Raw genomic sequence first — 56,679 nt, forward strand, 5'->3', positions numbered from 1 at the left:
TCGCCCAGGAACTCAACGGCCGCCCACGCAAGACGCTCGACTGGGATACCCCAGCCGAGCGTCTACGTGATCTACTCACCACCTAGAACCAGTGGTGTTGCGACGACCCCTGGAACCCAAGACGTGGCCAAACACAGCAAGGCCCACCGGTGCGCCATCGGAATGCGCCACGGCGAGGGAATCCTGCGGGTCTGGGTGACGGACGACGGCGTGGGCGGCGCGGCTGTGGCCAAGGGACACGGCCTGCGGGGCCTGGACGACAGACTGCACGCGGTCGGCGGCCGGCTGCGGGTCGCCAGCCCCGACGGTGGCCCGACGACGGTCACCGGGGAACTGCCATGCCACTGACCCCGGCCGAAACGGCTCCCGAAACGGCTCCCGGAACAGCTGCCGCAGCACCGCAGGACCGCGCGGCCCGCAGTCCGCTGCGGATCGTCGTGGCCGATGACGCGGTGCTGCTGCGTGAAGGCCTGGTCCGCCTGCTCACCGAGGACGGTCACCAGGTGGTGGCGGCGGTCGGTGACGGCCCTGCCCTGGTCGAAGCAGTGCTCGCACACCGCCCGGACGTGTCGGTCGTCGATGTGCGGATGCCGCCGACCCATACGGACGAGGGCCTGCGTGCGGCGATCAGCGTCCGCGCACAGCTGCCCGGCGCCCCCGTGCTGGTGCTCAGCCAGTATGTGGAGGTGTCCTACGCCGCCGAGCTGCTCGCGGACGGCTCCGGCGCGGTCGGCTACCTGCTGAAGGACCGGGTCGCCAGAGTCGAGGAGTTCCTGGACGCCCTGGACCGGGTCGCCCGTGGCGCGACGGTGCTCGACCCCCAGGTCGTCTCCCAACTGCTGGCCGGGAAGCGCCGGGACGACCCGCTGGGGGCACTGACCGCGCGTGAGCGGCAGCTTCTGGCGCTGATGGCCGAAGGCCATTCCAACACCGCCATCGCCCGGCAACTGGCGCTCTCCAACAGTGCGGTGGAGAAACACATCGGCAACGTCTTCGCCAAGCTCAGCCTGCCGCCGGACGACGCCCAGCACCGTCGGGTACTCGCCGTCCTCGCCTACCTCGGCGCCTGAGGTGCCTGAGGTGCCTGCGCCTGATCCGGCTGATCCGCCACCAGGTGCGTCACCAGCCGCCCTCGAAGAAGCCCAGGAGGGCCGGCGCCGGGTCTGCCGCAGTGCCCGTGTTCACCACCACGAGGACGATCACGGCCAGTGCCAGCAAGGCCGAGAGCACACCGAACGATCCCAGCGTGCGCCGCCTGCGCCGCCTGCGCCCGTCGGACGCGCCGCTGCCGGACCCGCCTGTTGCGGCAAACCCCCTCCACGACACCACGCTCAGGCCGATGAGGACGACTGCCACGATCGAAGCCATCACGGCAACCACCGCGTGGTACCGGCCGAAGTCGTTGACCATCGTCTGGAGGGCAGCCGCGTTCTGGCCGCTCGTGCTCGGGTAGTGGGCCAGGCCCTGCCTGATCTGATCGATCGCACCGGTGAGTTGTCCGCCGGGTGCGCCGAGCGGCAGCATCGAGATCACCGAGGAGAACGGGTCCATCGCACCCTGGACATTCGCCATCACCGCCGCCACCGACACCAGTGCGAGCAGGCTGACGAAAATCCCGGCCGAAGCGAGAGCGACCCTGCCTCCGGCTCCGGCTCCGGCTCCGGGACCGCTGGACCTCAGGAACGCCTTCCAGAGCAGGACGCCGAGCGCGACGAGCACGATCAGCAGGGCCGCGGCGAGCACGGCCTTGGCCACGTGGTAGCGGAACCAGTAGTCGACGACCCGCTCCAGGTCCGGGGGAAATCCCCGGTCGCCGGACCTCCAGTACTCGATGAACGCCGGGCGGAGGGCGTCGACGAGGTTGTGCCGTTCGGCGAAGCCGCCCTCCGAGCCGTTCGCCGCCAGCGTGCTCGGGGCGAGGACGAAGGCGGCGCCGAGTGCCACGGAGAGGGCGACGAGCACAGCCAGTGCTCGACCGGGCATATCAGCTGATCGCGACAGGGCTTTGTGAGTGCGCATCATGCCGATCACCATGTCGCACCGTCGATCACCCGGTCACTGAGGTACGCCATCCACCTGGGGTGTGGCCTGCCACACCCCAAGTGGATGGCGTACACCTACGTCACTCGGCGATGCGCAGCAGCAGCTTGCCCGTGGTGCCGCGGCTCTCCAACAGGCGGTGGGCTGCGGCGGCTTCGGCGAGTGGGAACTCGGCGGTGACGGGGAGTTCGACCGAACCGTCGGCGACCAGGGCGAAGGCGCGGGCGGCGAGGTCGCGCAGGACGTCGGGTTCGGTCTTGGCGAGGGTCAGGACCGAGAACCCGGCCACCGAGCGGCCGGGGTAGAGCTGGGTCTGGCCGGCCTGCCAGGGGGCCGCGCCGCTCGCGTTGCCGAAGGAGACCAGTCGGCCGAACGGGGCGAGCGCCTCCAGGCTGCGGCGGAAGGTGTCGCCGCCCACGGAGTCCAGCGCCAGGTCCACGCCGAGTCCGCCGGTGGCGTGGTAGACGTCCTCGTCGAAGTCGTCGCCGATGAAGACCTCGTCGTAGCCGAACTTGAGGGCGTGGTCGGCCTTGGCCGCGCTGGAGACGACGCCGTAGACGGCCTCGGCCCCGGCGAGGTGGGCGAGTTGGCCGACGACGGTGCCCACGCCGCCCGCCGCGCCCTGGACCAGGACGGTGTCACCGGCGCGCAGCCGGCCGACCTCGTGCACCAGCGCGTGCGCGGTCGGCAGGACGGTCGGCAGGGTGGCGCCGGTGCGCAGCGAGATGCTCTCGGGCAGGGCGAAGACGGTTCTCGCGGGGGCGACGGCCACCTCGGCGTAACCGCCGGCGGTGGTCAGCGCGGCGACCTGCTGGCCGGGTTGGAAGTTCTGCACGCCGTCGCCGACGGCGCGGATCCGGCCGGACACCTCCAGGCCGGGGAGGAAGGGCAGCGAGGCCACCCGGTAGCCGTTGCTGCGGGCCTTCAACTCGGCGAAGTTGACGCCGGCGTAGGCGACATCGATGCTGACCTCGCCGGGACCGGGCTCCGGTGCGGCGAGGTCGGTCAGGGTGAGGACCTCGGGTCCGCCGAACTTCTCCACCAGGACTGCGCGCATGACTGCCACCCGTCGTCAAGTGTTCAATGAAATGTGAACACCATGAGTGTATGGATTTGACCGAACACCCTGCAAGTGTTTCGGGGGAGGTGATCGTCGGGCGCGGCCGGTGCTTAACCGGTTGATCGCCGGACGGCATCCCGATAGGAACGTCGCATGCTGACTGGCCAGAAGATCGGGCTGCGAGCCCGGCACGAGAGCGATGTCCCCGTCCTGCACGCTGAGCTCTACGAGGACGTGGCCACCCGGTCGCGCTCCGGCTCCCGCCCCTGGGTGCCCATCGCCTCGGGGTCGGCTGCCTCGCCGTACGCCGTCACCGACCCCTCCGACGCGGTCGCGCACTTCTCGGTGCTGGAGCTGGCCTCGGGCGAGCTGGCCGGCGAGTGCGTGCTGTGGGGCATCGACGCCCACAACCGGATGGCGCACCTGGGCATGACGATGCGCCCCTCCTTCCGCGGCCGGGGGCTGGGGGCCGACGTCGTGCGGGTGCTCTGCGACTACGCCTTCGCGGTCCGCGGGCTGCAGCGCGTGCAGCTGGAGACGCTCACCGACAACGCCGCGATGAGCCGGGCGGCGCTCGCGGCCGGCTTCACGCAGGAGGGCGTGCTGCGCCGCGCGGCCTGGGTCAACGGCGCGTTCGCCGACGAGGTGATCTTCGGCCTGCTCGCTGACGAGTGGAGGTCTGGACAGATACCTCTTATTAAGAGCTAAAATAACAACATGACGGAAGTGGAGCTCACCAGCGAGCTCGCCAGCGAGGTCACCAGCGATCTGGCCGGCCTGCTGGCCGGGATCCAGCGGCTGGTACGGCGGCGGCTGCGGCGCGGGCTGACGGTGCCGCGCCTGCGCGGCGCGGAGGTCGAGCTGCTGCGCCTGGTCGAGGCGAGCCCGGGCATCCGGGTCTCGGCCGCGGCCAAGGAGCTCGGCCTGGCCGGCAACTCGGTCTCCACGCTGGTCAACCAGCTGGTGAAGACCGGTCTGCTGCGCCGCGAGACCGATCCGCAGGACCGCCGGGCGGCCCTGCTGCTGCCCACGCCGGAGGCGGCCGAGCGGCTGGCGGCCTGGGCCGCCAAGCGCGACGCCCTGATCGGCGAGCAGGTCGCCCAGCTGTCGGCGGACGACCGCGCGGCACTGGCCGCCGCACTGCCCGCCCTGCGGCGACTGGCCGCCGGGCTGCGCGACCGGGAGGAGGAAGGGTGAAGAAGCAGAGCGAGCCCACCGGCACGACAGCGGATCCGGCCGACCAGGAGGAGGCCATGGACGCCGCGGAGGCCGTGGAGGCCGTGGTCTGTACGGGTCTGGAGTACTCCTTCGGCCGCACCAAGGCCGTCGACGGCCTCGACCTGACCGTGCGCAGCGGCGAGGTGTTCGGCCTGCTCGGGCCGAACGGCGCAGGCAAGACCACCGCGATCCGCTCGATCACCACCCTGCTGCCGGTCCCGCCCGGCATGGTCCGGGTCTTCGGCCACGACCCGGCGCGGCGGCAGATGCAGGTGCGCCGGATGCTCGGCTACGTCCCCCAGCAGCTCTCCGCCGACGGCGGGCTGACCGGCCGGGAGAACGTCTCGCTGTTCGCCCGGGTCTTCGACGTGTCGCGCCGCGAACGGGCCGCCCGGGTGGCCCAGGCGATCGCCGCGGTCGACCTGACGGAGGCCGCGGACCGGCTGGCCAAGACCTACTCCGGCGGCATGGTCCGCCGCCTCGAACTGGCCCAGGCGCTGGTCAGCGCACCGCGCCTGCTGGTCCTGGACGAGCCGACCATCGGCCTGGACCCGATCGCCCGCACCAGCGTCTGGGAGTGCATCGACGAGGTGCGGGCGGCCACCGGTATGACCGTCCTGGTCACCACGCACTACATGGACGAGGCGGACCAGTACTGCGACCGCGTCGCCCTGATGCACCGCGGCAGGATCCGCGCGCTCGGCACCCCCGAGCAGCTGCGGACCGAGGTGGGGGAGCAGCTCGACCTGGCCGAGCCGCCGACCCTGGACGACGTGTTCCGGCACTTCGCCGGCAGTGGCCTCGCCAACGCGACCGAGAACGAAGGGGAGTTCAAGGATGTCCGTCGTACCCGTCGCACCGCCTCCCGGGTCGGCTGAGCCGGCCGCCGCCCAGTCCCCGGTCGCCGCGCCCCGCCGCGACCTCGGTCTGCTGCTGGTCCCGCCGCCGGCCCGGTCCGGCTGGCGGGTGGTCCTCGCCCGGATCCTGGCGATGTGCGTCGTGGAGCTGCAGAAGCTGCGCCACGACCGCACCGAGCTCTACACCCGTGCCGTCCAGCCGGCCCTGTGGCTGCTGATCTTCGGCGAGACCTTCACCCGGATCAAGGCGATACCGACCAACGGGATCCCGTACCTGGACTACCTGGCCCCGGGGATCATCGCCCAGTCCGCGATGTTCATCGCGATCTTCTACGGCATCATGATCATCTGGGAGCGCGACTCGGGGGTGCTCACCAAGCTGCTGGTCACCCCGACCCCGCGGGCCGCGCTGGTGGCCGGCAAGGCCTTCGCCGCGGGGGTGAAGGCGGTCATCCAGGCCCTGGTGGTGGTGGTGATCGCCGCGCTGCTCGGGGTGGCCCTGACCTGGAACCCGGCCAAGCTGCTGGGCGTGGCCGTGGTGGTCCTGCTCGGCTCGGCCTTCTTCTCCTGCCTCTCGATGTCGATCGCCGGGATCGTGCTCACCCGGGACCGGCTGATGGGTATCGGGCAGGCCATCACCATGCCGCTCTTCTTCGGCTCCAACGCCCTCTATCCGGTCAGCCTGATGCCGGGCTGGCTCCAGGCGGTCAGCAAGGCGAACCCGCTGAGCTACGAGGTGGACGCGCTGCGCGGACTGCTGATCGGCACGCCGGCCCACCTCGGCAGCGACTTCGCCGTCCTGACGCTCTCCGCCGGGCTCGGCATCGCCTGCGCCTCCGCCCTGCTCGGACGGCTGGCGAGGTAGCGGGAAGCCGCCTCCGACCGCTGACGGTCAGTCAGTTCCGGTGTAGCAGCGCGGAACTGGCTGACCGTCAGCTTTTTCGGTCGGGAGTGGTGAACCAGAACGCCGAGGCCACCGCGAGCGCCGCGACGGCTACACCGAGGGCGGCCGGCAGTCGGGCCCAACTGCTCGCCGCGCTCGGCACGAAGGCGGCGAGCAGCACCAGGGCGGCCGCGGCGTACGCGGCCACCGCGGGCAGCGGGCCGGTGGGCCGCCGGCCGTAGGACGCGGCGTCGACGAACAGCAGGTAGCCGAGCAGCAGCACGGTGAGCGCGGCCGCCGACCAGCCCGGCGGGCCGCTGATCGCCGCGAGGATCACGGTGGCGACGGCCAGCGCGGTGTTGCGGTGCCGGGCCAGCTGGGCGGTCCAGCGGCTGGAGCCGCGCACCGGACGGCCGGTGACCGGCGGACCGGCCCACCAGCCGAACAGGGCGGCGATCAGCAGCAGCGCCAGGTCCGCGCCCGACCGGATGCCGTGCGTCCAGCTCGGGCAGGCCGAGACGGCCAGCGCCAGGCCCAGGCAGCGGGCGGGCACCGCCCGTCGGCCGCCCACCGGCGGGTTCGGCACCGGGTTCGGCACCGCGTTCGGCACCGCGTTCGGCACATCGGGTCCGCTCATCGCGTCCTCGGGTCCACTCATCGCGTCCTCCCCTGGATCCGGCTGCGCAGCAGCGGGGCGAGTGTCAGGTCGAGCGACTCGTCGGGAACGTGGGTGACCACCGGGATGCCGCGGTTCTGCAGGGCGAAGTGCATGGCCCGGCGGTCCGCCCGCCACAGCCGCAGAGCGTGCTGCCCGATCCGGTCGTCCGCCTCGACGTGCGGGTCGCCGGCCGGGATCTCCACCACCACCAGCGGGTTCCCGCGGTCCGACAGGTCGCGCAGCACGTCCAGGATGCGCTGGTCGGCGAGCGGCGTGAACGCGTAGACCAGCGCGCCCGCGGGCAGTGCGGGCGGCGGCAGCCGGTGCAGGTCGGGGTTGCGGTAGCCGAGGTCCTTGCGGACCTCCAGCACGCTCTCCACGATCCGGTAGAAGTGCCGGTCGCCGGTGCCGGGCCGGAGCCAGCGGATCGCGCCGCCGATCGAGACCACCCCGACCCGGTCGTGCTTGCGCAGGTAGGCGCGGGTCAGCCCGCTCGCCGCGCGCAGCGTCTCGTCCAGGGTGGAGCGCCCGGTGACCGGGTCGCGCAGGTCGCTCAGCGCGTCCAGCAGGACGACGGCGTCGGCCGTGCGCTCGGCGGCGAACTGGTTGATCTGGATCGACCCGCGCCGGGTGGTGGAGGGCCAGTGGATGCGCCGCTGGCGCTCGCCCCAGATGTGCGGGCGCACGCCGACGACCTCCACGCCCTCGCCGCTCTGCCGGGTGGTGTGCTCGCCGAGCCGCTCGGGCAGTCGGACCGGGATCGGGGTCAGCCGGGCCTGCGAGGGGATCGGGTAGATGTCGGCTTCGCCGAGGTCGGCCCGTACGGTGCGCCGGGCCAGCCCGCCGGTGTCGTACAGGTCCAGGTCCACCGTGCCCAGCGACCAGCGCCCCCAACGGGTGGCGGCCAGGCGGAGGTTGACCGTCGAACCGGTGATCCGCAGCTCGGTCAGTCCGACCCCGGGGCCGAGCGTGATGGCCGGGTCGATCAGGCCGGCCTCGCCGTCGTGGTGCAGCTCGATGCGGACCGTGATGGTGTCGCCCTCGAAGCAGCGGCGCGGGTCGGCGGTCACGGTGGTGTCCAGCCGGGTGGGCCGGTGCCGGGTCGGCGCGGCCAGGGCCAGCAGCACGGCCGGACCCGCCGCCAGTGCGAGCAGCCAGGGTCGTCCGGTGACCAGCGCGGCCGCGGCCGCGACGGCCGCCACGGTGGCCAGCCGCAGGGCGCGTTCGCCGGCGCGCCAGCCGAGCGGGCGCTCCGGCGGCGGCTCGCTGGGTGCCTCGCCGTCGGCGACGGTGAGCGCCCGCTCCAGCACCCGCCGATCGGTGGTCACGACTCCGCTGCCGGCCGCGGAAGGGTCTGCGGGGTCGGCACGGAGGCGACCAACTTGGCCAGCACGTCGTCGGCTTCGACCTGGCGGACCCACAACTCCGGCTTCAGGGTGACCCGGTGGGCCAGTGCCGGCACCGCGACGGACTTGACGTCCTCCGGGGTGAGGTAGTCGCGGCCGTCCAGCACCGCGCGGGCGCGGGCGAGTTGGACCAGCGCCAGACCGCCGCGCGGTGAGGCGCCGACCTGGATCTGCGGGTCCACCCGGGTGGCGCTGATCAGCGCGACGATGTAGTCCACCAGGTCGTCCTCGACCTCGACCTGCTCCAGCGCGGCACGCATGGCCAGCACCTCGGCCGGGTTGCTGAGCGCCTGCACCTGCGCCTCCGGGGCGGCCCGGTCGAGTCGGGCACGCAGCATCGAGCCCTCCAACTCGGGGGTGAGGTAGCCCATCCGCACCCGCAGCAGGAACCGGTCCAGCTGCGCCTCGGGCAGGCTGTACGTCCCCTCGTACTCGATCGGGTTGGCGGTGGCGATCACCACGAACGGGTCGGGCAGCCGCCGGGTCGTCCCGTCGACGGTGACCTGCGACTCGGCCATCGCCTCCAGCAGCGCCGCCTGGGTCTTGGGCGGCGTCCGGTTGATCTCGTCGGCCAGCAGCAGGTGGGTGAAGAGCGGGCCCGGGCGGAACACCATCTCGCCGCTCTGCTGGTCGTAGAACGGCGCGCCGGAGACGTCCGAGGGCAGCAGGTCGGGGGTGAACTGGATGCGCCGGAAGTCCAGGCCCAGCGTGCCGGCGAAGGAGCGGGCCAGCAGCGTCTTGCCCAGGCCCGGCAGGTCCTCGATCAGGATGTGGCCGCCGGCCAGCACACCGAGCATGACCAGCTCCAGTGCCTCGGGCTTGCCGACCACGGCCCGCCCGATCTCCTCCAACACCTGGCGGGCCCGTTGGCCGGCCTGCTGCGGCGTGAGCGAGATGTCGTGCGAGAGCTTCATGATTCTCCTGGGACTACAGGGTTTCGAGGCGGTCGACCAGTGCCCGTAGTAGCGGCTCGGGCAGCGTGCTGCCGGGCGGGGGCTGCTCGGGGTCGAGCCAGGGCCAGAGGTCAGGGCCGACCAGGGCGGCGGCCCGGGCCGGATCGGTGAAGAGCGAGACGGCGTGCAGCTCGGAGAGCCGGGAGGCGTACAGGCGCTGGAGCCGGGGGCGCAGCACGTGCGTGAACCCGTCGTCGTCCAGGCCGTTGCGCACCGTCCAGTGCCAGTCCTGGATGCTGGGAGAGTGACTGCCCATCAACCGCAGGTTCTTGCGGTAGCCGCTGTCCTCGGACTCGGCGCCGGTCACGTAGCGGGCGACCAGCACGGCGAGGGCGGTCAGCAGGGCCGCGCCGAGCGCGGCGCCGGTCAGGCCGCCGACCAGGGTCAACGCGAGCTCGGCACCGGCGGCGGCGACGCCGAGCACGGTCAGCGAGTCGCGGACCGACCCGGGGGTGACCTCGGGTTCCTGCGGTGCGTTCACAGGTGCGTACCTTCCGCAGCCAGTTGGGCCGAGACGGCATCCAACGCCGCTCCGGCGCGCCGCAGTTCGTCCGGTCCCATCGGGTGGGTGGAGTAACGGGCCTCGCGGAACAGGCCGGTGAGCTCGGCGGCCTCGGCGGCCCGCAGCGTGCCGCTCGCGACCACCCGGTCCAGCAGGTCGGTCGGGCTGTCGGCGGCGCGGCGGCCGGCGCCGGACTCGGCCAGTGAACTCTCCATCGCCGCGTAGCAGGCGATCACGGCGGTGCGGACGTCGTCGCCGCGCAGCGCCCGGCGGGCGGAGTCGACGGCATCGGCGAGCGCCTGCGCGTCGTCCGCGTCCGGCGCCAGAGCCGGCGGCTGCGCGGGGTCGCCCCACAGGCTGTGCCGTCGGCGCCACAGGGCGACCAGCCCGAGCACCAGACCCAGCAGGATCAGGGCGACGACCACGGCCTCGACGACGGCGCCGAGGCCGTGCAACAGGAAACCGCCGTTCGCGGAGCCGCCGGACCGGGAGTGCTCGTTGCCGCTGCGCAACGGCTGATTGGTTCGGAGCAGGCTGACGCCCTGGTCTTTGGGTGCGACCTGCTCGGGCGAGGCGAGGAGCATCATCAGCGGGGGCAGCCCGACCGCCAGCGCGGGCAGCAGGATCCGGGTCGCGTCCTTGAGCCGCTCGGCCCTGGGCGACAGCCCCTGCACACCGCGGACCGAGCTGCGGTAGCGCGCGGTCAGAGCCGTCATGGCCAGCAGCCAGCAGAAGCCGAGGAACATGACGAGGGAGAAGTTCCCGCCGAGCGGCCCGCGGGCGACGGACCAGCCCGCGTCGTCGGTGCGCAGCAGCAGGGCGGCCAGCAGCAGCGCGGCGACGGTCACACCGGCCGCCGCGAGGCGTCCGATGCCGGGCCCTGGCGGGCTCCCGGCGGGTGGTGCGTCGCGGACCGCCGGGTCCTGTCGAGCTGTCATCCGGGTGTTCCCCCCGTGCGTTCTGTGCAGCACTCGTGCGGCGCAGAGCCGCAGCTTCGCACAGCGACCGCGGATTGTCAGCATCCGGACGGTCGAGTGCTGCCGCACCCCCGCGAAAAGTGCCCGAACGGGCCGAAGGGGGGCCGGGCGGCACGCCCGACCCCCCTTCGGCCCGCCTGTCAGGCGGCCTTGATGCTGTCCAGGATGTCCAGCCGGGCGGCCCGGCGGGCCGGCCAGAGGGCGGCCAGCAGGCCGATCACCGCGGCGGCGAGCAGGAACCCGGCCAGTTGCAGCGGCGGCACCACCAGCTCGAGGCCGGGGAGGCTGCTGCGCAGCAGGCCGTTGGCGGCCCAGGCGATCAGTACGCCGAGGCCGATCCCCAGCACCCCGCCCAGCAGCGAGATCAGCAGCGACTCCAACCGGACGGTCCGCCGTACCCCGCGCCGGTCCAGGCCGATCGCCCGCAGCATGCCGATCTCCCGGCGCCGCTCGAAGACCGACATCGCCATGGTGTTGACCACGCCGAGGACCGCGACCACCACGGACATGCCGAGCAGCCCGTACATGATGTTGAGCATCGAGGTGATCATCTGGCGCGACTCGTCCCTGAGGTCCTGCTGGCTCTTGACGGTGATCAGCGGGTTGCCGCCGGTGGCGTCGGTCAGCGCCTGCTTGAGCTGCGCGCTGGGGCCGTGCTCGCCCTTGACCAGCACCTTGTCCAGCCCGGCCATCGCTCCGGCGGCTCCGACCGCTCCGGCGGCGGGCTTGCTGTGCGGGGCGATCAGCGCGTCGGGGGCGAGCGTCCCGGTGAGCCCGCTGTCGGACGCCAGCACTCCGCCGACCGTCAGCCGTCCGGCGGTCCCGTCCGGGTAGGTCACCGCCAGGGTGTCGCCGAGCTTCAGGTCCTGGGTGCCCGGGTCGCCGCCCTGGCTGACCAGCAGCTGACCGTGCTTCAGCGCATCGGCGGAGCCCTCCTGCATCTTCAGCTTGACCAGCGAGCCGATGGTGTCGGCGTTCACGCCCGTCAGCCACTTCGTGTCGTCGCCGACCCGCACCGAGACGCTGCGCTGCACGCTGCTGGCGCTGACCCCGGGGGCCTTGGCGATCTGGGTGCCCACGTCCGAGGAGAGCACCGAGAAGTTGGCCATCGCGACCGTGTAGTCGGCTGTCAGATCGGTCGCCGAGGCCTTGTCGACGGCCTGGTTGACGGAGGCGCCGATCACGGTCAGCCCGGTGATCAGGGTGACGCCGATGGTGAGCGCGGAGGCGGTGGCCGCGGTGCGGCGCGGGTTGCGCAGCGCGTTCTCCCGGGCCAGCTTGCCGGGCATGCCGTAGAGGCGGCGCAGCAGCGGAGTGAACAGGGCGATCAGCGGCCGGGAGAGCAGCGGGGTGAGCACGAAGACCCCGAGCAGCACGACGCCCGCACCCGCGGCGACCAGTCCGGTCGCCTTGCTCGCCGACCCGGCCGCCAGCGCGCCGAGGCCCGCCAGCGCGAGGACGGCGCCGATCGCGTTGCGCAGCAGCAGGCTCTTCTGGGTGGCCGGTTGGTCACCGCTGCTCATGGCGGCCACCGGGGAGATCCGCGAGGCGCGCCGGGCGGGCAGCCAGGCGGCCAGCACAGTCACCAGCACGCCGGTGCCGACGGCGGTCAGCACGGTGGCGGGGGCGATCACCAGCGGACCATCCGGCAGGCCGGTGTCCATCGCACTGATCAGCAGCCACTGCAGCCCGGCCGCGATGCCGGTGCCGGCCAGCAGGCCCGCCACCGAGGCGATCGCGCCGATCAGCACGGCCTCGGCCAGCACGGACCGGGTGATCTGCTTGCGGGAGGCGCCCACCGCGCGCAGCAGGGCCAGCTCCCTGGTGCGCTGGGCGACCAGCATGGTGAAGGTGTTGGCGATGATGAAGATGCCGACGAAGAGCGAGATGCCGGCGAAGACCAGCAGCGCCTGGCTCATCCCCTTGGTCGCCTCGGCGATCATCTTGTCCTGGTCCTGGGCGAGTTGCCTGCCGGTCTGCGCGCTGAAGTCGTTGCCGGCGGGCAGCGCGCCCTTCACCTGGGTCAGCAGCGCGGCGTCGTCGGTGCCCGGGCGGCTCCGGATGTCGACCTCGCTGAAACGGCCGGGGGAGAGGTAGAGCGACTGCGCGGTGGCGGTGTCGAAGGCGGCCAGCGAGCCGCCGGCCGAGACCCGGGGGTCGTTGGTGTGCACGATGCCGGTCAGCTTCAGCTGCATCACCGGGCCGTTGACGGCCACCCGTACGGTGTCGCCGACCTTGAAACCACCCTTCTGGGCGGTCCGGCTGTCGAGGGCGACCTCGCCGGAGCCGGTCGGGCCGCGGCCCTCGACCAGCGGGTAGCGGGCGTCGCTGCCGTCCGGGCCCGGCACGTAGTTGGTGCCGGTGGTGGAGAAGCCGTCGCCGATCAACCGGCCGTGCTGGTCGGCGATTCCGGCGAAGCCGCTGACCACGCCGCGCGCGTCGGCCGCGCCCGGCAGTGCGGCGATCTTGCGCCGGACATCCTCGGTGAGGACGGGGGCCGAGCTGTCGGTGCCGCCGCTGCCGTAGATGCTGCGCGCCGACTCGGGGTCGCTGACGGTGACGGCTATGTCGGTGTAGCTCTTGGCGTTCTGGGACTTCATGGCGCTGCCGAGGGTGTCGGTGAACACCAGGGTGCCGGCCACGAAGGCGGTGCCGAGCAGGACGGCGAGCGTCGTCATCAGCAGCCGGGCCTTGTGGGCCAGGACGTTGCGCAGTGCGGTGCGGTACATGGGTCTCAGTTCTGGGAGATCGCTGAACGCTGGACGGGCCGGTGGACGTGGTGCCGCGTCAGCTCGTGCGGCCCTTGGCGTCGAACCGGCGCATCCGGTCGAGCACGCTGTCGGCGGTCGGCATGGTCAGCTCGTCCACCAGCCGGCCGTCGGCCAGGAAGATCACCCGGTCCGCGTAGGAGGCGGCGACCGGGTCGTGGGTGACCATCACCACGGTCTGGCCGAGCTCACGCACCGAGTTGCGCAGGAACGAGAGGATCTCGCCGCCCGACCGCGAGTCCAGGTTCCCGGTCGGCTCGTCGGCGAAGACGATCTCCGGCCGGCTCGCCAGCGCGCGGGCGCAGGCCACCCGCTGCTGCTGGCCGCCGGAGAGCTGGGACGGGCGGTGCGTCAGGCGCCCGGAGAGGCCGACGGTGTCCACCACCCGGTCCAGCCAGGCCTGGTCCACCTTGCGCCCGGCGATGTCCATCGGGAGCGTGATGTTCTCCAGCGCATTGAGCGTGGGCAGCAGGTTGAACGCCTGGAAGACGAAGCCGATCTGGTCGCGCCGCAGCTTGGTGAGCGCCTTGTCCGGCAGGCCCACCAGCTCCGTCCCGCCGATCCGGGTGGAGCCGGAGGTGGCGGTGTCCAGACCGGCCATGCAGTGCATCAGGGTCGACTTGCCCGAGCCGGACGGCCCCATGATCGCGGTGAACTCGCCGCGCCGGAACTCCACGGTCACCTGGTCCAGCGCCACCACCCGGGTCTCGCCCTCCCCGTAGACCTTGCTCAGGCCGGTGGCTCCGGCGGCGGCGTGGACGGCGGTCGCTGTCATGGTCATCAGAGGTCTCCCTGGGTGGCGGTGATCGGCTCTTTTACAGTCTCTTTGCCGTCATCGCCCGATCCGTCGCTCCGACGGACGGTTACCCATACCCCGCCCGGAGGGTCGGCGGGGGTTCTTCTCCTCCGCTGGTATGACCCCGATCTCAGGGGCGGGTCATGGGGCTCAGCCCACCGTGACGTCCCAGCGCCGGGCCAGGCCCAGCAGGCCGCCGGGGACGGTGGCGCCGGACGGGTCGAAGTGCCAGCCGGCCGGGCCGCGGCGGAAGGACCCGAGGACCATCGCGCTCTGCGGGACGCCGGCGGTGTCGCCCTGCCAGCGGACCGGCTCGCCGCCCCGGGCCGTCAGCGTCAGGCCGCGGACGGAGCCCAGCGGCAGCGGGGGCGGGGACTGCTCGTCGGTGGCGACGGCCAGCGCCACCTCGTCCACGCCGGAGGCCAGCCGGTCGAGGGTGAGGGACAGGCGGACGGACCGGGTGCCGCCGGGCGCCGCCGTGCCGTCCGGCGACAGGGAGACGGCACCGGAGGGGTCGGTGAGGTTGTTGAAGAAGACGAAGTGCTCGTCGTCGACCAGTCGGCCGCCCGCGCAGAGGAAGGCGCAGACGTCCAGCTCTACCCGGGCGCCGCCCGGGCCGTGCTCCTGCCAGCCGATCTCGACCTCCAGGGCGGGCGTCGTGGCGGGCGGGCCGCCGAGCCGCCCGGGCAGTCCGTGTTCGGCGAGTATCCGCACCAGCTCCGGTCCGGTCACCAGCGAGAGCGGCTTGCCCTGGATGTAGCTGTACGAGCCGCGGCCGAAGCCGGCCGTGGTCACCAGGATCCCCTGGCGCGCGCCGTGGTGGCGGACGGTGCTGTCCAGGTCCCGGACAGCGGTGGGCGGGACGGTGTGCCGGTACCGCTTGGCCTGGATGACGATCTTTCCGCCGGTCAGCGGGTCGAGATCCTCGGCCAGCACGTCGACGCCCTGGTCCCCGCTGCGGGCGGTGGTCATCACCCTGAAGCCCCGGCGCTTGAAGAGTTCGGCGATCAGCTCCTCGAAGGCGATCGGATCCATTGCGAAGAGGTCCGGACCCTCGGGATCGTCAGGGTACGCCGCAGCTGCGGGCTCGACGGGCTCCGGCAGCCGTTCGGCCCGTACCTCCTCCAGCCGGTCGGGCCGCGCCGACAGACGTCCGCCCAGGCCCTCCAGGCAGTCCACGGGCGCCACCCGGTTCAGTTCCACCACCGAGAAGTCGGCCCGTCCGACGTTCACCGCCAGCAGTACCCGCTCGGCCTGCCGCCCGGTGGCCGGGTCGACACCGTCCACGAAGCCGCTCAGCGCGACCGAGGCGAGCTGCTGCTCCTCGCGGTCGGCCCGGAACAGCTCGTGCAGCACCCGCAGCGCGCTCTGCGCCAGCACCTCGCGGTACAGCCGCCGGCGTTCGGCGGCCGGGCGGGCGATCTCGTTCTCGCGGTCGTCGCTCTTCACATACCGCACCCGGGTGGTGGCCGGCACCACCTCCAACGGCGGGAGCTCCCAACTGACCGCCAGCTGACGGGTGCTGGGATCCCAGGCGGCCGTCAGCCGGCGCGGGAAGTCCTCCGGCCAACCGGTCGAGCCGTACAGCGCGGCAGTGAAGTACTCCTGGACGGCCTCGGGTTCGCCCGCGCGCAGCCGCCGCAGCTGCTCCCGCACCTGCGCGATCCGGTCGAAGGCGGGCAACCGGACGGGCGCCAGCAGCGCATCCGCCCGGAACCCGGGCTGCGCCAGCCCTGCCACCAGCAGCCCCTGCAACTCCCGGACCTGTTCGTCCAGTTCAGTCGTCCGCCGGGCCGCCTCGGCCTCCCGCCCCAGCTGGTACGCCTTCAGCGCCTCGCGCTCCCCGCGCACCGCCGCCCGCTCGGCCTCCCGCGCCTGGCGCTCCAGCTGCCGCTGCGCCGCGACCTCGGCCCGCCGCTGCGCGTCCCGCCGCCGCTGCTCCTGCCGCTGCGCCTCGGCCCAGACCGCGAGCACGCCGTTGTTCCGCCGCCCTGCCACAGCCACCCCTTCACCGCACCACCGTCCCTGCGCGAACAGGAGACAGTATCCGCGATGATCAAGCTCTGCGGAGGAAGTCGCGGTTGAGGAGGGAGATGCCGGAGAGCGGGATGCCCTTGGGGCAGGCGGTGGCGCACTCGCCGGTGTTGGTGCAGCCGCCGAAGCCTTCGGCGTCCATGGTGGCGACCATCGAGCGGGTGCGGGTGGCGCGTTCGGGGGCGCCCTGGGGGAGGGCATTGAGATGGACCACCTTGGCGGCGGTGAAGAGCATCGCGGAGCCGTTCGGGCAGGCGGCCACGCAGGCGCCGCAGCCGATGCACTCGGCGTGCTCGAAGGCCAGGTCGGCGGCCTCCTTGGGGACGGGGGTGGCGTGGGCCTCGGGGGCGCTGCCGGTGGGGGCGGTGATGTAGCCGCCGGAGCCGATGATCCGGTCGAAGGCGGAGCGGTCCACCACCAGGTCCTTCACCACGGGGAAGGCCGCCGCGCGCCACGGTTCGACGTCGATGGTGTCGCCGTCCCTGAAGTGCCGCATGTGCAGCTGGCAGGTGGTGGTGCGTTCCGGCCCGTGCGCCTGGCCGTTGATCACCATCCCGCAGGCGCCGCAGATGCCCTCGCGGCAGTCGTGGTCGAAGGCGATCGGCTGCTCGCCGGTGAGGATCAGTTCCTCGTTGAGGGTGTCCAGCATCTCCAGGAAGGACATCTCCGGGCTGATACCGCTGACCTGGTAGCGGGTCAGTGCTCCGGGGGCGTCCGGTCCGGTCTGCCGCCAGATCCGCAGGGTGAGGTTCACGCGTAGCTCCGCTGGGTGGGGTGGACGTGGTCGAAGACGAGCTGCTCGCGGTGCAGGACGGGTGCGCTGCCCGGGCCGGTGAACTCCCAGGCGGCGGCGTAGCTGAACTCCTCGTCCCGGCGGGCCGCCTCGCCGTCCGGCGTGCGGCTCTCGGTGCGGAAGTGGCCGCCGCAGGACTCGGTGCGGTGCAGGGCGTCCAGGCACATCAGCTCGGCGAGTTCGAGGTGGTCGACCAGCCGGTTGGCCTTCTCCAGCGACTGGTTGAGCTCCTCGCCGGTGCCCGGCACCCTGATCCGCTGCCAGAACTCCGCGCGCAGCTCCGGGATCCGCGCCAGCGCCTTGCGCAGCCCGGCGTCGCTGCGGGCCATCCCGCAGTGGTCCCAGAGCAGTTCGCCCAGTTCGCGGTGGAAGGAGTCGGGGGTGCGGTCGCCGTCGACGGCCAGCAGTCTGGCCAGACGGTCCGTCACCTCCCCTTCCACCCGGGCGATTTCGGGATGGTCGGCGGGGACGGGAGCGGTCGGGAGTCGGGCCAGGTAGTCGTTCAGGGTGGCCGGCAGCACGAAGTAGCCGTCGGCCAGCCCCTGCATCAGCGCGCTCGCGCCGAGCCGGTTGGCGCCGTGGTCCGAGAAGTTGGCCTCGCCGATCGCGAACAGGCCCGGAAGCGTGGTCTGCAGGTCGTAGTCGACCCACAGGCCGCCCATCGTGTAGTGGATCGCCGGGTAGATCCGCATCGGCACCCGGTAGGGGTCCTCGGCGGTGATCCGCTGGTACATCTCGAAGAGGTTGCCGTACTTGGCCTCCACCGCCGCGCGGCCCAACCGCTGGATGGCATCGGCGAAGTCGAGATAGACGCCCTGTCCGCCGGGTCCCACCCCGCGCCCCTCGTCGCAGACGGTCTTGGCCGCCCGCGAGGCGATGTCGCGCGGCACCAGGTTGCCGAAGGCGGGGTAGGTCCGCTCCAGGTAGTAGTCCCGCTCGGCCTCGGGGATCTCGGCGGGCGGACGGGTGTCGCCGGGCGCGCTCGGCACCCAGATCCGGCCGTCGTTGCGCAGCGACTCGCTCATCAGCGTCAGCTTCGACTGGTGGTCGCCCGAGCGCGGGATGCAGGTCGGATGGATCTGCGTGAAGCAGGGGTTGGCGAAGTACGCGCCGCGCCGGTGGGCCCGCCAGATCGCGGTGGTGTTGGAGTTCTTGGCGTTGGTGGAGAGGTAGAAGACGTTGCCGTAGCCGCCGGTGGCGAGCACCACGGCGTCCGCGAGGTGGGTGCTGATCCGCCCGGTGACCAGGTCGCGGGCGACGATCCCGCGCGCCCGCCCGTCGATCACGACCAGGTCGAGCATCTCGGTGCGGGCGTGCATCTGCACGCTGCCGGCGGCGATCTGGCGCGACAGCGCCTGGTAGGCGCCGAGCAGCAGCTGCTGTCCGGTCTGGCCGCGGGCGTAGAAGGTGCGGGAGACCTGGACGCCGCCGAACGAGCGGGTGTCCAGCAGCCCGCCGTACTCCCGGGCGAACGGCACGCCCTGCGCGACGCACTGGTCGATGATCTCCACCGAGATCTGCGCCAGCCGGTGCACGTTGGACTCCCGGGAGCGGAAGTCGCCGCCCTTGACGGTGTCGTAGAAGAGCCGGCGCACCGAGTCGCCGTCGTTGCGGTAGTTCTTGGCGGCGTTGATGCCGCCCTGGGCGGCGATCGAGTGCGCCCGGCGCGGCGAGTCCTGGAAGCAGAACTGCACGACGTGGTAGCCCTGTTCGGCGAGCGTGGCGCCGGCCGCACCGCCCGCGAGCCCGGTGCCGACCACGATCACGGTACGCCCGCGCCGGTTCGCCGGGTTGACCAGTTTGGCGTCGAACCGCCGCTGGTCCCAACGGCCTTCGATCGGTCCGGCGGGCGCCCTGGTGTCGGCGAGGTCGGCGCCGAGGCGGTAGTCGAGGTAGTTGCTCAATGCACGACTCCGATCATCACGGCCACCGGGACGGACAGGAACCCGATGGTCAGCACGAGCGCGAGCAGGTTCGCGCAGATCTTCAACGTCCGGTCGCGGCGCGGGTTGTTGACGCCGAGCGTCTGTGCGGCACTCCAGAACCCGTGGCGTACGTGCAGCCCGAGTGCGAGCATCGCCACGCAGTAGATGCCGCCGCCGTACCAGGTGGAGAACGAGGCCACGATGTTCTGGTACGGGTGGCCCGGCTCGCCGCGCGGGTTCACGGTCAGCGTGGTCAGGTCCAGGATGTGCCAGACGATGAAGAGCGCCAGGATCACCCCGCCCCAGCGCATCGTCCGGGTTGCGTAACTCGCCTGCCGGCGCTGGTGCAGGTACTTCTGCGGGCGGGCGCGCAGGTCGCGCCGGCTCAGCTGGTACGCGGCGACGCCGTGCACCACCACGGCGGCCAGCAGCGCGCAGCGGGCGATCCACAGGAACCACCCGTACCGCAGGAACGGCTCGCCGACCGTCCGCAGCCAGGCCGCGTAGCCGTTCAGCTCGCCCGGGCCGAAGAAGACCTTGAGATTGCCGAGCATGTGGAAGACCAGGTACAGCAGCATGACCACGCCGCTGACCGCCATCGCCGCCTTCTTGCCGACGGTCGACCGCCAGAGGGTCGTCAGGGTGGACGGACGACGTCCCGTTCCAGTCGCGAGTGCCATGCCGAACACGCTAGGCAGCGGCCCCATGGTGCGTCCAAGACATGGAACAGCTCACGACGATAGGCGTGTCCTATGATGGAGGCTGTGCAGCTCCAACAGCTCCGCTACTTCACCGCCGTCGCCGAGACCCGCCACTTCACCCGAGCGGCGGACCGCGAGCATGTCGCCCAGCCCTCGCTGTCCCAGCAGATCCGTTCACTGGAACGGGAGTTGGGCGCCGAGCTGTTCCACCGCGAGCGCGGCAACATCGCGCTGACCGACGCCGGTCAGGCCCTGCTGCCGCTGGCCCGGCGGATCCTGGCGGACGCCGAGAGCGCCCGCTCGGCGGTGCAGGAGACGGTCCAGCTGCGTCGCGGCCGGGTGCGGCTCGGCGCCCCGCCCAGCCTCTGCACCAGCCTGGTCCCGGACGTGCTGCGCGCCTACCGCGCCCGCCACCCCGGCGTCGAACTGCTGGTGCGCGAGGACGGCTCGCGCGACCTGGTGCGCACCCTGGCGGCCGGCGAGCTGGACCTCGCGCTGATCATCACCTCGCAGGCGGGGGAGGTGCCGGCGCTGGCGGTCACCGAGCTGCTGCACGAGGACCTGGTGCTGGTCTCCGCCACCGCGCCCCGGCGCCGCCGGGCCCGGATCGAGGACCTGCGCGACCAGCTGCTGGTGATGTTCCGCGAGGGCTACGACCTGCGCGAGGCCACCCTGGCGGCCTGCCGCGCGGCCGGCTTCGAGCCGGAGTTCGCGGTGCAGGGCGGCGAGATGGACGCGGTGCTCGGCTTCGTCCGGGCGGGCCTGGGCCCCGCCGTCCTGCCGGGCATGGTCGCGGCCCGCTCGGGCCTGGCCGTCACGCCGTTCGCCGATCCGGGCCTGGGCCGCACCATCGCCGTCGCGCACGGGCGCGAGCTGCCGCCCACCCGCGCGGCCGCCGCCCTGCGCGCCGTCCTGCTCACCCACCTCACCGAGGCCGCCCGGATCGGCGCGCTACCCACCGGCACCCGGCTGCTGCTGCCCCTGGAGGACTGACGTCGGGCCGCCCGGCAGGCTGAGCACCGCCGTGCTGCCCGGCCCGGGTTCGGCGGCGGCCAGCGACACCCGCCCGCCCGCGTCGTGGACCGTCTGCGCCACGATCGCCAGGCCGAGCCCCGACCCCGGCAGCTGCCGGGCCGCCGGCGAGCGCCAGAACCGCTCGAAGACGTGCGGCAGATCCTCGGCGGGTATGCCGGGACCGTGGTCCCGCACGGTCAGCGTCCCGGCCCGCAGCCGCACCTCGACAGCGCCGCCCGGCGGGCTGAACTTCACCGCGTTGTCGAGCAGGTTGATCACCGCGCGCTCCATGGCGTGCACGTCCACCCGGGCGTACCAGGGCGACAGCTCCACGGTGAAGTCCAGCCCGGGGCCGCGCAGCCGGGCGCGGTCCAGCGCGCGCGAGACGATGTCGTGCAGCGCCGTCACCTGCGGTGCGCCCGCCCCCTCGGCCCTGGCTGGACGGGACAGCTCCAGCAGGTCGCCGATGAGCGTGGACAGCTCGGCCATCTGCGCCTTCAGGGTGCGCAGCAGCTTGCTGCGGGTCTGCTCCGGCAGCGGGCGGCCGCTCTCCTCGCTGCGCACCAGCAGATCCACGTTGGTGCGCAGCGCGGTCAGCGGCGTCCGCAGCTCGTGCCCGGCGTCGGCGATCAGCTGCGACTGACGCTCCCGGGAGCTGGCGAGCGCGGTGCTCATGGCGTTGAACGAGCGGCCCAGGCGCGCGATCGCGTCCGTCCCGACGACGGCGACCGTGGTGCCGGGCTTCTGGGTGCGGGCGATCTCCTCGACCGCCTCGGTGAGCCGCGCCACCGGGCGCAGCGCGCCGTGCGCGACCCAGAACGCGCCCGCCGTGGACCCGGCGATCACCAGCACGGACAGCCCCGCCAGCAGCAGCGCGAGCCGGTCCAGGGCGTCCTGCACCGGGTCGAAGGGCTGGGAGACCAGCAGTGCCATCGGGAGTTCGGCGCCGTGGCCCAGCGGGACCGGCACGCTCACCACGTACACCTCCACCGGCGTGCCGCCCTTGGTCCGGCCGGCCCGGAAGCCGCTCTGCGCCCCCGGCCCGGCGGTCCGACTGGCCGCGATCCGCACGTCGGCGGGGGTCACCAGGACGGCACGGCGGTCGTCCGGCGGGCAGGCCCGGCCGTTGGCGAAGACGACGGTGGGGACGGCGAGACCGGTGTCGTACGGGGTCGCGTCCGTGCACAGGGCGGCGAGGTGGCGCATCGTGTCGTCGCTGATCGGCCCGACGGACTGCTTGAGCGTCTGGTTGACCTGACTCATCATCTGGTCCCGCGCGAAGAACCAGCTGGCCGTGGCGCAGAGCAGTACCGCGAGCGACACCGCCACCGCGGTCAGCAGCGCCAGCCGCCGGCGCAGCGACATCCGGGCGTACCAGCCCCCGCCGCCGGGCGGCGGCTGCTCCTCCGGTCCCATGATCATTCCCATCCCCCCAGGTATCGACTGTGTGCCAACGTCCACGTCGGCGATGAGAAATGGCTGAGACTCAGCTCAACGCCGGGAGATAATCGCCGCAGCCCGCTAACCTGCCCCTTCTGCCCGAGCGGCGACCGCGCCCGGGCCGCGCGATGGGCTTCAATGGCCCGGTGAGCTGTGTCTTCTGCGCGATCGTGGCCGGCACCGAACCGTCCCACCGGGTGCTGGACGACGAGGTGGCGGTGGCCTTCCTGGACCGCCGGCCGCTCTTCCCCGGGCACGTCCTGGTGGTGCCGCGCCGGCACCTGGAGACGGTCACCGACCTGCCGCCCGCCGACGTCGGGCCGTTCTTCTCACGGGTGCAGCGCGTGACCGCCGCCGTCGAGCACGGCATGGACGCGGTCGGCAGCTTCGTCGCGGCCAACAACCGGATCAGCCAGTCGGTGCCGCATCTGCACGTCCACGTGGTGCCGCGCAACCCGAGGGACGGCCTGCGCGGCTTCTTCTGGCCGCGCACCTTCTACCCGGACGAGGCGCGGGCCGCCGAGGTCGCCTCGCTGGTGCGCGCGGCGCTGGACCGGCCCGGACCTGGGTCGATCCCGCCCGGATCCGTTCCGTAGGCTGGTCGGCATGCGGACCACCACCCCTGAGCAGCCGTCAGCGCCCACCCCGGCCGATCTGATCGCCGACCCCCACGGCAGCTACGCGCGGTTGCGCGAGGCCGGCCCGGTGCACTCGATCACCGGCCCCGACGGCCTGCCGATCTGGCTGGTCACCCGGTACGCCGACGTCCGCCAGGCGCTCGCCGACCCCCGGCTCTCGCTGGACAAGCGCCACGCGAAGCCCGGCAACTACCGTGGTCTGGCGCTGCCGCCCGCGCTGGACGCCAACCTGCTGAACATGGACCCGCCGGACCACACCCGGATCCGCCGGCTGGTCTCGCAGGCGTTCACGCCCCGCCGGATCGAGCAGCTGCGCGAGCCCGTCCAGCGGATCGCCGACGAGCTGCTGGACGCCGTCGCCCCGCTCGGCGCCACCGACCTGATCACCGCCTACGCCGCGCCGCTGCCGATCGCCGTCATCTGCGACCTGCTCGGCGTGGCCCCGCAGGACCGCCGGGACTTCCGCTCCTGGACCGACGCCCTGATCGCGCCGGACCCGGCCAGGCCCGAGGCGGCCCGCGCCGCGGTCGGTGCGATGATCGGGTTCTTCACCGGGCTGATCGCCCGCAAGCGCACCGAGCCCGGCGACGACGTGCTCTCCGCCCTGATCGCGGTCCGCGACCAGGAGGACCGGCTCAGCGAGGACGAACTCACCTCGCTCGCCTTCCTGATCCTCTTCGCCGGCTACGAGAACACCGTCCACCTGATCGGCAACGCCGTCCTCGCGCTGCTCCAACACCCCGACCAGCTCGCCGCACTGCGCGCCGACCCGGCCCTGCTGGGCCCCGCCGTCGAGGAGTTCGCCCGCTACGACGGCCCGGCGCCACTGGCGATCCGCCGCTTCCCGCTGGAGGACCTGGTGATCGGCGGCGTCACCGTGCCGGCCGGCGAGACCGTCCTGCTCTCGCTCGCCGCCGCCAACCGCGACCCCGGCCACTTCGCCGACCCGGACCGCCTCGACCTCGCCCGCCGCGAGAACGGCCACCTGGCCCTGGGCCTGGGCATCCACTACTGCCTGGGCGCCCCACTGGCCCGCCTGGAGACCGAGATCGCCCTGGCCACCCTGCTACGCCGCTTCCCCACCCTGACCCTGGACACCCCACCCGACACCCTGCACCACCGCCCCTCCCTGCGCGCCCGCGGCCTGCTCGCCCTCCCGGTCCGCTTCTGACCCGGCCGCCGCTCACCCCGGGGCAGCGTGAGATCTCACGCTGCCCCGCGGCCCGGCTGGGCTCAGCCACCGGATTTCTGGAATAGGACTCCAGAGTGTCTCAGGAGAATATTTGAGAATCGGGGCTCGCTTTGCGGCGCTTCCACGGCATCCTGATTCAGCCTGTCCGACGGTGAGGGGAGCGGCCGTGAGCCGACGACTGCGGTACATCGGAAGCAACTCGGGAAACAACGGATGCCCGACGCTCTACGAAGACGTGGAGACCGGGGAAGTGCTGGTGCAGGGGGAGGCAGTGACCGCCCCCGACGAAGTGGCCCAACTCCGCAATATCAAGCCCGGCGAAGGGTTCGTGATCGTGCCGCGCGTGCTGCTCGCCGACTTCTCGCCGCGCGACGTGGACCGGGAGCCGGTCCTGATCGGCTTCGATGAGTTCGACGGCATGTTTGAGAGCTTCCAGCACACGGCCTTCCGGCTGGAAACCCGTCGCCGGTACCACTCCGACGAGCAGACGGAGACCTACCGCCGGTTCGCCGCCGGGCAGGCAGCCGGATGGGACTTGGAAGATCCCTGGTGCCGTTCGCGCCGCGAGCAGGTGGCCAGGGGCAAGCGGTTCGAGCGGGTGAGGATCATGGACAACCCGCCCACCCCGGGGCAGCGGTATCTGCTTGACAATGCCGAGCGAAACAGCGCCGTCGGCGAGGACATTCGGTACCTCTGGCGTGCTGACGCCGACCGCCTGAGCCTTCCGAACGAGGACGCCTGGCTGTCCGACTCACGCGTGATCGCACTACTGCACTTTGACCCTGACGACGATCTGACCGGTGTGGAGCTCATCACCGACCCGGTGCAGGTGGCCCGTGCCTGCCAGGTACGGGACGCTGCTTGGCACTTCGCCACACCGCACCAGGCATTCAGCACTGAGGTACCGTCCGGCATGTGAGCACCGACTTCCAACAGGCCCGAATCGCCTTCGGTCTGCGGCTTCGTGAGCTGCGCACCGAGGGCGGTCTCACGGGTCGGCAACTGGCCGGCCGTCTGGGCTGGACACAGTCCAAGGTCAGCAAGCTGGAGACTGGTCGGCAGACGGCCACCCACGACGACCTTGAAGCGTGGGCGGAGGGCGTCGGACAGCCGCATGTAGCCCCGGAGTTGGCGGCCAGGCTACGGGTGTTCGAGTCGCACTCCCGTTCTTGGCGACGGCAGCTCGCCGCTGGGCACAGACCGGTGCAGGACACGCTGACGGTCGAGTACGAGCGTTCTGGCGTCATGCGTGCCTGGGAAGGCTCCATGATCGTCGGCATGCTCCAGACGGCCGACTACGCCCGGCACGTGTTCAGCGCGTACGTCGACCTTCACCAGTCGCCGCGTGATGTCGAGGATGCCGTACGGGCCCGTATCCGACGGCAGGAAAGCCTGTACCAGCCGGGCAAGCGGTACCACGTCATCATGTGGGAAGCCGCCCTGCGGGCTCTGGTCTGCCCACCGGCCGTGCTGGCTGCGCAGCTTGACCGGCTCAGCGGCGTGATCGGGCTGGACACCGTGTCCCTGGGCATCGTTCCGTTCGATGGTTTGCTCAAGTTGCCTCCTGCTAACGGGTTTTGGATCTATGACGAACGGCTTGTCATCGTTGAGGACTGGCACGCCGAGCTGTGGCTGGACCAGGCGGACAACGTGGCGCTGTACCTGCGCGCTTGGGAGACGCTAGCCAGCGCAGCCGTCTACGGCCCAGGTGCCCACCGGGTCATCACGCGGTGCCGCAGGGCCCTCGGAACTACCTGAGAATCCCCACGAACCTCCGCTGCTGGCTCTGGAATATTCGAGAATCACGCACTCGTCGGCGATTCTCCTGCGCTTAGCGTGTTGGCCGATGACTTCGATCGGCGTGGGAGTTGAGCGATGACCACCAGTTCACGGCAGTCGGGCGGCGGGCACTCGGGGTCGCCCGACACCACCCCGCACGACGGGCACCGGGACGCCCCGCCCACCAACCTGCCCAAGCCCGGGAAGTAGGCGGCTGCGATGACGTGGGACGAACTCGCCGACAGGCTCCGGGAGTCCGGGGCTCTGTCGGCCGACTGGGAAGAGACCTTCCGGGCCCTCCCAAGGGACCGCTTCACCCCGGCCCGGATCCACCACGGGGGCGAGTGGATCGACTTCGAGACGAGCCCGGCCCGGTGGTCGGAACTGGCCGCCTCGGACCTGCCGTTGGCCACTCAGCTGTACGAGGGGACCGAGACCCCGTCCTCGTCCAGCTCCATGCCCACGGTGGTGGCGACGATGCTCCGCCACCTGGACGTGGCCGACGGCATGCGCGTCCTGGACGTGGGCACCGGTACGGGATGGACGGCGGGCCTGCTGTCCCACCGGCTCGGCCCTGACAACGTCGTCACTATCGAGGTGGACCCCAAGCTCCGTGCGACAACAAGGTCCCCGACAGCCACTGATCGGGCGCCAGGGTGCCTCTGCCCCCTGGGGGCAGAGGCACCACCTCTCCAACTCTCGCCCAAGGGAAGTCCGTTGCCTGCACAGCACAACATCGAATCGGAGCGCGAGCTCTGGGACACGTACGCTTCCGGTATCAAGGACAACGTATTCGACGCCGGGCCAGTATTCCGCTGGACCCAGTACGCCGACCACGGGCCCGGCCCGGAACTGCTCGGGGCACCGACCAGCGCACTGGAGATCGGATGCGGTACCGGCCGCGCGATGGCCACACTGGCGGAGCAGGGCGTAAAGGTCACGGGCGTAGACCTGTCACCTGTCATGGTTGACAAGGTCGCTGAGCGTTGGGGGCCGTCCGGCGTACAGATCCACTGCGCCGAGGTGCTGGACTACCTCAGCGGCACTGACGAGACATGGGACGCGATCTACTCGATGTTCGGGGCCGTCTGGTTCACGGACCCGCTGAAACTGTTCCCCCTGATCGCTGCTCGGCTGAACCCCGGTGGCGTCCTGGTCTTCTCGCAACCCCCCGCCATCCCTGGTGCCTACGGCCCACAGGGCATGTACAAGGGCGGTTTCGCCGGGAGGGCGCTCTACACCTACCGCTACTCGTACACGCCCCGCAGGTGGGCAAGTCTGCTCCTGCGGAGCGGATTCGAGTCGGCGGAAGCTGGTGTTCTCGACGCCCCGACTGAAGGGCACATCGGAACTCTGATCGTTGCGGCCAGGACTTCGACGGCCTGATGCTCGTCCCCGTACCGCCCCGCCCAGCGCTCCGCCGTCAGGCCGGCAGGAGTGCCTCGATGGCGGCGACGAGTTCCGGGGCCTCCGGCTCGGTGCGCGGACGGATCCGGGCGGCCACCGTGCCCTCGGGGGTGATCAGGAACTTCTCGAAGTTCCAGGTCACGTCGCCGGCCTCGCCCGTCTCGTCGGCGGCCTTGGTCAGCTCGGTGTAGAGCGGGTGCCGGCCCTCGCCGTTCACCTCCAGCTTCTCGAACATCGGGAAGGTGACGCCGTAGCTGGTGGAGCAGAAGGTCTGGATCTCCTCGGCGCTGCCCGGCTCCTGGCCGCCGAACTGGTTGCACGGGAAGCCCAGCACGGTGAAACCGCGCTCGGCGTACCGCTCCTGCAGTCGCTCCAGGCCCGCGTACTGCGGCGTCAGGCCGCACTTGGAGGCCACGTTGACGAGCAGCAGCGCGCGGCCCTTGTAGTCGCCCAGCGAGGCCTTCTCGCCGGCCAGGGTGTGCAGCGGGATGTCGTACAGGCTCATGGTGCGGGTCCCCTTCGAACGATGTGGCTTGCACCTGCCACGGTAGCCCCCGGCTCGCGCTCAGTTCACCGCGCCGGGGACGTCCTGGCCGGTCAGCGCGAACCGGACGGCGCGTACGGCCTCCTGGCCCGCCCGCTCCTGCGCCTCGGGGGTGCCGGCCCCGATGTGCGGGGTGGCGATCACCGAGTCGATGCCCAGCAGGGGGGAGGACTCCGGCGGCTCCACCTCGAAGACGTCCAGAGCGGCGCCCGCCAGGCGGTTCTCCTTGAGCGCCTGGGCGAGTGCGAACTCGTCGACGATGCCGCCGCGCGCGGTGTTCAGCAGTCGCAACGACGACTTGGCCAGGGCGAGTTCGGCCTCGCCGACGATCCCGCGGGTCTGCGCCGTCAGCGGGAGGTGGATGGTCAGGAAGTCGCTCTCGCGCATCAGCTCCGCCAGCTCCACCGGCAGCACGCCGACCTGCGCCATCGCGTCCGCCGGGACGAACGGGTCGTGCGCGACGATCCGCATGTCGAGCGCCTGCAGCCGGGTCGCGACCAGGCGGCCGACCTTGCCGAACCCGAGGATGCCGGCCGTCTTGCCGGCCAGCTCGACACCCTGGAACGCCGCGCGCTTCCACTGCCCGGCGTGCACCGAGGCCGAGGCCGCCGGAATGGTGCGGGCCATCGAGATCATCAGGCCCACGGTGAGCTCCGCCACGCTCACCACGTTCGACTGCGGTGCGTTGGCGACCCGTACCCCGGCCCGGGTGGCCGCGGTGATGTCGACGTTGTCCAGGCCGACGCCCGCACGGGCGACGACGCGCAGCAGGGGCGCGGCGTCCAGGACCTCCTGGTCGACCTTGGTCGCGCTGCGGATCAGCAGGGCGGCGGCGGTGGGGACCGCGGCCAGCAGCGCCACCCGGTCGGCGCCCTCGCAGTGCCGCAGGTCGAAGTCCGGTTCGAGGTCTGCGAGGACGTGGGCGGGGAGCGGGTCTGCGACGAGGACGATGGGCTTGGGCACGAACGGTCCTTCCAGCGGGGCGGGTTTCGGTTCGGATCTGCTGACGGTGATGGTCCAGTGGTGCCCTATACGACGTCCAGCAGCCGCTCGATGCATACGACCCATGGCCCTCGAACCAGCCCCGTCGGCCCCGACCAGCACGCCGCCGCCCGGCCTGGGCGACCTGCGGCAGCCAGGGCACGACCAGAGGCCTCCGACGGGAAATCATGGAGGTTCGGAGTTACGTTTGTGGGCGAACGGAAGTCCGCGCGCAGCAGAAGAGGCAGACTTTCCGTGCTTCCGGCGCCGGCATCGGAGATCTCGGCTCCCCTGCCGCGCCATGGTTTCATGCATGCACCCGGCAGCAGTGATCCGATGGAGGATCAACCATGGCAATCAGCGATGAATTTGGTTTTCCGACCTTCGCCAAGTTCATGGACGCCGTCAACGCGGCCCGGTACGACGAATTCTCGCGCAGGTTATCTGCGACGACCGTCGGCGCGGAGGAATTCGCTGCCATGACGCAGTACATCAGGGACCTCTATGCGGGGATCGAGGTCGCCCACAGCTTCGTCGACGACAATGGACAGGTATTCGACTGCATCCCCATTGCGAGCCAGCCCGCGCTCAGGGGCGTCTCCGAGGGCCCTGCCGCCCCACCTGATGCGCCACCCGGCGCCGAATCCGGAGGCGACAGCGTCGGCGAGCTGATCCAGCCCCAGTTGCGGTCCGACCGGCTGGACAAGTTCGGCCACCCGATGTCCTGCCCGCCGGGCACGATAGCCATGCGCCGAATCACGCTCGAAGAACTGGCCAGACACGGCTCGCTCCGGAACTTCTTCCAGAAGTCCCCTGGGGGAGGACGCCACCCGCGGCTGAGCCCTCTTGACTCGGCCGCGAGCGTCCACAAGTACGCGCACGCCCATCAGACGGTCAACAATCTCGGTGGCAGCAGCTTCGTCAACGTGTGGGCTCCCAAGGTCGGGTCCCAGGTGTTCTCGCTCACTCAGCAGTGGTTCGCCGGAGGGTCACCGGAGCAGACCGTCGAGTGCGGCGCCCAGGTCTACCCGGCGAAGTACGGAACCATCCAACCGGTCCTCTTCATCTACTGGACGGCCGACGGCTACAAGAACACCGGCTGCTACAACCTGGAGTGCTCCGCATTCGTTCAGACAAGTTCCGCCTGGGCCATCGGTGGAACCCTGAGCCCGGTCAGCATCCCGCACGGGGCGCAGCGAGAGATCGAGGTGACCTGGTACCTCAACTCGGGGAAGTGGTGGCTCTATCTCGACGGCACCAACTTGAGCAACGCAGTGGGGTACTACCCGACCTCGCTGTTCCGTGGCGGCCAGCTCGCCAGTAGTGCGCTGGACATCGACTTCGGCGGTGAGGTCGACGATGTCACGGCGTGGCCACCGATGGGAAGCGGCGAATTCGCGAAAGAGGGCTTGCAGATTGCCGCCTATCAGCGCAATGTCGGCTACTTCCCCACCGGTGGGGGCTACCAACTGGCATCGCTCACCGCTTCCCAGCCGTCGCCGAACTGCTTCACCACGGCGCTCGGCAAGGGGCCCATGCCATGGAACGTGTACTTCTTCTTCGGCGGTCCGGGCGGCACAGCCTGCACCTGAGCATGCGCTCCGCCGGAGGAGATCGGGCAGTTCGTCTCCGTGCGGCAGGCTCGCCAGCAGCGCCTCGTCTCGGAGGAGCCGCTCACCGTTTGGGCTGTCCTGGCTGAGGCCGCGCTGCGTCAGGAGGTTGGTGGCGCGGCGGTGATGCGGAACCAGCTCGGTCATCTGGAGCAGATGACCGAGCTGTCGAACGTGACGGTCCAGGGCATACCGTTTCGTGCGGGTGCTCACGCAAGCACGGCCGGACCGTACGTGATTCTGAGCTTTCCGTCGGCGAGTGCGCTGGATGTCGTGCTCCTGGACAATCCGTCCGGCTCGCGCTGGTTTGAGGGATCGCAGGACGTGCAGACCTACCACGGGCTCTGGAACGACGCGCGCACCAAGGCGTTGTCGCCTGTGGAGTCACGGAACCTGATTGCATTGATCAAGGAGTGCGGACCATGAGTGACACGCCCATCGCTGCCGCTTGGCGGAAGTCCACCTACAGCGGTGGCGGCGGTGACCAGGAGTGCATCGAGGTCGCCGACGGCTTCCCCGGCCTCATGCCCGTTCGCGACTCCAAGGATCCGGCCGGTCCCGCGCTGGTCTTCCCCGCCGCCGCCTGGCGGGCGTTCGTCGACGGCGTGCGTGCCGGGGAGTTCTCGCTCCACGACTGCTGACCGTTCCCCAACTCAGGGCGAGTGGGGTCCGTTTCTCTTGACGGGTCCCGCTCGCCCTGTCATGTTCCCTCCCATGGGCGTGGAATCGTCACCGACCGTCTGCCTCCCGGATCTCTCACGTCCTCCTCCTGACGGCACCATGTCCCGGGCTCCGGTGGCACATTGCACCGAGTCGCATGGCACCACCTCCCTCAGCTGCGCCGTCGAGAGGTCTCACCCATGTCCCACTCCAGCTCAAGGCGCCGGCGCTCGCGCGTGCCCGCGCTCGCCGCCGTGCTCTCCTGTCTGATCGCCCTGCTCACCGGTCTGACGGCTGCCCAGGCTGCGCCGGCGGGGGCGCTGGCCGCCGCCAGCGGGCCGATCACCGGGCTCGCGGGCAAGTGCCTGGACGACTCCGGTGCCGGTACCGCCGACGGCAACCAGATCGTCCTGTGGCCGTGCTCCGGCGCCGCGAACCAGACCTGGACGCTGCCCGGCGACGGCACCGTCCGCACCCTGGGCAAGTGCCTCGACGCCACCGCCGCCGGTACCTCCGCCGGCACCTACGCGGACCTGTACACCTGTGACGGCCAGGCCCGCCAGCAGTGGGCCGGTGCGAACGGCACCCTGGTCAACCCGGTGTCGGGCCTGTGCCTGGACGTCTTCGGCGGCGGCTCGGCCAACGGGACCAGGATCGACCTGTGGACCTGCGGCAACGCCCAGCCCAACCAGCTCTGGACCGTGCCCGCCCCCAGCGGCGCCACCAGCGGCAACCTGATCGTCGACCCGGGCGCCGAGTCGGCCGCCATCTGCTCGCCCAACGGCCTGGACGGCATGACGGTCCCCGGCTGGACGGTCACCAGCGGCGAGCCGAACGTCGTCTGCTACGGCGCGGCGGGCGGCTACCCCACCGCGAGCACCCCCGGCTCGCCGACCCGCGGCACCGGCTTCTTCGCGGGCGGCGCGACCGGCAACTCCGGGCTCTCGCAGACCGCTGACGTGTCCTCGGCCGCCACGGCCATCGACACCGGCGGGGTCGGCTACAACCTCTCCGGCTGGCTCGGCGGCTACGGCTCGCAGAACGACCGGGTCGGCCTGACCGCGACCTTCCAGAGCGCCTCCGGTGCCGCCCTGGGCACGGCCCAGATCGCCCCGGTGACCAACACCGACCGCGGCAGCACCACCGAGTTCCTCCAGCGCACCGCGACCGGCAAGCTGCCGGCCGGCACCCGGTCGATCAGGGTGGACCTGGCCTTCACCTGGACGGCCGGATCCACCACCGACGGCTACGCCGACGACCTCGCGCTCACCCTGTCGACCCCGATCGCGGCTCCGGCGCTGACCGTTCCGGCCTCCTCCGTGCCCGGCTACGACCACGTGTTCCTGGTCTACATGGAGAACCAGAACTACGAGAACATCATCGGCAACACCGCCCAGGCCCCGTACCTCAACAGCCTGCTCCCCAGCGCCACTTCGCTCACCCAGTCGTACGCGACCACGCACCCCAGCGACCCCAACTACGTCGCCCTGGCGGCCGGCGGCCTGTACGGGCTGACCGGCAACAGCGTCTCCACCACCACCATCAACGCCCCGCACCTGGGCAACTCGGTGGAGAACGCGGGGAAGACCTGGAAGGAGTACCTGCAGACCGCCAACGGCAACTGCGACACCACGAGCCACGGCTACTACGCCCCCGACGACGCGCCGTTCTACTACTTCGCGGACATGAAGAACAACCCGGCGTACTGCCAGGCCCACATGCAGCCGCTCACCCAGATGGCCACCGACCTGCAGTCCACCGCGACCACGCCCAACTTCGCCTGGTTCGCCGCCGACGACTGCTACGACATGGAGGCCTGCGGCATCACCTCCGGTGACACCTGGCTGCAGCAGACCCTGCCGACCATCCTCAACTCGCCCGCCTGGACCACCCAGCGCTCGCTGCTGGTGATCACCTGGGACGAGGCGGCCGTGAAGTCCTTCGGCCCCGGGTACCCCAACCAGGTCCCGACTCTCCTTCTCGGCTCGCAGAACAGCGTCAAGCCCGGCTACCAGAGCAGCGGCCGGGTCAACCAGTACGGCCTGCTGCGCACCGTCGACGACGCGCTCGGCCTGGCCCCGCTGACCAACAACGACAAGTACGCCGCCCCGGTCAACGACGCCTGGAAGTAAGCCGGCCATCCGCCGGGTGCGGCGGACGGGTCCACCGTCCGCCGCACCCGCGAGGCGGTGGGCCGAGCGGGCTCGCAGAATGGCAGTCCCGGCCGCCCCCGCCGATCCCGGGGGCCCGCCGCCCAGGAAGGCCCGCGCATGCCCAGGAACGTGCCCAGGAAAGCCGCTGCCGCCGCCGTACGCCGCCGCGCCGAAGAGCCGCAGCCGCCCCGCCACCACCCGGAGGTCGTGCGGCGGACCCCGGCGGAGCGGGTGGCGCTCGGCCGGGCGGCCCGGTCCCGGGCACCGCGCAGCAGCCACGCCGAGTACGAGCCCGCGGCCGACCGGCCCGACCCGGTGGCGGTGATCGAGCGCCAGTCGGCGGCCCGGCTGCCCGAGCTGGTCCCGATCCGCTACGGGCGGATGACGGAGTCGCCGTTCCGCTTCTACCGCGGCGCCGCCGCGATCATGGCGGGCGACCTCGCCGCGACACCCGACTCGGGCATCACCGCCCAGCTCTGCGGCGACGCCCATCTGCTCAACTTCCGTCTGCTGGCCTCCCCGGAGCGCCGGCTGATGTTCGACATCAACGACTTCGACGAGACGCTGCCCGGCCCGTGGGAGTGGGACGTCAAGCGGCTCGCCGCCAGCCTGGTGATCGCCGGCCGGGAGAACGGCTTCACCGCCCGGCAGCGCTCCGCGATCGTCCGGGCCACCGTCCGGGCCTACCGCGAGCGGATGCGCGGCTACGCCGGCCTGCGCAACCTGGAGGTCTGGTACGACAGCATCGACATCGGGCTGCTCCAGGCGCAGGCCGCCCGGCTGCTGGACAAGCGCGGGCAGCGCAAGTTGGCCTCGGGGGTCTCCAAGGCCCGCTCCCGGGACAACCTGCAGGCGTTCTCCAAGCTCACCCGCGAGGTCGACGGTGAGCACCGGATCGCCGCCGCGCCGCCGCTGATCGTCCCGATCGGCGACCTGCTCCCGGACGTCGAGCGCGGGGCGCTGATGGCCGAGCTCGGCGACCTGCTCGACCGGTACGGCCGGACCCTCGCCTCGGACCGCCGCTGCCTGCTGGAGAGCTTCCGGCTGGTCGACATGGCCCGCAAGGTGGTCGGGGTCGGCAGCGTCGGCACCCGCTGCTGGATCGCCCTGCTGCTCGGCCGGGACGGCCGCGACCCGCTGATCCTGCAGGTCAAGGAGGCGGACGAGTCGGTGCTGGCGGCGCACACCGGCCCCAGCGAGTACGGCAACCAGGGCGAGCGGGTAGTCGGCGGTCAGCGGCTGATGCAGGCCGCCAGCGACATCTTCCTCGGCTGGGAGCGGGCCGACGGCGTCGACGGCCGCACCCGCGACTTCTACGTCCGCCAACTGCGCGACTGGAAGGGCATCGCCGAGCCCGCGGAGATGGTCCCGCGCGGCATGCAGGCCTTCGGCGAGCTCTGCGGGGTCACGCTGGCCCGCGCGCACGCCAGGTCGGGCGACCGGATCGCGATCGCCGCCTACCTCGGCGGCGGCGACACCTTCGACCAGGCGCTGGCCCGCTTCGCCGAGCGGTACGCCGACCAGAACGAGCGCGACCACGCCTCCCTGCTGGACGCCGTCGCAACCGGCCGGGTCAGCGCGCAGTCGGCCTGAGGCAGCACGCAGAAAGTCGCGCTTTGCTCTCTCCGCCCCTGCCTGGAAGGATTCCTGACGGCTCGTCATGCCGGGAGCCGAGGGGCGGGAGTGGCAGATGGGTCGATTCGAGCCGCAGGGCGGCGAGCACGGTGGCGAGCACAGCGGCGGCCGGCAGGTGACGCGGCAGGAGGTGGAGGCGTTCACCGCGCACCTGTGCGCACTGCTCGGCACCGACCGGAGCAGGACCGCGGCCCGCGAACTGGCCGACTGGCTCGGCAGCACCGGCCTCCCGGGCACCCTGCTGCTGGCCTGCCACACCGCCACGGCCGTCGCAGCGGCAACGGTCGCCCGGTCCGTCCCGATGGCCGAACTGGGCGGTGCCATGCCGATCGCCGACGCGCCGCTGCTGCTGCTCCTGGACGGCGCCGCGGACGCCGAGTCCCTCGTCCAGGCGGCACTGCGAGCGCGCGACGCGAAGCCGTCGCCGGACGACCTGGCGTTCCTCCAGGACACCGAGCGGGCCGTGTTCAGCCTGCTCTACCTGCTGCAGTGCCTGGCCGCGGTGCGCGCGGCCGTCGGGGAGACACCCTGACGAGTCCCTCCGGTGGCCCAGCGGTGCGTGTCACGGGGCGGGCGGCACGGCCGGGGGCGGCACAGTTACCCGCGGGGCGGCCGGTGCGTGCAAGGGTCGAACGCTCACCCGTATTCTGACCTACCGCAAGCACCTCGTTCCACCCTGCCGCAGTCTTCCCCGCCACGAACCGGACGTCCCATGACAGTGCTTCATGTGCAGAACGCTGATGTACCGCCCCAGGACCGCTCGACCGGTCCCGCTCCCGACCACGGACCGGACGTCCGTGAGGACCTGCTCAGGTTCGCCGAGTTGGGCGGATTCACCCTCGCCGCCGACACCCACGCCTGGTACGCCGCAATCGACACGGTCACCGGCCCCGAGGAGGCCCGGGCCGCGTCGACCGTCCTCGCCGAGGTGCGCGGCGGCGGCCTGAGCGGTGCGCAGGACGCCGCGACCCGGCTCGTCGCCGGGTCGGACCTGCGCGAACCGGCCACCCTCACCGAGGCGAACGCCCTGATCGGCCTCGGACGCCGACTCCAGGACACCGCCGTGACGCTCGGCTCCGGCGCGTACGTGGAGGACCTCGACGCCCTGGCGGCGGCGACCGCGAGCAGCGCCTGGCGCAAGGAGCGCGGGCTGAAGCTCTCCTGGGGACGCCGCCGCAAGCTGCGCTCCCAGGCCCGCCTCCTGGCCGTCGCGGACCGCCCGCGCCGCGACGCGCTGCACGCGGCGCTGGTCGCGGCCGCGGCCGAGCGCACCGACTGGGCGGCACTGGCCATGTCCGGCGCGGCCTCGGTCGTCCGGCCGCTCGACGGCACGCAGCTGGAGGCCACCGCGCAGTCGGTCGAGGCGCTGGCCGGCGCGCTGCGCGAACTCGGCCGCCTGCTGCCCGACCACGACCTGACGGCGCTGCCGTTCGCGGACCTCGCGGACCTGGTGGACCGGCTGGCCGCGGACGAGGGGACGCTCTACCGGCTCTCCGAACTCCGCACCCTGCGCGCGAGCCTGGAGGCCGCCGGCCTGGCCGACCTGCTCGCCGACCTCACCACCGCCCACGCCGACCGCACCGCGACGGAGGCGGCCTACCGCCGCCACACGGGCGAGGCCGAGGCGGCGGAGCCGGCGGAGGAGGTTGTCGCTGCGGTCGAGGCCGAGGCTGCGGTCGAGCCCGAGGTTGAGGCTGCGGTCGAGGCCGAGGCCGAGATCGAGGTTGAGGCTGAGGCCGGCACCGAGGCGGAGACCGCGTGGCAGGCCCTGGCCGCCGGCCCGCGCGAGGCACTCGACAACGAGCCGACGCCGGAGCCGGAGCCCGCGCCCGAGCTCGAGCCCGTCGCCGTGGTTGAGCCCGAGCCCGAGCCCGAGCCCGTCGCGGAGCCCGAGCCCGAGCCCGTCGCCGTCGCCGTAGTCGAGCCTGCCCCCGAGGCGGCGGCCCCCGCCCCCGAGGCCCCCGCCCCCGCCCCCGCCAAGCGTTCGCGTCGTCCGCGCAAGCCCGACCTCACCCCGGGCCGTCCGGTCACCGCCTACACGCCCGCCGAACTCCTCGCCCTGGTCCGCTGGATCGACGGCGACGCCGTCGAGCGCACCGACGACGAGCTGCTCCGCGCCGCGATGAAGGAGCTCGGCTTCGCCCGCATGGGCCCGAGGATCAAGGACGCCCTCGGCGCGGCCGTCACCGAGGCCCGCCTGTAGAGCAGCAACCGCACAACCCAGCAGACGCCGGGGCCCGGACCCGAGGAGAGCATCCTCAGGTCCGGGCCCCGGCGTCTCAAGGCTCCACTCCGGCGGCCGGCTACGGCAGCGGCACCGAGGTCAGCGGGCTCGGCGGGGTGCCCTTGAGCAGGCCACTGATCGCGTCACGCCAGATCGGGCCGGCGAGGGTCCCGCCGAAGGCCTGGTCGACGCGCTGGCCGCCGATCCGCTGGCCGTCCAGCGAGCTCGTCCCGTCGGTGTTGCCGACCACCGTGGCGCCGGCGGCCTCGGGCGTGTAGCCGATGAACCAGACCTGGTTGCCGTTGTTGGTGGTACCGGTCTTGCCGGCGCTGTCGCGGTCGGTCAGGCCGGCCGTGCTGCCGGTGCCGTCCTGGACCACGCCCATCAGCATGGTGGTGATCTCGTCCGCGGTGGTCGTCGACATCGCCTGGGTGCAGCCGGCCTGCGGGACGGCGATCGGCTTGCCGTCCGAGGTGGTCACCGAGTCGATCGCGGTCGGCGCGCAGTAGGTGCCGTGCGCCGCGAAGGTGGCGTAGACGTTGGCCATCTCCAGCGGGGTCAGGTCGTTGCTGCCGAGGGTCATCGACTGCACGACCGACAGCGGCTCGCCGCCCGCCTGCTGGGTGATGCCGAGCTTGTTGGTCATCTGCGCGACGTTGCACAGTCCGGCGTCCGCCTCCAGCGAGGCGAAGTAGGTGTTCACCGACTGCGCCATCGCCGGGGCCATGCTGAACGGGCCGACCAGCGAGGTCGAGTCGTTGTGCACGGTGTCGGTCGAGGTGACCTTCTGGCCGGAGCAGCTCCGCATGGCCGGCCACGGCATGCTGTACGGCGAGGGGTACGTCTGGGACGGCGTGATGCCGTTCTCCAGCGCCGCCGCCGCCACGATCGGCTTGAACGTCGAGCCGGTCGGGAAGCCGAGGCCGCCGCCCATCGACTTGCCGACGTTCAGGTTGATCTGGGTCTGGTTGGCGTTGACCCCGTACGGCCGGCTCTGGCCCATCGCGAGGATCTTGCCGGTGCCCGGCTGCACCACGCTCATCGCGGTGGCGGCCTTGTCGCTCGCGTAGACGTGCTTGGTCACCGAGGTCTGGAGCGCGGCCTGCGCCTTGGGGTCGAGCGTGGTGTGGATCTGCAGGCCGCCGCGCGACCACAGCGCCTGGCGCTCGGCGGTGCTGGCGCCGAAGGCGGGGTCGCTGGTCACCACGTTCTTCACGTAGTCGCAGAAGAAGCCCTCGCCCTGCTGCGCGGTGATGCAGCCCTGCTGCGGGCGGCTGACGTTGAGCGTGACGGGGGTGGCGATCGCCTGGTCGGCCTGGGCCTGGGTGACGGTCCCGTACTGGGCCATCTTCTTCAGCACGGTGTCGCGCCGCTCCTTGGCGGCCTTCGGGTTGGCGATCGGGTCGTAGCCGCTCGGCGACTGCACCAGGCCGGCCAGCAGGGCGGCCTGCGGCAGCGAGAGGTCCTTGGCGTGGACGCTGAAGTAGCGCTCGGAGGCCGCCTCGACCCCGTAGGCCTGCTCGCCCATGAACGTGATGTTCAGGTAGTTCGTGATGATCTGGTCCTTGGTGAGCGTCTGCTCGACCTGGATCGCGTACTTCATTTCCTTGATCTTGCGGCCGACCGTCTGGGCCTGGGCCGCGAGCACCGCCGCCTGGTCGTCGCCGGCCTGGTCGACGAAGACGTTCTTCACGTACTGCTGGGTCAGCGTCGAGGCGCCCTGGGTGCCGCTGCCGGAGGCGTTGTTGCCGATCGCCCGCGCGATGCCCTTGGGGTCGATCGCGCCGTGCTGGTAGAAGCGGTTGTCCTCGATGTCCACCAGGGCGGACTTCATGATCGGCGCTATCTGGTCGCTCGGCACGACGGTGCGGTCGCGGTCGTAGACCGTGGCGATCACGCCGCCGTCGGCGTCGTAGATGGTCGAGGCCTGCGAGAGCGGCGGGGCGGTGAAGTCGTCCGGCAGGCTGTTGAAGTCCTCGACGGCGCCCTTCGCGCCCAGACCTATGCCGGCCACAGCGGGCAGTGCGAGGCCCGCGGTGAGCACGCCGGCGACCGTGGTGATGCTGATGAACAGCGCGGTCAGCCTGGTCTTGTGTACGAAGGATCCGGTGTTCGACGTAGGCATGCCTTAGACCATAAGCATGCAAGATGAGTAAATCGGACCAATCGCCGCCCTTCTTCTGTCACAGAAGTGCGACAAAGTGCGTCCACGTACCGATCGGGCATGCCGATGCCCGCGCGGAGCCCCCTCGCGCGGGTGACCGGGTCGCCGGTTACGGCAGCACGCGCTCGACGGCCACGGCGCCGTCCCGCTCCAGCGCCTTGCGGGCCTTCTCCACGCGTTCCGGGGTGACGTCCCGGCCGGAGGCCATCACGAGGTCCTCGGGGTCGATCGGGTGCTCCGACCCGGTGTGCAGCAGACGGTCGGGGGTGGGCAACGACTCACTGTCGACGGACTCGCTCATGGGATGCCTCCATTGTCGTGGGGCTGCCGGCCGGACGGCCCTGCTCCCACGAGTGTGGAGCCGAAGGGGTGGCCCGCGCACCTGGAGGGTTCCCCGGATTGGCCGTCCGGGAGCGCCCCGGACGGCCCTACGTGCTTAACCTGCGGTCATGACCAGCCACGATGTGACGTCCCGGGTCGGGGCGCGTTCCCGGGAGCAGGTTGAGAGCGCGCTCGCGCGCCTGGAGTACATCGGCGACCCCCCGTTCGAGCCGTCGCGCTTCCAACGGGGTTCGCTGGACGGCTACCTGTGGGCGCTGGGCCGCAGCTCGCTCGCGCCGGTGACCGACAGCCTGGCCACCGGGCCCGAGGGCCCCTGCCCGGCGCAGCTCGGCGCCGAGCAGCAGGCGGCCCAGGTCCGCCGGCAGGACGAGGCCGCGGACCTGGCCGACCGCGACTACGCCCGCGGCGTCCACGACGCGCTCGCCTGGGTCTCCGGCCGCAGCGACGTCCAGCCCTGAACCGTCAGACCGAGGGGAGCGAGCGCCGGAGGAAGTCCAGCTGGTGTTCGAGCATGCGCTCGACGTCCGCGCCGGACGGGCCCGCGTGGCTCACCCCGCTGAGTGGCAGCACCTCGTGGGGTCGGCCCGCCGCCAGCAGGGCGGTGGAGAGGCGCAGCGTGTGCGCGGGGAAGACGTTGTCGTCCGCGAAGCCGTGCATCAGCAGCAGCGGCCTGGTCAGCAGCGGCGCCGCCGCCACCAGCGAGTCGCGCTCGTAGCGCTCGGGGTACTGGTCGGGGTGGCCCAGGTAGCGTTCGCGCCAGTGGGTGTCGTACATGAGCGGCTCGGTGGCCGGGGCGCCGGCGACGGCGGCGTGGAAGACGTCGGGGCGGTGCAGGACGGCGGTGATCGCCAGCGAGGCGCCGAAGGACCAGCCGCGGACGGCGACCCGGGCGAGGTCGAGCTCGGGGTGGCGCTCGGCGGTCGCGTGCAGCGCGGCCACCTGGTCGTCCAGCACCGGGCGCAGGATGTCGCCGTGGATCTCGCGCTCCCAGCGCGGCCCGCGCCCGGGGGTGCCGGCGCCGTCCGTCACCAGGACCGCGAAGCCCTGCTCGGCGAACCACTGCGAGACGTGGCCCCAGGAACCCTGCTCGGCGGTGACCTTCTGCCCGCCGGGCCCGCCGTACGGGTCGAGCAGGACGGGCAGCGGGGCGTCGCCGGCTCGGTGCCAGGACGGCAGGAAGAGCATCGAGCGCAGCTCGCGCGGGCCGGCGCTGAACCGGGTGACCCGCAGGTCGAGCACGGGCCGCTCGGCGTGCGAGAGCGGCTGGACGGCGGGGCGCCCCGGGCGCAGCACGTCGACCCGGCGGCCGGGCCGGTCCGGCGTGCGCGCCACGTGCACCAGCGTGCCCGCGCGCCGCACTCCGGTGTGCATGCCCGGCTCGGTGCTCAGAGCGCGCACGCCCTCCTCGGGGTGGTAGCTCCACAGGTGGGATTCGGTCTGCTCCTCGGAGGCGGTGAAGAGCACGCCCTGGTCGTCGACACCGAGCACCGCGCGCAGCTGGAGGCCGGGCGGGGTGACCGGGACGCCGTCGACGGTCAGCCGGCGGGTGTCCTCGCGGTCGGCGCTGCCGAGCAGCGCGCCGGCGGCGGTGCGGGCGGGCAGGCCGGGCACCAGCTTGACCCAGTGCTCGTCGCGGGCCTCGCTCAGCTGCGCGGTCGAGCCGTCGGCCGGGTCGACGGCCAGTACCCGGACGGTGCGCTGGTCGCGGCTCTGCACGGCGGCGAACGGGCCGTGGGCGTCCCAGCCGGCCGCGGTCAGGTACTCGAAGGCCGAGGGGTCCCAGGCCACCGGCGTCCGCGCGCCGTCCAGGTCGGCGATCCAGAGCGAGACGTCGGCGTTGGCGCCGCCGGCGGCCGGGTAGCGCATGGCGCGCGGCGGCCGGGCCGGGTTGGCCGGGTCCGCGATGTACCAGAGCGTGACGGGGGACTCGTCGACCCGGGCGACCAGCAGGCGGCTGCCGTCCGGCGCCCACCAGTAGCCGCGGTGGCGGTCCATCGACTCGCCCGCGACGTGCTCGGGCAGTCCGAAGGCGACGTGCGGGCCGTCCGGGGCGGCGACCGCGCGGTCGCCCGTGCCGTCCGCCTCGATCACCCGCAGGGCGCCGGCGCTGACGTAGGCGATCCGGCTGCCGGTGGGGTCGGGGCGCGGATCGAGCACCGGGCTCTCGGCGGGCAGCCGGCGGGCCGCGCCGGTGGCGGTGTCGACGCTCCAGAGGTTGCCGGAGAGTGCGAAGACCGCCAGGCGGGCCGCCGCGTCGGTGGCGTACCCGACGATGCCGCTGGAGCGCTCCCGGCTGCGTTCGCGCCGGGTCCGCTCCTCATCGGAGAGCTGTTCCGCACCGCCGCTGAGCAGTTCCGCGGGGTCGACCAGCAGCCGTTCGGCCTCGGCGCCGGGGGCGGCGTCCAGGTCCAGCGCCCACAGGCAGCTCAGCGGATCGTCGCCGGCCCGGCTGCGCAGGAAGAGCACGGTGGCGCCGTCCGGCGCGATCGTGAAGTGGTCGGGTGCACCGAGAGTGAAGCGGCGGGTGCGGGCCAGCTGCTGGGGCAGGGTGATCGTCGACATGCCTGACACCCTGTCATCTGGCTGTTCGCGGTTCGTCGGCGGGTTCGATCATCGCGCGGGGGCGCGAGGCTCGGAGTATGAAAAGGTGACCGGAAGGGTGGCAATCTGGCGGTCCGGGGTGCGGGCGGGCCGCGGCAGGGCCAGGCTGAGCGCATGGGCGGAGTCGAGCGGGCGCACAGGGTGACCGGTCCCGGGTCCGCCCGAGACCCTGGAGACCTCCCCCTGGAGCTGACCCGATGACCTCAGATCTGACGTCCCACCAGCTCACCGCCGCCCGGCCGCCGATCCCGATCGACTACCACCCGATCGAGGGCCCGGCCCAGCGGCTGCTGGTCAGTGGCGAGCAGCTGCACGCCAACGCCTGCCTGCACTGCGGCAGCGACCAGCAGCAGCTGCTCACCGCCGGACACGCCTACACCCACGCGGGCGGCCTGGCCTGGGTGGTGGTGGCCTGCGCCGCGCACCTGGCCCGCAGCCATGAGCACTCCCCGTCCGAGGCGCCGCCGCCCTCGGTCTGAGCACCCGCCCGGCCGGTACCCCCTTTCGTGGGGCAGCGGCCGGGCAGCTGCCCGCCTCAGAGCTGCTCGGGGGCGGCCATCCCGAGCAGGCCGAGCCCGAGTGCGAGGGTCCGGGCGGTGAGCCGGCAGAGCAGCAGCCGGTTCTCCCGGGTCGCCGCGTCGGGGGCCTTCAGCACCGGGGCATGCTCGTAGAAGGCGCTGAACGAGACGGCCAGCTGATAGAGGTAGGTGCAGAGCCGGTGCGGTTCCCGGCTCTCCGCGACGGCCGCGAGCGCCGCCCCGCACTCGTCCAGCAGCAGCGCCAGCGAGCGCTCGGCGGGGGTGAGCGCGACCTCGGGGTGGGCCAGGTACCCCGCGTCGGCGGGGGCCTTGCGCAGGATGGAGTGGATCCGGGCGTGCGCGTACTGGAGGTAGACCCCGGTGTCGCCGGTCAGCGAGACCATCCGCGCGAGGTCGAAGACGTAGTCCCTGGTCCGCGCGTTGGACAGGTCCGCGTACTTGAGCGCGCCGATGCCCACCTGCGCCGCACGCTCGGCCAGTTGCTCGGGCGCCAGGTCCGGTGACTTCTCGGCGATCACCGCCGCGGCCCGATCGACGGCCTCGTCCAGCAGGTCGACCAGCCGGACCGTGCCGCCGGCCCGGGTCTTGAACGGCCTGCCGTCGGGGCCCAGCACCATGCCGAACGGCACATGGGCGGCGGTCACCTCGGGCGGCAGCCAACCGGCCCGCCGGGCGGTCTCGAAGACCATCCGGAAGTGCAGCGCCTGCCGGCTGTCCACGACGTAGAGCAGCCGGTCGGCGCCGAGCGTGGCGACCCGCTCCCGGACGGCGGCCAGGTCGGAGGCGGCGTAGCCGTAGCCGCCGTCCTTCTTGCGGACGATCAGCGGTACCGGGTCGCCGTCGGGGTTCAGGATCCCGTCGAAGAAGACGCAGAGCGCACCCTGCGACCGCACGGCGACGCCGGACGCCTCCAACTCGGCGCAGACATCGGCGAGCATCGGGTTGTAGTGGCTCTCGCCGACCGCGTCGGCGTCCTCCAGCAGGACGTCGAGCCGCTGGTAGACGGCCTCGAAGTACCGCTTGGACTCGTCGACGATCTGCTGCCAGGCCGCCACCGTCGGCGGGTCGCCGGCCTGCAGCGCGACCACCCGCCGCCGGGCCCGCTCGGCGAACTCCGGGTCGGCCTCGAAGTGCCTGCGGGAGGTCTTGTAGAGCGCGTCGAGCGAGGCGACGTCGGCGCCGTCGGCCCCGAACTCGTCCCGGTACTCGATGAGCATGCCGAACTGGGTTCCCCAGTCGCCGAGATGGTTGCGCCGCACCACCCGCTCGCCGCCGAAGGAGAGGATCCGGGCGAGCGCGTCGCCGATCACGGTGGACCGGAGGTGGCCCACGTGCATCTCCTTGGCGATGTTCGGCTGGCTGTAGTCGAGCACCGTCACGCCGGCGCCGGGCAGTTGGCCGATGCCCAGCCGGTCGTCCGCGAGCCGGGCCTCGGCCTGGGCGAGCAGGGCGCTGTCGGCGAGCGTCAGGTTGAGGAAGCCGGGGCCGGAGACCTCCCAGCCGGCCAACTCGGCCGACCGGGAGGACAGTTCGGCGCAGACCCGTTCGGCCAGCTCCCGCGGGTTGGCCCCGAGTGCCTTGGCCGCCGCGAGCAGGCCGTTGACCTGGAAGTCCGCGCGGTCGCTGCGGCGCAGCTGCGGGTCGCAGTCCGGTGCGTCGGGCAGTGCGGCGCCGATGGCCTGCTGGAGGCCGGCGTGCACGGTGGCAGCGAGGGAGGGGACCGCGGGCATTGGGGGACCAACCGTTCTGTGCGGGTCTGCAAGGTCGGGTCAGTCTGCTGGAACGACCATGCGCTTGTCGCGGCTATTTCCGCCGGATCGGGCGCTGGTGAGCTCCTCCCACTGCTCGCGGCTCGGCCCGCCGGCCGCGGGTGCGAAGCCGGGGTTGGCGGCCATCCAGGCGGCCACCCTGGAGCGGATCTCCGGTGTGCCGTAGGCCAGTTCGGGGGGCAGCACCATGTGGCGCGCCTGCGCGCGGGCCCGCATCACCACCGGGTCCTCCATGGCGCAGCAGGCCCGTGCGGCGGCGTACGTATCGGAGAGGGGCGCGGCCCGGCCGGCCAGCCGGTCCTGCTCGGCGCGGTCGGACACCACCTGGCGGTCGAACCACGGCTTGAGGGTGTCGACCGCCCAGCGGTGGTAGGCGGTGACGAGTTCGGCGCCGTGGTGGGCGTCCGCGTGCCGGGCCACCCACTGGACGGACCGCAGGGTCAGCGGCACGCCCTGACCGTGCGTCGGGTTGGTGTGCACCAGGGTGTCGCCGACCCCGAGCAGCCCGGTCGCCAGCGGACCGTGCTCGTCCACCAGGGACGTCCAGCGGTTGTCCAGACCGGCCATCGCGTGCACCGGGCCGACCGGGTCGTGCGGCAGCGCCAGCCAGTCCGCGCAGCCGGCGAAGGTCCGGGCGACCGCCTCGAAGACCGCCGGATCGCGCAGTGCGCCGCGGGTGGGGTCGGAGGTGGAGACGGTGAGGGCGACCGCGAAGATCCGGTTGTCGGACGGGAACACCCCGCCGGTGGCGAAGGCGGTGCCCGCCCCGGCACGGACCCGGCCCGGATCCTCCGGTGCCTCGGGGCGCAGCCGGTACCAGCGGCAGAAGTAGGCGATGCCGGTCCGGTGCCGTTCCACCACCGGGGCCCGGCCGACGGCCTCGGCCAGCCAGCCGGGGACCGGCGAGCGGCGGCCGCCGGCGTCGATCACCAGGTCGGCGTTGAGCGGCCCGGCGCTGCTGCGCACGCCGGTGACCTGCGGGAGTGGCGCGGCGTGGTCGACCAACAGGCCGGTTGCAGCAGTTCCTTGACGTAGCGTCACTTCGCTTTGCCGGTGGGCTGCTTCGCGCAGTGCGCTCTCCAGCACGATCCGCCGGGCCCGGACGGTGACCAGCTCCTCGTCCCCGGGCCGGTGGGGCGGGTGGGCGTCGAACCAGTCGAACTCGTGGCGCTCGCCGGCCCCCAGGCGCAGCATCGCGCCGTAGACGTCCGGTGCCTCGGCGAGGAGGAGGCTGCGCACGGGGGCGAGTAGCCCGTGCGGCTGGATCGCCTGCGGGACGCCGGGCCGGTGCCAGTCGAAGAAGTCGGCGTCCAGATCGGCGCCCGCCTGCCGGATGTCCCGTTCCAGGACGGTGACTTGATGTCCGCGGCGGCCCAGGAGGAGCGCGGCCGTCAGGCCGCCGATCCCGCCGCCAAGCACGGTGATGTGCACCTTGGTTCCCCTTGCTCTCGGTGCGCTTTCACCGTATCGCAGGTCCGGGCACGGACTCTAAGCAGGGGTGCCGAAGTCCTGGGTCCACCAGGGGCCGCCGGGGCCCTGGTGGACGCCGACGCCGAGCTCCTTGAAGTCGCAGTTGAGGATGTTCGCCCGGTGGCCGGGGCTTTGCATCCAACTGTCCATCACCGAGGCCGGGGTGGGCTGGCCCTGGGCGATGTTCTCGCCCCAGGTGCTCCACTGGTAGCCGGCCGCTTCGATCCGCTGCTGCGGTCCGGCGCCGTCCGGGTTGGTGTGGTCGAAGAAGTGCCGGGCCGCCATGTCGTCGGACTGGCCCTGAGCGGCGGCCTGCAACTTGGAGTTGGCGGTCAGTGGACCGCAGCCGTTCTGCGAGCGCTGGATGTTGACCAGGGCCAGCACCTGCTGCTGGAACGTGCCGGCGGCGTTGGCGGAGGGGCGCGCCGCGGATATCGAGTGGGACGGCGAGGGCGAGGGCGTGGGGGAGTGCGAGGGCGTGGGAGTTATCGACGGCGACGGCGGGGCCGAGGTGGGGGCGGGCGCCGCCGAGGCGCCCTGCATCGCCAGCGCGTCCACCAGCTCCGGCTGCGCCACCACACCGCCGGACGCCCGAACGGGCGTGCCCTGGCCGGGCGCCAGGCTGTGCCAGCCCAGTCCCGCCGCCGTCAGCGCCGCCAGCAGGCCGAGTGCGGTGGCGGCCCGTCGCCGCCCGCTCGGACGGCTGCGGCGGCGCCGCCCGCCCGCCGGACGTCGGCGCGAGGAACCGCCCGCGCGGTGGCCGGCCGAGCGGGACCGGGGCACGGGTGTCCCAGGTGTCCCGGTGGCGGCCGTCAGCTGCCCGGCGAAGTGCCGCGGCAGCGGCAGCAGGGCCAGCCCGGCCAGCAGCCCCTCGGCCGGGACGAGGTCGCGGGCGTGCCCGCCGCAGGCCCCGCAGTCCCGGGCGTGGCGGGCGATCCGCTTGCGCCACAGCGCCTCCGGCACGCCGTCCCAGGCAGCCGTCACGGCCGCCAGCTCCGGGCAGGGCGGGTTGCCCGCCAGCGCCCTGACCACCACCCGCGCCGTGTCCAGACGCTCCTTCATCCGCTGCACGCGCACCCCGGTGTGGGCTGGCGACAGGTCCAGCGCAGCGGCCAGCTCGGCCCGGCTGAGCTCGCCCGCCGCCTCCTGCCACCACAGGGCCAGCAGCTCGCGGTCCTCCGGATCCAGCCAGCGGGTCGCCTCGGCGACCTCGCGCCGCTGCCCGGCCAGGCCCAGGCGCACGATGGTCAGCCCGACGAAGTCGGCGTCCGGGTCGGCCAGGCCGTGCACCTCGTCCAGCGGGCCGGCGCCCGCGTGGGCCTGCCGGTCCCGGTAGCGGCGCCGGATCTGGTTCATCGCGATGGCCACCAGCCAGGAGCGGAAGGCGGTCGGCTCGCGCAGTCCGTCCAGGCCGTCCACGGCGCGCAGCATGGTCTCCTGCACCACGTCGTCGGTGTCGGGGTGGCCGTTCAGCGCCCGGCCGACGATGTTGTAGACCAGCTGGAGATGGCCTGCGATCAGTGCGTCCCGATCGCCGACCCGCACCCCGGCCGCCCCTGCGCGGTGACTGTCCGTGCCCACCCGTGTCCACCTTCTCCGTCAGCTGACCTGTCCACTGAGGGAGATCCGAGCGGGCGGGCCGGATAACGGAAATTCAGCTGGTGACTTCGGGGAGTGGGATGCGGGCGACCAGGCGGGCGCCGCGCTCGGCGTCGCGGGCGCGCAGGGTGCCGCCGTGGTGGGCGGCCAGGTCGCGGGCGATGGCCAGGCCGAGGCCGGCCCCGCCATCGTCGCGGCTGCGGGCGTCGTCGAGGCGGGCGAACCGTTCGAAGACCCGTTCGCGGTCCTCGGCCGGGATGCCGGGCCCGTCGTCGGCGACCTCCAGGACGGCGCAGGGGCCGTCCGGGCCGTCCGGAACGGTACGCAGCGAGACCTCGATCCGCTGCTCGGCGAAGCGCTGCGCGTTGTCCAGCAGGTTGGTCACCAGCCGGGTGAGCAGCAGCCCGTTGCCGTTCAGCTCGACCTCGGGCGCCAGCTCCAGGCGCACCGGGACGCGGTCCCCGCGCCGCGAGTCGACGGCCTCGCGCACCAGCTCGCCGAGGTCCAGACGCTGGGCCGAGACCGGCTCGGCCGCGTCGATCCGGGCCAGCAGCAGCAGGTCGGCGGCGAGCCGCTCGAGGCGCGCGGTGTCCTCCAGGGCCCCGCTGATCAGCTCGGGGCGCAGCTCCGGGTCCGGGACGGCCAGCGCCACCTCCAGCTGGGTGCGCAGCACCGCGATCGGGCTGCGCAGCTCGTGCGAGGCGTCGGCGATGAACCGGCGCTGGCGCACGCCGGAGGACTCCAGCCGGTCCAGGGTGGCGTTCATGGTGGTGGCCAGCCGGGCGATCTCGTCCTGGGTCGGCGGGACCGGGACCCTGCGGTGCAGGTCGCGGTCGCTGATCGCGGCCACCTCCGCGCGGATCGCCTCCACCGGCCGCAGTGCCCGCCCGGTGACCCACCAGGTGACCGCCCCGACGGTGAGCAGCAGCAGCGGCCCGCCGACGGCCAGCGCCGCCGTGGTGGTCGCGTCGGCCGCGTCGGCGTCCCGCAGCGAGGTGCCCGCGTAGACGGTGACCAGGCCGTCGGGGGTCTCGGTGGTGACCTGGACGACCTGCTGGCGGTGCTCCCCGCCCAGTCCCGCGACATCCCAGGTGTTGCGCACGGTGCCGGGGGCGATGGGGCGGGTGGCGGAGACGGCCGGTTGGCCGCTGAGATTCGGGCTGGAGGTGAGCACCTTGCCGCGGGCGTCCACCACCTGAAGGAAGTCGGCGCCGTGGGTCGGCTGGAGCAGCGGGTCGAGCCGCCCGGCGACCGCCAACTGCGCGACGGAGTCCGCCTGCTGCTCGGCGTCGGCCTCGGCGTTGTGCAGCAGGTTGGCGTCCAGCAGCCCGACCAGTGCGAACGACGCGGCGGCCAGCGCCACCGCCACCACCGAGCAGGCGCCCAGGGTGGCCTGGGCGCGTACGGTCATCGGCCTCAGCGGGCGCGGCACCAGGCGGGACAGCCGGCGCCGCGGCACGTCAGCCACCGTCGACCGCGAGTCGGTAGCCGGCTCCGCGCACGGTCTCCAGGGCGGCCCGGCCGAACGGCGCGTCGATCTTGCGGCGGACCGCGCTGACGTGCACCTCGACGACGTTGGGATCGCCCTCGAACGCGGTGTCCCAGATCTGCTCCAGGATCTCCCGCTTGGGCACCACCTCGCCGGCCCGCCGGGCCAGGTACTCCAGCACCGCGAACTCGCGCGCGGTCAGCCGCACCTCGGTGCCGCCGCGGGTGCAGACGTGCCGGGCGGGGTCGATCCGCAGGTCGCCGAACTCCAGCGACTGCGGCCGGCGGCGGCCGGTGCGCCGGGCCAGCGCGCGCAGCCGGGCCAGCAGCACCACATAGGAGAAGGGCTTGGAGAGGAAGTCGTCGGCGCCGGTGTCCAGCGCCTCCGCCTCGTCGTACTCGCCGTCCTTGGCGGTCAGCATCAGGATGCCCGCCTCGCAGCCGGCCGCCCGCAGCCGGGCGCAGATCCGGTAGCCGTTGACACCCGGCAGCATGATGTCGAGCAGGATCACGTCGTAGTCGTGCTCGCCCGCCAGCCACAGGCCCTGCGGCCCGTCATGGGCCACATCCACGGAGATGCCCTCGGCCTGCAGACCCCGCTGCAGGGCAGCGGCCAGCCGCCGTTCGTCCTCGACCACCAGTACGCGCATACGGTCCAGGATCGCAGGCCGTCCCGAGCGTTGGCTGAAGATCGCTTCAGCTTCCTTCAGCCAGGCTTCAGCAACGGCCCACCATGCTGTGCGTGCGCCGGAGCGGCCCAGGGGGCCGCGCCGCGCAGGTGGAACGGCTATCGGAGACTGCGGGGGAACGGAAGTGACGGAACGTCAGGCCGGTCGTTGGTCACCAGTCCGTCGGTGTCCGGACACCCGCCGTCCTGGCGGAGTCCATCCAGCCTCTCGGTCGACGGCCTACCGTCGCGAGCCGGGCGGGCTGTGACGCTCGCGACACAGGTGCCGGGCCCTGGGGCCTCCTCGCCAGGCACAGCGCTCGTTGTGTCGAAGCCACCACCACACCCATGACGTAAGGCCCAGTGGGCAGCGGCCGCCAGCGCGGCCAGTCCGCCGGCCGCCCTGGAAGGAGCCTGATGCGGTCGAGAAAGTCGAACCGGATCACCGTCGTGTCCGCGAGCGTGGGAGCCGGCCACGACGGTGCGGCACGTGAGCTGGTCCGCCGCCTCCAGGCGGCCGGGTTCGAGGCCGAGTGCCACGACTTCCTCGACCTGCTGCCGCGCGGCTGCGGTCGGCTGCTGCGCGGCAGCTACGCGCTGGAGCTGAAGGTGGCGCCGTGGGCCTGGGGCTGGCTGCTGCGCGCGCTGGAGAAGCACCACCTCTCCGCCGCGCTGGTGGGCTGGCTGTCCGCGGTCGCCGGCGCCCGGCGGACCAGGGCCGTGGTCGGACCCGACGTCGCCGCGGTGGTCTCCACCTACCCGCTGGCCAGCCAGGCGCTCGGCCGGCTGCGGCGGCGCGGCGGGCTGAACGTGCCGGTGGTGACCTTCCTCACCGACATGTCGGTGCACCCGCTCTGGGTCGCGCCCGGCGTCGACCTGCACCTCGCGCTGCACCCCGTGGCGGCCGCCCAGGCCGAGCGGCACGGCGCCGAGGACGTCCAGGTCTGCGGACCGCTGGTCGGCCCGGCCTGCCGTCCGGTCCGCTCGGCCGCCGAGCGGCTGCGCGAGCGCGCCCGCTTCGGGCTGCCCGCCGATGGGCCGGTGGCCCTGGTGGTGGCCGGCTCCTGGGGCGTGGGCGAGGTCGAGCAGGCGGCGCGCGAGATCGCGGCCACCGGCCTTGCCGTCCCGGTCACCGTCTGCGGCCTCAACGAAGGGCTGCGCGAGCGGCTGGCCGCCTCCGGCACCGGCGTGGCGCTGGGCTGGGTGGACGACATGCCGGCGCTGCTGCGGGCGGCCGACGTGGTGGTGCAGAACGCCGGCGGCCTGACCTCGCTGGAGGCGATGGCCAGCGGCGTCCCCGTGCTCAGCTACCGTTGCCTTCCCGGGCACGGCATCACCAACGCGGCCGCGTTGGACGAGGCCGGGCTCGCGGTCTGGATCCGCGAGGAGAGCCGGCTGGCGCCGGTGCTGGCCGCGACACTGGCCAACGCCACCGTGCCGCTCCCGCCGCCCGCCCAGGCGGCCGACCTGACGATAGCCGCGCTGGCCGGCGGCGCCCCGAGCGCACCGGTCGCGGCCCTGGAGGTGGTGGCCTGATGGCCCGCTCGACCACACTCGTCCGCACCGGCGCCCTCGTCGCCGGCGGCCTCGCGGTGGCCCACAGCCTGCCCGCGCTGACCTCGCTCGCGCCGCTGCGCCCGCTGCTCGCCCCCAGGCTCAGCGGCCCCGGCGACCCCACGCACGTGGCGCTGACCTTCGACGACGGCCCCGACCCGGACTCCACCCCGCTCTTCCTGAAGGAGCTGGAAAAGGCCGACGTCCGGGCGACCTTCTTCGTGCTGGGCCGGATGCTGGTGCGCGCGCCCGACCTCGGCCGGCAGCTGGTGGACGCCGGGCACGAGGTGGCCGTGCACGGCTGGCGGCACAAGCCGCTGCTGATCCGCACGCCGCGGGCCACCCGCGACGACGTGGCGCGCACCCGCGACCTGGTGGCCGACATCACCGGGCAGCAGCCGCGCTGGTACCGCCCGCCGTACGGCGTGCTGACCGCCTCCGCGCTCTACGCCGCCCGGGAGTGCGGGCTCACCCCGGTGCTCTGGACGCACTGGGGCCAGGACTGGACCTCGCGCGCCACGCCCGACTCGGTCATGAGCACGCTGACCCGCGCGCCGCTGGCCGGCGGCACCGTCCTGCTGCACGACTCGGACGTCACCTCCGCGCCCGGTGCCTGGCGCTCGGCGCTCGGCGCGCTGCCCCGGCTGCTCGACCTCTGCGCCGAGCAGGGGCTGCGGGTCGGGCCGCTGGGGGAGCACGGCCTCTAGCCGGCGTTGACGGGCCCCGGCAGGATCTGCCGGGGCTGCGGCGGGCGTTCGCCCCAGCGGCGCCACTCGCGCGGGTAGCCGACCGAGACCTCCTGGAAGCGCACGCCGTCGTAGTGGGTGGTGCGCGGGATGTGCAGGTGGCCGTAGACCATCGCGGCCGTACGGTACTTGGTGTGCCAGTCGGCGGTCAGCTCGGTGCCGCACCACTGCGCGAACTCCGGGTGGTGCAGGACGTCCATCGGGGTGCGCACCAGCGGGTAGTGGTTGACGAACACCACCGGCAGGCTGCCGTCCAGCTCGGTGGCCAGCCGCCGTTCGGTCAGCTCCACCCGGGCCCGGCACCAGGCGTCCCGGCTCGGATACGGGTCGGGGTGCAGGAGTTGCTCGTCCGCGCAGACCACGCCGGCGGCGTAGGCGATCTCCAGCGCCTCCTCCTTGGTGGTGGCGCCGGCCGGGCGGAAGGTGTAGTCGTACAGCAGGAAGAGCGGGACGATCACCGCCGGGCCGCCCGCGCCGCGGAAGACCGGGTACGGGTCCTCGGGCGTGACCACGCCCAACTCCCGGCAGATCTCCACCAGATGACGGTAGCGCTGCTCGCCGCGCAGCTGCACCGGGTCGTTCCCCGGCGTCCACAGTTCGTGGTTTCCGGGGACCCAGACCACCTTCGCGAAGCGCCCGGAGAGCACCCGCAGCACGTCCTCGATGTCGGCCACCTGCTCGCCGATGTCGCCGGCCACCAGCAGCCAGTCCTGCGGTGAGGTGGGGCGCAGCTGGTCGGCGTGCTCCCGGTTGGCCTCGTACGCGACGTGCAGGTCGCTGATGGCGAGCAGCCGTCCCGTCCCGTCCTGCTGCTGGTCCATCGCCGTCCTCCGTCGGTCGGTCCTCAGAGCCTCTGCCACCGGCCAGCGTAAGTCCGACCGGGGGCAGGGCCCTTGTCGGGGGGTCAGCCGGCGGTCGGGTGGAGCACCGCGGGCAGCGTCAGGTGGCCGTTGGAGATGAACGACTCGACGTGCCCGAGGTCGCCCTCGACCAGGCTGAGCTGCGGGAACCGCTCGAAGAGCGCCGGCAGGGCGATCGCCGCCTCCAGCCGGGCCAGCGGTGCGCCCGGGCAGAGGTGCACGCCGTGCCCGAAGGAGAGGTGCTTCTTGTCGGCGCGCAGCAGGTCGAACTCGGCGGGGCGGTCCGGGTGGACCTGCGCGTCGCGGCCGGCGGCGGCGTAGCCGATCAGGATCGCCTCGCCCTTGCGGATCAGCACCTCGCCGACCTGGATGTCCTCCACCGCGTAGCGCAGCGGCAGGCTGGCCACCGGCGCCTGCACCCGCAGGGTCTCCTCGATCACGTCGTTCCAACTGGCCTGCCCCGACCGGACCAGGGCCAGCTGCTCGGGGTGGGTGAGCAGCAGGTGGATGGCGTTGTCGAGCAGGTTGACGGTGGTCTCGTGGCCGGCGCTGATCATCAGCATCAGGGTGTCCACCAGCTCGGACTCGGTGAGCTGCGCGCCGTCCTCGCCGTCCTCGCCGTCCTCCTGGTCGGCCCGGGCGGCGATCAGCATGCTGGTCAGGTCGTCGGCCGGCTCCTTGCGCCTGAGCGCGACCAGTTCGCCCAGGATGCGGTACATCTCCACCACGTTGGCCTGGGCGGCCTCCGGGGTGATCGTGGTGGTGAAGAACGCGTCCACGCAGTGCCGCATGCCCTCGCGCAGCGACTCGGGGACGCCGAACAGCTCGCAGATCACCTGGATCGGGATCGGGTAGGCGTACCCCTCGCGCAGGTCCGCGGCGGTGCCGGGCGCGGTGGCCGCCAGTCCGTCCAGCAGCTCGGTGACGATCTGCTCGATCCGCGGGCGCATCGCCTCGCTGCGCCGGGCGGTGAACGCGCCGGAGACCAGCGTGCGCAGGCGGCGGTGCTCGCTGCCGTAGGCGGTGAACATGTTCTCCACCGCGACCCAGACGTACAGCGGCCACTCGGGGCCTATCGCGCCCTCGGTGAAGGTGGTCCAGTGCTGCCGGGCGCTCTTGGAGACCCGGGGATCGGTCAGCAGCTGCTTGATCAGCGCCTGGTCACCCACCGACCAGGCCACCACACCGCCGGGCAGCTCCACCTGGGCCACCGGGCCGTCCTGGTGGATCCGGCGTGCCTCGCCGTGGATGTCGCGGCCGGTGAGGTCGATGGCGAAAGGGCAGCGGGCGGGTTCCACGGACGGTTCCATCGGGGGGCCTCCTGCGGGGCGGTGCGGCGCTGGATCCGGCCAGCTAAGCAGATTGACCACGGGTTGTCAGGAGTCCGTGTCTCATGGTGATCTGACGCACAGTCCGGATCGTCAGCCGGCGGCCAGCCGGCGCAGCGTGCTCGCACAGCGCCGGGCGTACGCGCGCTGGAACAGCGGGACCGCCGGTCCGGCCAGCCGGGTGTACCAGCGGCCGGGGCGGCTGAAGGCGGTGACGGTGAACCAGACCGAGCCGTCGGCCCGCAGATCGACGATGAACGACTCCTCGCCGCACTCGGGGTGGCCCGGCCGGGTGCCGTACGAGAAGCCGAACCGGTTCGGCCCGTAGCCGGCCCAGAGCACCCGGCAGGGTGCGTCCAGGCGCAGCGGTCCGAAGCCGAGCGCGCAGACCACCTCGGTGCCGGGCGCCACACGGGGGGTGTCCGGGCGGAGGTCGGTGCGGACCCGGACCCCGGCGGCGCGGTGCATCCGCAGGGTGGTGACGGCTTCGCCGGCGGCCTCCAGGACGTCCCGGCCGTACCCGATCAGCTCCTGGTGGTGCAGGTGGTGGTAGCCGGCGGGCAGCGGTCCGGATCGGGTGACGGCGCCGACTTCCAGGTAGCTGAAGGCCGGTGAGGCGGTGAGTCGCATGGTGTGCACTCTCCTCGGCAATCTTGAACGTGTTCAATTGGCTCGTTCCGTCGACTCTACGCAGCAGACTGAACATGTTCAAGATGATGATTCGCTCCCTGACCGAGCGATCGCCAGTAGCATCCCGAGCTATGACACAGGCAGGACGGGGGGAGTCGGTGGTCAACGAGGCCGGCCCACCGGTCGCTTTCAGCGACCACTTCATCGTCTGCGGCGGCAACGCCCTGGCCCATCGGCTGATCGTCGAGCTGGTCGAGCACTACGAGGTCCCGGTGCTGGCGATCGTCCCCGACCGCAACCGGGACCACGCTCCGCGGATCGAGCGGCTCGATGGTGTCACCGCCGTTCTGGAGTACAGCGGCGTCACCGAGGAGGCGCTGCGCGAGGCCTGCACCGGCACCGCGCGCGGGATCGCCCTGGTCGACGGCGACGACCAGGCCAACATCCACTGCGCGCTCAACGCCCAGGGCCTGAACCCGGAGATCCGCATCGTGCTGCGGATGTTCAACCAGCGGCTCGGCGACCAGATCCAGAAGCTGCTGAAGAACTGCGCCGCGCTCTCCGGCTCCGCCACCGCCGCGCCCGCCTTCGCCAACGGCGCACTGGCGCGCCCGAACTCCGTCCAGGTCGGCGACCGCTTCCTCTACGTCGCCTACGACGACGACATCGCCGCCGGCCACCTCTGCGTGGCTGCGGACCGGATAGACCGTCAGGACCTCACCCGGCTGCGCCTGCTGCCGGACACCGGGCCCGCCTCCAGCGCCTTCATCCGGCTCGCCAACGCCTTCGGCGAGGGCGGCCCGATCGCGGTGGGCGCGCGACCTGCGGGCCGGGAGGCCGACGAGGACGGCAGCGTCGCCGTGCTGCAGACCCTGGCGACCGAACCGCCGCTGCGGGTCTCCTGGCCGTCCCGGCTGAGATATCGGCTGCTCGACACGCTGCGCTACTTCACCAGTGCCCGGATCCGGCTGGTGCTGTTCACCGCGTTCGCGGCCATCGCCGCCTCCTTCGGCGTCGTCTGGTACTTCAACCGGGACTTCGGCTGGACGGTCTACGTCACGCTGCTCGACATGGCCGGCGCCGCTCAGCCGGACCAGTACGGCGACCCGACCGGCGGGACCGGCGGTGGCTGGCAGCGGGTGGCGCAGGTGGTCATCACCTTCTGCGGCATCACGTTCGTCCCGGTCGCCACCGCGATCATGGTCGAGATCCTCGCCTCCGGGCGGCGCGGGCTGCCGAAGGGCCCGAGCGCGGGGCTGCGCCAGCACGTGGTGGTGGTCGGGCTCGGTAACCTCGGGACCAGGGTGGCCACCCTGATGCGGGAGTTCGGGGTCCCGGTGGCCTGCGTGGAGCGCGATCCGCAGGCGCGCGGGATCGCGGCGGTGCGGGCGCTCGGGATACCGGTCCTGGTCGGCGAGGGCCCGTTGGAGGACCAGTTGCGCCGGGCCCGGGTGCAGCACAGCCGGGCCGTGGTCGCCGTGACCAACGACGACGCGGTCAACCTGGAGGCGGCGCTGGAGGCCCGGGCGCTGCGCGACAGCGTGCGGATCGTGGTGCGGCTCTTCGACGACGACTTCGCTCAACACGTCTACGCGACGCTGGGCAACGTCGCCTCGCGCTCGGTCTCCTACCTGGCCGCGCCGGCCTTCGCGGCGGCGCTGATGGGGCGTGAGGTGCTGGGCACGCTGTCGGTCTACCGGCACGTGCTGCTGATCGCCGAGCTGACGGCGGAGGAGGGCGGTGCGCTGGCCGGCATGAGCCGTAACGACATCGAGGCGCTGGGCGGGCTGCGGGTGCTCGCGGTACGGCTGGCCCGGCAGCCGGACAGCTACCAGTGGGGGTATGCCGACCGCAGCCGCGGGCTCGCGCCGGGCGACCGGGTGGTGCTGGCCGCCACCCGCAGCGGCCTGGGCCGGTTGAACACGGCGGCTCCGGAGGCGGTGGGCGCCTCGGGCGAGTTCGCGCGGATTCCCGGGCCCGCGGGGCCGACCGGGGGCTGAGTCCTGCCTTGGGGGGAGACGAAGGTCGGGGGTGGGCTACGACCTCGGGGGGAGGACGGGCGCGCTCTGCCGTC

51 protein-coding genes and 1 pseudogene are annotated in these 56,679 nt (G+C 72.6%); 25 read left to right on the forward strand and 27 right to left on the reverse strand.

The window, feature by feature from the left end:
• Window positions 1-123 precede the first annotated feature (123 nt).
• Window positions 124-348, forward strand: a complete 225-nt coding sequence (locus P3T37_RS30455; protein WP_280727126.1) for a hypothetical protein — start codon at window positions 124-126, stop codon at window positions 346-348.
• Window positions 349-425: 77 nt separating this feature from the next.
• A complete protein-coding gene (locus tag P3T37_RS30460) occupies window positions 426-1,070 on the forward strand; it encodes a response regulator transcription factor (protein ID WP_280727211.1) in 645 nt (214 codons plus the stop codon).
• A 49-nt stretch (window positions 1,071-1,119) separates the two neighbouring features.
• On the opposite strand, the gene P3T37_RS30465 is transcribed toward P3T37_RS30460, so the two are convergent.
• Entirely contained in the window at window positions 1,120-1,983 is an 864-nt protein-coding gene (locus P3T37_RS30465) for a hypothetical protein (protein WP_280727127.1), read from the reverse strand.
• Window positions 1,984-2,122: 139 nt separating this feature from the next.
• Window positions 2,123-3,097 carry a zinc-binding dehydrogenase gene (locus P3T37_RS30470; protein WP_280727128.1) on the reverse strand — a complete coding sequence of 325 codons (975 nt, stop codon included), beginning with the start codon at window positions 3,095-3,097 and terminating at the stop codon, window positions 2,123-2,125.
• Between the two features lie 156 nt (window positions 3,098-3,253).
• On the opposite strand from P3T37_RS30470, the gene P3T37_RS30475 reads away from it, so the two are divergent.
• From P3T37_RS30475 to P3T37_RS30490, 4 genes are read left to right on the forward strand one after another with little or no spacing between them, the layout of a single operon-like run.
• A complete protein-coding gene (locus P3T37_RS30475) occupies window positions 3,254-3,808 on the forward strand; it encodes a GNAT family protein (protein ID WP_280727129.1) in 555 nt (184 codons plus the stop codon).
• Window positions 3,809-3,817: 9 nt separating this feature from the next.
• Entirely contained in the window at window positions 3,818-4,297 is a 480-nt protein-coding gene (locus P3T37_RS30480; protein ID WP_280727130.1) for a MarR family transcriptional regulator, read from the forward strand.
• Between the two features lie 56 nt (window positions 4,298-4,353).
• The gene (locus P3T37_RS30485; protein WP_280727212.1) at window positions 4,354-5,196 is read left to right on the forward strand and encodes an ATP-binding cassette domain-containing protein; all 843 of its coding nucleotides are present in this window, start codon (window positions 4,354-4,356) and stop codon (window positions 5,194-5,196) included.
• On the forward strand, window positions 5,156-6,040 hold the full coding sequence (locus tag P3T37_RS30490) for an ABC transporter permease (protein ID WP_280727131.1): 885 nt from the start codon (window positions 5,156-5,158) through the stop codon (window positions 6,038-6,040). The genes P3T37_RS30485 and P3T37_RS30490 overlap by 41 nt, the downstream gene beginning before the upstream one ends.
• 67 nt (window positions 6,041-6,107) lie before the next feature.
• On the opposite strand, the gene P3T37_RS30495 is transcribed toward P3T37_RS30490, so the two are convergent.
• From P3T37_RS30495 to P3T37_RS30545, 11 genes are all read right to left on the reverse strand, one after another.
• The gene (locus tag P3T37_RS30495) at window positions 6,108-6,716 is read right to left on the reverse strand and encodes a hypothetical protein (protein WP_280727132.1); all 609 of its coding nucleotides are present in this window, start codon (window positions 6,714-6,716) and stop codon (window positions 6,108-6,110) included.
• Complete coding sequence (locus P3T37_RS30500) at window positions 6,713-8,044, reverse strand: DUF58 domain-containing protein (RefSeq protein ID WP_280727133.1); 1,332 nt, start codon at window positions 8,042-8,044, stop codon at window positions 6,713-6,715. The genes P3T37_RS30495 and P3T37_RS30500 overlap by 4 nt, the downstream gene beginning before the upstream one ends.
• Window positions 8,041-9,036, reverse strand: a complete 996-nt coding sequence (locus P3T37_RS30505; protein WP_280727134.1) for a MoxR family ATPase — start codon at window positions 9,034-9,036, stop codon at window positions 8,041-8,043. The genes P3T37_RS30500 and P3T37_RS30505 overlap by 4 nt, the downstream gene beginning before the upstream one ends.
• Before the next feature lie 13 nt (window positions 9,037-9,049).
• Window positions 9,050-9,556: a hypothetical protein gene (locus P3T37_RS30510; protein WP_280727135.1), complete on the reverse strand. Its 507-nt coding sequence runs from the start codon at window positions 9,554-9,556 to the stop codon at window positions 9,050-9,052.
• A complete protein-coding gene (locus tag P3T37_RS30515) occupies window positions 9,553-10,515 on the reverse strand; it encodes a DUF4129 domain-containing protein (RefSeq protein ID WP_280727136.1) in 963 nt (320 codons plus the stop codon). Before P3T37_RS30515 ends, P3T37_RS30510 begins: the two co-directional genes overlap by 4 nt.
• Window positions 10,516-10,694: 179 nt before the next feature.
• The gene (locus P3T37_RS30520; RefSeq protein ID WP_280727137.1) at window positions 10,695-13,283 is read right to left on the reverse strand and encodes an FtsX-like permease family protein; all 2,589 of its coding nucleotides are present in this window, start codon (window positions 13,281-13,283) and stop codon (window positions 10,695-10,697) included.
• Window positions 13,284-13,341: 58 nt separating this feature from the next.
• Complete coding sequence (locus P3T37_RS30525; RefSeq protein ID WP_280727138.1) at window positions 13,342-14,103, reverse strand: ABC transporter ATP-binding protein; 762 nt, start codon at window positions 14,101-14,103, stop codon at window positions 13,342-13,344.
• 165 nt (window positions 14,104-14,268) lie between these two features.
• Window positions 14,269-16,116 (reverse strand): restriction endonuclease, encoded by a 1,848-nt coding sequence (locus P3T37_RS30530; RefSeq protein WP_280727139.1) that lies wholly within the window; start codon window positions 16,114-16,116, stop codon window positions 14,269-14,271.
• Between the two features lie 58 nt (window positions 16,117-16,174).
• Window positions 16,175-16,906 carry a succinate dehydrogenase/fumarate reductase iron-sulfur subunit gene (locus P3T37_RS30535; protein ID WP_280727140.1) on the reverse strand — a complete coding sequence of 244 codons (732 nt, stop codon included), beginning with the start codon at window positions 16,904-16,906 and terminating at the stop codon, window positions 16,175-16,177.
• A complete protein-coding gene (locus tag P3T37_RS30540) occupies window positions 16,903-18,849 on the reverse strand; it encodes a fumarate reductase/succinate dehydrogenase flavoprotein subunit (RefSeq protein WP_280727141.1) in 1,947 nt (648 codons plus the stop codon). The genes P3T37_RS30535 and P3T37_RS30540 overlap by 4 nt, the downstream gene beginning before the upstream one ends.
• Window positions 18,846-19,550, reverse strand: a complete 705-nt coding sequence (locus P3T37_RS30545; protein ID WP_280727142.1) for a succinate dehydrogenase cytochrome b subunit — start codon at window positions 19,548-19,550, stop codon at window positions 18,846-18,848. The genes P3T37_RS30540 and P3T37_RS30545 overlap by 4 nt, the downstream gene beginning before the upstream one ends.
• Window positions 19,551-19,634: 84 nt before the next feature.
• Between P3T37_RS30545 and P3T37_RS30550 the strand changes: the two genes are divergently transcribed.
• Window positions 19,635-20,564 carry a LysR substrate-binding domain-containing protein gene (locus P3T37_RS30550; RefSeq protein WP_280727143.1) on the forward strand — a complete coding sequence of 310 codons (930 nt, stop codon included), beginning with the start codon at window positions 19,635-19,637 and terminating at the stop codon, window positions 20,562-20,564.
• Here P3T37_RS30550 and P3T37_RS30555 read toward each other — a convergent pair.
• Complete coding sequence (locus tag P3T37_RS30555; RefSeq protein ID WP_348533300.1) at window positions 20,523-22,013, reverse strand: HAMP domain-containing sensor histidine kinase; 1,491 nt, start codon at window positions 22,011-22,013, stop codon at window positions 20,523-20,525. The genes P3T37_RS30550 and P3T37_RS30555 overlap by 42 nt on opposite strands.
• A gap of 158 nt (window positions 22,014-22,171) precedes the next feature.
• On the opposite strand from P3T37_RS30555, the gene P3T37_RS30560 reads away from it, so the two are divergent.
• From P3T37_RS30560 to P3T37_RS30585, 6 genes and pseudogenes are all read left to right on the forward strand, one after another.
• On the forward strand, window positions 22,172-22,621 hold the full coding sequence (locus tag P3T37_RS30560) for an HIT family protein (RefSeq protein WP_280727144.1): 450 nt from the start codon (window positions 22,172-22,174) through the stop codon (window positions 22,619-22,621).
• Window positions 22,622-22,631: 10 nt separating this feature from the next.
• Window positions 22,632-23,834, forward strand: coding sequence for a cytochrome P450 (locus P3T37_RS30565; RefSeq protein ID WP_280727145.1), 1,203 nt, complete (start codon window positions 22,632-22,634; stop codon window positions 23,832-23,834).
• Between the two features lie 187 nt (window positions 23,835-24,021).
• Window positions 24,022-24,774, forward strand: a complete 753-nt coding sequence (locus tag P3T37_RS30570; protein WP_280727146.1) for a DUF6879 family protein — start codon at window positions 24,022-24,024, stop codon at window positions 24,772-24,774.
• Window positions 24,771-25,613: a helix-turn-helix transcriptional regulator gene (locus P3T37_RS30575; RefSeq protein WP_280727147.1), complete on the forward strand. Its 843-nt coding sequence runs from the start codon at window positions 24,771-24,773 to the stop codon at window positions 25,611-25,613. The genes P3T37_RS30570 and P3T37_RS30575 overlap by 4 nt, the downstream gene beginning before the upstream one ends.
• Window positions 25,614-26,090: 477 nt before the next feature.
• Window positions 26,091-26,249, forward strand: a pseudogene (locus P3T37_RS30580) (rRNA adenine N-6-methyltransferase family protein); the annotation flags it as partial.
• A gap of 102 nt (window positions 26,250-26,351) precedes the next feature.
• Window positions 26,352-27,020, forward strand: a complete 669-nt coding sequence (locus P3T37_RS30585; RefSeq protein WP_280727214.1) for a class I SAM-dependent methyltransferase — start codon at window positions 26,352-26,354, stop codon at window positions 27,018-27,020.
• 37 nt (window positions 27,021-27,057) lie between these two features.
• Here P3T37_RS30585 and P3T37_RS30590 read toward each other — a convergent pair whose 3' ends face one another.
• Window positions 27,058-27,546, reverse strand: a complete 489-nt coding sequence (locus P3T37_RS30590; protein ID WP_280727148.1) for a glutathione peroxidase — start codon at window positions 27,544-27,546, stop codon at window positions 27,058-27,060.
• Between the two features lie 60 nt (window positions 27,547-27,606).
• Window positions 27,607-28,548, reverse strand: a complete 942-nt coding sequence (locus P3T37_RS30595) for a hydroxyacid dehydrogenase (protein WP_280727149.1) — start codon at window positions 28,546-28,548, stop codon at window positions 27,607-27,609.
• A 368-nt stretch (window positions 28,549-28,916) separates the two neighbouring features.
• On the opposite strand from P3T37_RS30595, the gene P3T37_RS30600 reads away from it, so the two are divergent.
• The 7 genes from P3T37_RS30600 to P3T37_RS30630 all read left to right on the forward strand — a co-directional run bounded on the left by P3T37_RS30600 (window position 28,917) and on the right by P3T37_RS30630 (window position 36,827).
• Window positions 28,917-30,158 (forward strand): neprosin family prolyl endopeptidase, encoded by a 1,242-nt coding sequence (locus tag P3T37_RS30600; RefSeq protein ID WP_280727150.1) that lies wholly within the window; start codon window positions 28,917-28,919, stop codon window positions 30,156-30,158.
• Window positions 30,159-30,179: 21 nt separating this feature from the next.
• Window positions 30,180-30,602: a DUF5753 domain-containing protein gene (locus P3T37_RS30605; RefSeq protein ID WP_280727215.1), complete on the forward strand. Its 423-nt coding sequence runs from the start codon at window positions 30,180-30,182 to the stop codon at window positions 30,600-30,602.
• Window positions 30,599-30,817, forward strand: a complete 219-nt coding sequence (locus P3T37_RS30610) for a DUF397 domain-containing protein (RefSeq protein WP_280727151.1) — start codon at window positions 30,599-30,601, stop codon at window positions 30,815-30,817. The genes P3T37_RS30605 and P3T37_RS30610 overlap by 4 nt, the downstream gene beginning before the upstream one ends.
• A 219-nt stretch (window positions 30,818-31,036) precedes the next feature.
• Window positions 31,037-32,968: a ricin-type beta-trefoil lectin domain protein gene (locus P3T37_RS30615; RefSeq protein ID WP_280727152.1), complete on the forward strand. Its 1,932-nt coding sequence runs from the start codon at window positions 31,037-31,039 to the stop codon at window positions 32,966-32,968.
• A gap of 138 nt (window positions 32,969-33,106) precedes the next feature.
• Window positions 33,107-34,582 carry a DUF2252 domain-containing protein gene (locus P3T37_RS30620; RefSeq protein WP_280727153.1) on the forward strand — a complete coding sequence of 492 codons (1,476 nt, stop codon included), beginning with the start codon at window positions 33,107-33,109 and terminating at the stop codon, window positions 34,580-34,582.
• A gap of 97 nt (window positions 34,583-34,679) precedes the next feature.
• Window positions 34,680-35,156, forward strand: a complete 477-nt coding sequence (locus P3T37_RS30625; protein ID WP_280727154.1) for a hypothetical protein — start codon at window positions 34,680-34,682, stop codon at window positions 35,154-35,156.
• A 195-nt stretch (window positions 35,157-35,351) separates the two neighbouring features.
• On the forward strand, window positions 35,352-36,827 hold the full coding sequence (locus P3T37_RS30630; protein ID WP_280727155.1) for a hypothetical protein: 1,476 nt from the start codon (window positions 35,352-35,354) through the stop codon (window positions 36,825-36,827).
• A 100-nt stretch (window positions 36,828-36,927) separates the two neighbouring features.
• Here P3T37_RS30630 and P3T37_RS30635 read toward each other — a convergent pair whose 3' ends face one another.
• Both P3T37_RS30635 and P3T37_RS30640 read right to left on the reverse strand, forming a co-directional pair.
• Window positions 36,928-38,973, reverse strand: a complete 2,046-nt coding sequence (locus P3T37_RS30635; RefSeq protein WP_280727156.1) for a transglycosylase domain-containing protein — start codon at window positions 38,971-38,973, stop codon at window positions 36,928-36,930.
• Between the two features lie 148 nt (window positions 38,974-39,121).
• Window positions 39,122-39,313, reverse strand: a complete 192-nt coding sequence (locus tag P3T37_RS30640; RefSeq protein WP_280727157.1) for a hypothetical protein — start codon at window positions 39,311-39,313, stop codon at window positions 39,122-39,124.
• Between the two features lie 148 nt (window positions 39,314-39,461).
• On the opposite strand from P3T37_RS30640, the gene P3T37_RS30645 reads away from it, so the two are divergent.
• Entirely contained in the window at window positions 39,462-39,812 is a 351-nt protein-coding gene (locus P3T37_RS30645) for a hypothetical protein (protein WP_280727158.1), read from the forward strand.
• Between the two features lie 4 nt (window positions 39,813-39,816).
• Here P3T37_RS30645 and P3T37_RS30650 read toward each other — a convergent pair whose 3' ends face one another.
• Window positions 39,817-41,916, reverse strand: coding sequence for a prolyl oligopeptidase family serine peptidase (locus P3T37_RS30650; RefSeq protein ID WP_280727159.1), 2,100 nt, complete (start codon window positions 41,914-41,916; stop codon window positions 39,817-39,819).
• Window positions 41,917-42,152: 236 nt separating this feature from the next.
• Between P3T37_RS30650 and P3T37_RS30655 the strand changes: the two genes are divergently transcribed.
• Window positions 42,153-42,434, forward strand: a complete 282-nt coding sequence (locus tag P3T37_RS30655) for a hypothetical protein (protein WP_280727160.1) — start codon at window positions 42,153-42,155, stop codon at window positions 42,432-42,434.
• A 56-nt stretch (window positions 42,435-42,490) separates the two neighbouring features.
• On the opposite strand, the gene argS is transcribed toward P3T37_RS30655, so the two are convergent.
• From argS to P3T37_RS30680, 5 genes are all read right to left on the reverse strand, one after another.
• Complete coding sequence (gene argS, locus P3T37_RS30660; RefSeq protein WP_280727161.1) at window positions 42,491-44,224, reverse strand: arginine--tRNA ligase; 1,734 nt, start codon at window positions 44,222-44,224, stop codon at window positions 42,491-42,493.
• A gap of 39 nt (window positions 44,225-44,263) precedes the next feature.
• On the reverse strand, window positions 44,264-45,694 hold the full coding sequence (locus P3T37_RS30665) for an NAD(P)-binding protein (protein ID WP_280727162.1): 1,431 nt from the start codon (window positions 45,692-45,694) through the stop codon (window positions 44,264-44,266).
• A gap of 57 nt (window positions 45,695-45,751) precedes the next feature.
• Window positions 45,752-47,314 (reverse strand): sigma-70 family RNA polymerase sigma factor, encoded by a 1,563-nt coding sequence (locus P3T37_RS30670; protein ID WP_280727163.1) that lies wholly within the window; start codon window positions 47,312-47,314, stop codon window positions 45,752-45,754.
• 73 nt (window positions 47,315-47,387) lie between these two features.
• On the reverse strand, window positions 47,388-48,743 hold the full coding sequence (locus P3T37_RS30675) for an ATP-binding protein (protein WP_280727164.1): 1,356 nt from the start codon (window positions 48,741-48,743) through the stop codon (window positions 47,388-47,390).
• A gap of 49 nt (window positions 48,744-48,792) precedes the next feature.
• Window positions 48,793-49,470 (reverse strand): response regulator transcription factor, encoded by a 678-nt coding sequence (locus tag P3T37_RS30680; protein WP_280727165.1) that lies wholly within the window; start codon window positions 49,468-49,470, stop codon window positions 48,793-48,795.
• A 434-nt stretch (window positions 49,471-49,904) separates the two neighbouring features.
• Here P3T37_RS30680 and P3T37_RS30685 point away from each other — a divergent pair, with 434 nt between their 5' ends.
• Window positions 49,905-51,023, forward strand: a complete 1,119-nt coding sequence (locus P3T37_RS30685; RefSeq protein ID WP_280727166.1) for a glycosyltransferase — start codon at window positions 49,905-49,907, stop codon at window positions 51,021-51,023.
• The gene (locus P3T37_RS30690) at window positions 51,023-51,748 is read left to right on the forward strand and encodes a polysaccharide deacetylase family protein (protein WP_280727167.1); all 726 of its coding nucleotides are present in this window, start codon (window positions 51,023-51,025) and stop codon (window positions 51,746-51,748) included. The genes P3T37_RS30685 and P3T37_RS30690 overlap by 1 nt, the downstream gene beginning before the upstream one ends.
• Here the strand turns inward: P3T37_RS30690 and P3T37_RS30695 are convergent.
• From P3T37_RS30695 to P3T37_RS30705, 3 genes are all read right to left on the reverse strand, one after another.
• Window positions 51,745-52,608 (reverse strand): metallophosphoesterase, encoded by an 864-nt coding sequence (locus P3T37_RS30695; protein ID WP_280727168.1) that lies wholly within the window; start codon window positions 52,606-52,608, stop codon window positions 51,745-51,747. The two genes, P3T37_RS30690 and P3T37_RS30695, sit on opposite strands and share 4 nt — an antisense overlap.
• A gap of 83 nt (window positions 52,609-52,691) precedes the next feature.
• A complete protein-coding gene (locus P3T37_RS30700; protein ID WP_280727169.1) occupies window positions 52,692-53,957 on the reverse strand; it encodes a cytochrome P450 in 1,266 nt (421 codons plus the stop codon).
• A 111-nt stretch (window positions 53,958-54,068) separates the two neighbouring features.
• Window positions 54,069-54,605, reverse strand: a complete 537-nt coding sequence (locus tag P3T37_RS30705) for a DUF1990 domain-containing protein (RefSeq protein WP_280727170.1) — start codon at window positions 54,603-54,605, stop codon at window positions 54,069-54,071.
• Between the two features lie 131 nt (window positions 54,606-54,736).
• Here P3T37_RS30705 and P3T37_RS30710 point away from each other — a divergent pair, with 131 nt between their 5' ends.
• Window positions 54,737-56,605: an NAD(P)-binding protein gene (locus P3T37_RS30710; RefSeq protein WP_280727171.1), complete on the forward strand. Its 1,869-nt coding sequence runs from the start codon at window positions 54,737-54,739 to the stop codon at window positions 56,603-56,605.
• Window positions 56,606-56,679: the final 74 nt, after the last annotated feature.

The organism is Kitasatospora sp. MAA4, from assembly GCF_029893355.1.
Taxonomy (GTDB): Bacteria; Actinomycetota; Actinomycetes; order Streptomycetales; family Streptomycetaceae; genus Kitasatospora.

Excerpts from the sequence above, each read along its gene's own strand:
- P3T37_RS30465 (WP_280727127.1), bottom strand. The coding sequence starts at position 1,983 with ATGCCCGGTCGAGCACTGGCTGTGCTCGTCGCCCTCTCCGTGGCACTC.
- P3T37_RS30645 (WP_280727158.1), top strand. The coding sequence starts at position 39,462 with ATGACCAGCCACGATGTGACGTCCCGGGTCGGGGCGCGTTCCCGGGAG.
- P3T37_RS30625 (WP_280727154.1), top strand. The coding sequence starts at position 34,680 with ATGGGTCGATTCGAGCCGCAGGGCGGCGAGCACGGTGGCGAGCACAGC.
- P3T37_RS30650 (WP_280727159.1), bottom strand. The coding sequence starts at position 41,916 with ATGTCGACGATCACCCTGCCCCAGCAGCTGGCCCGCACCCGCCGCTTC.
- P3T37_RS30610 (WP_280727151.1), top strand. The coding sequence starts at position 30,599 with ATGAGTGACACGCCCATCGCTGCCGCTTGGCGGAAGTCCACCTACAGC.
- P3T37_RS30480 (WP_280727130.1), top strand. The coding sequence starts at position 3,818 with ATGACGGAAGTGGAGCTCACCAGCGAGCTCGCCAGCGAGGTCACCAGC.
- P3T37_RS30700 (WP_280727169.1), bottom strand. The coding sequence starts at position 53,957 with ATGGAACCGTCCGTGGAACCCGCCCGCTGCCCTTTCGCCATCGACCTC.
- P3T37_RS30495 (WP_280727132.1), bottom strand. The coding sequence starts at position 6,716 with ATGAGTGGACCCGAGGACGCGATGAGCGGACCCGATGTGCCGAACGCG.
- P3T37_RS30635 (WP_280727156.1), bottom strand. The coding sequence starts at position 38,973 with ATGCCTACGTCGAACACCGGATCCTTCGTACACAAGACCAGGCTGACC.
- P3T37_RS30675 (WP_280727164.1), bottom strand. The coding sequence starts at position 48,743 with ATGACCGTACGCGCCCAGGCCACCCTGGGCGCCTGCTCGGTGGTGGCG.
- P3T37_RS30655 (WP_280727160.1), top strand. The coding sequence starts at position 42,153 with ATGACCTCAGATCTGACGTCCCACCAGCTCACCGCCGCCCGGCCGCCG.
- P3T37_RS30515 (WP_280727136.1), bottom strand. The coding sequence starts at position 10,515 with ATGACAGCTCGACAGGACCCGGCGGTCCGCGACGCACCACCCGCCGGG.
- P3T37_RS30710 (WP_280727171.1), top strand. The coding sequence starts at position 54,737 with ATGACACAGGCAGGACGGGGGGAGTCGGTGGTCAACGAGGCCGGCCCA.
- P3T37_RS30615 (WP_280727152.1), top strand. The coding sequence starts at position 31,037 with ATGTCCCACTCCAGCTCAAGGCGCCGGCGCTCGCGCGTGCCCGCGCTC.
- P3T37_RS30640 (WP_280727157.1), bottom strand. The coding sequence starts at position 39,313 with ATGAGCGAGTCCGTCGACAGTGAGTCGTTGCCCACCCCCGACCGTCTG.
- argS (WP_280727161.1), bottom strand. The coding sequence starts at position 44,224 with ATGCCCGCGGTCCCCTCCCTCGCTGCCACCGTGCACGCCGGCCTCCAG.
- P3T37_RS30525 (WP_280727138.1), bottom strand. The coding sequence starts at position 14,103 with ATGACCATGACAGCGACCGCCGTCCACGCCGCCGCCGGAGCCACCGGC.
- P3T37_RS30485 (WP_280727212.1), top strand. The coding sequence starts at position 4,354 with ATGGACGCCGCGGAGGCCGTGGAGGCCGTGGTCTGTACGGGTCTGGAG.
- P3T37_RS30520 (WP_280727137.1), bottom strand. The coding sequence starts at position 13,283 with ATGTACCGCACCGCACTGCGCAACGTCCTGGCCCACAAGGCCCGGCTG.
- P3T37_RS30565 (WP_280727145.1), top strand. The coding sequence starts at position 22,632 with ATGCGGACCACCACCCCTGAGCAGCCGTCAGCGCCCACCCCGGCCGAT.
- P3T37_RS30705 (WP_280727170.1), bottom strand. The coding sequence starts at position 54,605 with ATGCGACTCACCGCCTCACCGGCCTTCAGCTACCTGGAAGTCGGCGCC.
- P3T37_RS30680 (WP_280727165.1), bottom strand. The coding sequence starts at position 49,470 with ATGCGCGTACTGGTGGTCGAGGACGAACGGCGGCTGGCCGCTGCCCTG.
- P3T37_RS30685 (WP_280727166.1), top strand. The coding sequence starts at position 49,905 with ATGCGGTCGAGAAAGTCGAACCGGATCACCGTCGTGTCCGCGAGCGTG.
- P3T37_RS30555 (WP_348533300.1), bottom strand. The coding sequence starts at position 22,013 with ATGGGAATGATCATGGGACCGGAGGAGCAGCCGCCGCCCGGCGGCGGG.
- P3T37_RS30545 (WP_280727142.1), bottom strand. The coding sequence starts at position 19,550 with ATGGCACTCGCGACTGGAACGGGACGTCGTCCGTCCACCCTGACGACC.
- P3T37_RS30490 (WP_280727131.1), top strand. The coding sequence starts at position 5,156 with ATGTCCGTCGTACCCGTCGCACCGCCTCCCGGGTCGGCTGAGCCGGCC.
- P3T37_RS30590 (WP_280727148.1), bottom strand. The coding sequence starts at position 27,546 with ATGAGCCTGTACGACATCCCGCTGCACACCCTGGCCGGCGAGAAGGCC.
- P3T37_RS30620 (WP_280727153.1), top strand. The coding sequence starts at position 33,107 with ATGCCCAGGAACGTGCCCAGGAAAGCCGCTGCCGCCGCCGTACGCCGC.
- P3T37_RS30695 (WP_280727168.1), bottom strand. The coding sequence starts at position 52,608 with ATGGACCAGCAGCAGGACGGGACGGGACGGCTGCTCGCCATCAGCGAC.
- P3T37_RS30690 (WP_280727167.1), top strand. The coding sequence starts at position 51,023 with ATGGCCCGCTCGACCACACTCGTCCGCACCGGCGCCCTCGTCGCCGGC.
- P3T37_RS30470 (WP_280727128.1), bottom strand. The coding sequence starts at position 3,097 with ATGCGCGCAGTCCTGGTGGAGAAGTTCGGCGGACCCGAGGTCCTCACC.
- P3T37_RS30505 (WP_280727134.1), bottom strand. The coding sequence starts at position 9,036 with ATGAAGCTCTCGCACGACATCTCGCTCACGCCGCAGCAGGCCGGCCAA.
- P3T37_RS30600 (WP_280727150.1), top strand. The coding sequence starts at position 28,917 with ATGGCAATCAGCGATGAATTTGGTTTTCCGACCTTCGCCAAGTTCATG.
- P3T37_RS30475 (WP_280727129.1), top strand. The coding sequence starts at position 3,254 with ATGCTGACTGGCCAGAAGATCGGGCTGCGAGCCCGGCACGAGAGCGAT.